The organism is Klebsiella sp. V115_8 (assembly GCF_029967715.1).
Lineage (GTDB): Bacteria > Pseudomonadota > Gammaproteobacteria > Enterobacterales > Enterobacteriaceae > Klebsiella > Klebsiella quasipneumoniae.
In genome coordinates, this window is the sequence record NZ_JASCAR010000002.1 from 449,264 (window position 1) to 504,676 (window position 55,413).

56 protein-coding genes and 2 pseudogenes (2 of these 58 only partly in view) are annotated in these 55,413 nt (G+C 60.3%); 31 read left to right on the forward strand and 27 right to left on the reverse strand.

The features are described from left to right. The 4 genes from tssF to QLG03_RS04555 all read left to right on the forward strand — a co-directional run. Window positions 1-147, forward strand: the end of a protein-coding gene (gene tssF, locus QLG03_RS04540; RefSeq protein WP_255987382.1) for a type VI secretion system baseplate subunit TssF. 1,608 nt of this gene lie to the left of the window's left edge; only the last 147 of its 1,755 coding nucleotides appear in the window; its start codon lies beyond the left edge, outside the window; the stop codon is at window positions 145-147. Beyond that, a complete protein-coding gene (tssG, locus tag QLG03_RS04545) occupies window positions 111-1,196 on the forward strand; it encodes a type VI secretion system baseplate subunit TssG (RefSeq protein ID WP_255987384.1) in 1,086 nt (361 codons plus the stop codon). The genes tssF and tssG overlap by 37 nt, the downstream gene beginning before the upstream one ends. After that, a complete protein-coding gene (gene tssJ, locus QLG03_RS04550) occupies window positions 1,174-1,716 on the forward strand; it encodes a type VI secretion system lipoprotein TssJ (RefSeq protein ID WP_023289403.1) in 543 nt (180 codons plus the stop codon). Before tssG ends, tssJ begins: the two co-directional genes overlap by 23 nt. Window positions 1,717-1,842: 126 nt before the next feature. Further along, entirely contained in the window at window positions 1,843-2,337 is a 495-nt protein-coding gene (locus QLG03_RS04555; protein WP_255987386.1) for a hypothetical protein, read from the forward strand. Between the two features lie 4 nt (window positions 2,338-2,341). Here QLG03_RS04555 and QLG03_RS04560 read toward each other — a convergent pair whose 3' ends face one another. Beyond that, a complete protein-coding gene (locus QLG03_RS04560; protein ID WP_255987388.1) occupies window positions 2,342-3,097 on the reverse strand; it encodes an SDR family oxidoreductase in 756 nt (251 codons plus the stop codon). Window positions 3,098-3,255: 158 nt separating this feature from the next. Here QLG03_RS04560 and QLG03_RS04565 point away from each other — a divergent pair, with 158 nt between their 5' ends. Beyond that, a complete protein-coding gene (locus QLG03_RS04565; RefSeq protein WP_064154719.1) occupies window positions 3,256-4,134 on the forward strand; it encodes an AraC family transcriptional regulator in 879 nt (292 codons plus the stop codon). A 50-nt stretch (window positions 4,135-4,184) separates the two neighbouring features. Here QLG03_RS04565 and QLG03_RS04570 read toward each other — a convergent pair whose 3' ends face one another. Together QLG03_RS04570 and QLG03_RS04575 are read right to left on the reverse strand one after the other, a co-directional pair. After that, window positions 4,185-4,391, reverse strand: coding sequence for a DUF1471 domain-containing protein (locus QLG03_RS04570; protein WP_032452602.1), 207 nt, complete (start codon window positions 4,389-4,391; stop codon window positions 4,185-4,187). A gap of 25 nt (window positions 4,392-4,416) precedes the next feature. Then, window positions 4,417-5,346 carry an aromatic alcohol reductase gene (locus QLG03_RS04575; protein WP_048297373.1) on the reverse strand — a complete coding sequence of 310 codons (930 nt, stop codon included), beginning with the start codon at window positions 5,344-5,346 and terminating at the stop codon, window positions 4,417-4,419. Window positions 5,347-5,484: 138 nt separating this feature from the next. Here QLG03_RS04575 and QLG03_RS04580 point away from each other — a divergent pair, with 138 nt between their 5' ends. Then, complete coding sequence (locus tag QLG03_RS04580; protein WP_023289409.1) at window positions 5,485-6,390, forward strand: LysR family transcriptional regulator; 906 nt, start codon at window positions 5,485-5,487, stop codon at window positions 6,388-6,390. Between the two features lie 19 nt (window positions 6,391-6,409). Here the strand turns inward: QLG03_RS04580 and QLG03_RS04585 are convergent, their stop codons facing one another. Next, window positions 6,410-7,333 carry a LysR family transcriptional regulator gene (locus QLG03_RS04585; RefSeq protein ID WP_255987390.1) on the reverse strand — a complete coding sequence of 308 codons (924 nt, stop codon included), beginning with the start codon at window positions 7,331-7,333 and terminating at the stop codon, window positions 6,410-6,412. Between the two features lie 87 nt (window positions 7,334-7,420). Between QLG03_RS04585 and QLG03_RS04590 the strand changes: the two genes are divergently transcribed. From QLG03_RS04590 to QLG03_RS04600, 3 genes are all read left to right on the forward strand, one after another. Next, window positions 7,421-8,284 (forward strand): MBL fold metallo-hydrolase, encoded by an 864-nt coding sequence (locus tag QLG03_RS04590; RefSeq protein WP_072413104.1) that lies wholly within the window; start codon window positions 7,421-7,423, stop codon window positions 8,282-8,284. Then, window positions 8,284-9,195 (forward strand): NmrA/HSCARG family protein, encoded by a 912-nt coding sequence (locus tag QLG03_RS04595; RefSeq protein ID WP_255987392.1) that lies wholly within the window; start codon window positions 8,284-8,286, stop codon window positions 9,193-9,195. The genes QLG03_RS04590 and QLG03_RS04595 overlap by 1 nt, the downstream gene beginning before the upstream one ends. 206 nt (window positions 9,196-9,401) lie before the next feature. After that, complete coding sequence (locus QLG03_RS04600) at window positions 9,402-9,761, forward strand: hypothetical protein (RefSeq protein WP_023318077.1); 360 nt, start codon at window positions 9,402-9,404, stop codon at window positions 9,759-9,761. Between the two features lie 19 nt (window positions 9,762-9,780). On the opposite strand, the gene QLG03_RS04605 is transcribed toward QLG03_RS04600, so the two are convergent. Beyond that, a complete protein-coding gene (locus tag QLG03_RS04605; RefSeq protein ID WP_255987394.1) occupies window positions 9,781-10,956 on the reverse strand; it encodes an aminotransferase class I/II-fold pyridoxal phosphate-dependent enzyme in 1,176 nt (391 codons plus the stop codon). 220 nt (window positions 10,957-11,176) lie between these two features. Here QLG03_RS04605 and QLG03_RS04610 point away from each other — a divergent pair, with 220 nt between their 5' ends. From QLG03_RS04610 to QLG03_RS04620, 3 genes are read left to right on the forward strand one after another with little or no spacing between them, the layout of a single operon-like run. Continuing rightward, window positions 11,177-11,980 carry a MetQ/NlpA family ABC transporter substrate-binding protein gene (locus QLG03_RS04610; RefSeq protein WP_032452608.1) on the forward strand — a complete coding sequence of 268 codons (804 nt, stop codon included), beginning with the start codon at window positions 11,177-11,179 and terminating at the stop codon, window positions 11,978-11,980. An 8-nt stretch (window positions 11,981-11,988) separates the two neighbouring features. Continuing rightward, a complete protein-coding gene (locus tag QLG03_RS04615; RefSeq protein WP_152842519.1) occupies window positions 11,989-13,002 on the forward strand; it encodes an ATP-binding cassette domain-containing protein in 1,014 nt (337 codons plus the stop codon). Further along, window positions 12,995-13,663, forward strand: coding sequence for a methionine ABC transporter permease (locus QLG03_RS04620; RefSeq protein WP_044522560.1), 669 nt, complete (start codon window positions 12,995-12,997; stop codon window positions 13,661-13,663). Before QLG03_RS04615 ends, QLG03_RS04620 begins: the two co-directional genes overlap by 8 nt. A gap of 44 nt (window positions 13,664-13,707) precedes the next feature. On the opposite strand, the gene QLG03_RS04625 is transcribed toward QLG03_RS04620, so the two are convergent. The 3 genes from QLG03_RS04625 to QLG03_RS04635 form a co-directional block, all read right to left on the reverse strand. Next, a complete protein-coding gene (locus QLG03_RS04625) occupies window positions 13,708-14,907 on the reverse strand; it encodes an amino acid aminotransferase (protein WP_032452610.1) in 1,200 nt (399 codons plus the stop codon). A 38-nt stretch (window positions 14,908-14,945) separates the two neighbouring features. Further along, window positions 14,946-15,560 (reverse strand): YitT family protein, encoded by a 615-nt coding sequence (locus tag QLG03_RS04630; protein WP_004176405.1) that lies wholly within the window; start codon window positions 15,558-15,560, stop codon window positions 14,946-14,948. 251 nt (window positions 15,561-15,811) lie between these two features. Further along, on the reverse strand, window positions 15,812-16,291 hold the full coding sequence (locus QLG03_RS04635; RefSeq protein WP_023289419.1) for an Lrp/AsnC family transcriptional regulator: 480 nt from the start codon (window positions 16,289-16,291) through the stop codon (window positions 15,812-15,814). A gap of 334 nt (window positions 16,292-16,625) precedes the next feature. On the opposite strand from QLG03_RS04635, the gene QLG03_RS04640 reads away from it, so the two are divergent. Then, window positions 16,626-18,005 carry an amino acid permease gene (locus QLG03_RS04640; protein ID WP_043522066.1) on the forward strand — a complete coding sequence of 460 codons (1,380 nt, stop codon included), beginning with the start codon at window positions 16,626-16,628 and terminating at the stop codon, window positions 18,003-18,005. A gap of 274 nt (window positions 18,006-18,279) precedes the next feature. Here the strand turns inward: QLG03_RS04640 and QLG03_RS04645 are convergent, their stop codons facing one another. The 3 genes from QLG03_RS04645 to QLG03_RS04655 all read right to left on the reverse strand — a co-directional run bounded on the left by QLG03_RS04645 (window position 18,280) and on the right by QLG03_RS04655 (window position 20,535). Then, entirely contained in the window at window positions 18,280-18,474 is a 195-nt protein-coding gene (locus QLG03_RS04645) for a hypothetical protein (RefSeq protein WP_004203980.1), read from the reverse strand. A gap of 236 nt (window positions 18,475-18,710) precedes the next feature. Further along, entirely contained in the window at window positions 18,711-19,829 is a 1,119-nt protein-coding gene (locus QLG03_RS04650) for an oxidoreductase (RefSeq protein ID WP_048297380.1), read from the reverse strand. Then, complete coding sequence (locus tag QLG03_RS04655; protein ID WP_032452613.1) at window positions 19,792-20,535, reverse strand: DeoR/GlpR family DNA-binding transcription regulator; 744 nt, start codon at window positions 20,533-20,535, stop codon at window positions 19,792-19,794. Before QLG03_RS04655 ends, QLG03_RS04650 begins: the two co-directional genes overlap by 38 nt. Window positions 20,536-20,813: 278 nt before the next feature. On the opposite strand from QLG03_RS04655, the gene zntB reads away from it, so the two are divergent. The 3 genes from zntB to dbpA all read left to right on the forward strand — a co-directional run bounded on the left by zntB (window position 20,814) and on the right by dbpA (window position 23,697). Then, window positions 20,814-21,797 (forward strand): zinc transporter ZntB, encoded by a 984-nt coding sequence (gene zntB / locus QLG03_RS04660; protein WP_032436262.1) that lies wholly within the window; start codon window positions 20,814-20,816, stop codon window positions 21,795-21,797. A 317-nt stretch (window positions 21,798-22,114) separates the two neighbouring features. Beyond that, a complete protein-coding gene (locus QLG03_RS04665; protein WP_274578588.1) occupies window positions 22,115-22,309 on the forward strand; it encodes a hypothetical protein in 195 nt (64 codons plus the stop codon). A 14-nt stretch (window positions 22,310-22,323) separates the two neighbouring features. Then, on the forward strand, window positions 22,324-23,697 hold the full coding sequence (gene dbpA, locus QLG03_RS04670) for an ATP-dependent RNA helicase DbpA (RefSeq protein ID WP_044522571.1): 1,374 nt from the start codon (window positions 22,324-22,326) through the stop codon (window positions 23,695-23,697). Between the two features lie 45 nt (window positions 23,698-23,742). Here dbpA and ttcA read toward each other — a convergent pair whose 3' ends face one another. Continuing rightward, window positions 23,743-24,678 carry a tRNA 2-thiocytidine(32) synthetase TtcA gene (gene ttcA, locus QLG03_RS04675; protein ID WP_023289425.1) on the reverse strand — a complete coding sequence of 312 codons (936 nt, stop codon included), beginning with the start codon at window positions 24,676-24,678 and terminating at the stop codon, window positions 23,743-23,745. A 48-nt stretch (window positions 24,679-24,726) separates the two neighbouring features. Then, window positions 24,727-25,161, reverse strand: a pseudogene (locus tag QLG03_RS04680) (tyrosine-type recombinase/integrase); the annotation flags it as partial. Between the two features lie 446 nt (window positions 25,162-25,607). On the opposite strand from QLG03_RS04680, the gene QLG03_RS04685 reads away from it, so the two are divergent. Continuing rightward, complete coding sequence (locus tag QLG03_RS04685; protein ID WP_071996700.1) at window positions 25,608-25,928, forward strand: TonB family protein; 321 nt, start codon at window positions 25,608-25,610, stop codon at window positions 25,926-25,928. A gap of 497 nt (window positions 25,929-26,425) precedes the next feature. After that, window positions 26,426-26,683, forward strand: coding sequence for a bacteriocin immunity protein (locus tag QLG03_RS04690; RefSeq protein WP_255987986.1), 258 nt, complete (start codon window positions 26,426-26,428; stop codon window positions 26,681-26,683). A gap of 291 nt (window positions 26,684-26,974) precedes the next feature. Here QLG03_RS04690 and QLG03_RS04695 read toward each other — a convergent pair. The 5 genes and pseudogenes from QLG03_RS04695 to nifJ all read right to left on the reverse strand — a co-directional run. Further along, window positions 26,975-27,139, reverse strand: a pseudogene (locus QLG03_RS04695) (SOS response-associated peptidase); the annotation flags it as partial. Between the two features lie 329 nt (window positions 27,140-27,468). Then, window positions 27,469-27,903 carry a universal stress protein UspF gene (uspF, locus tag QLG03_RS04700; protein ID WP_023289426.1) on the reverse strand — a complete coding sequence of 145 codons (435 nt, stop codon included), beginning with the start codon at window positions 27,901-27,903 and terminating at the stop codon, window positions 27,469-27,471. A gap of 81 nt (window positions 27,904-27,984) precedes the next feature. Further along, entirely contained in the window at window positions 27,985-28,197 is a 213-nt protein-coding gene (locus QLG03_RS04705; RefSeq protein ID WP_023289427.1) for a KTSC domain-containing protein, read from the reverse strand. 144 nt (window positions 28,198-28,341) lie between these two features. Beyond that, complete coding sequence (gene ompK37 / locus QLG03_RS04710) at window positions 28,342-29,466, reverse strand: porin OmpK37 (RefSeq protein ID WP_023289428.1); 1,125 nt, start codon at window positions 29,464-29,466, stop codon at window positions 28,342-28,344. 358 nt (window positions 29,467-29,824) lie between these two features. Further along, window positions 29,825-33,352, reverse strand: coding sequence for a pyruvate:ferredoxin (flavodoxin) oxidoreductase (gene nifJ / locus QLG03_RS04715; RefSeq protein ID WP_255987402.1), 3,528 nt, complete (start codon window positions 33,350-33,352; stop codon window positions 29,825-29,827). Window positions 33,353-33,713: 361 nt separating this feature from the next. Here nifJ and QLG03_RS04720 point away from each other — a divergent pair, with 361 nt between their 5' ends. Continuing rightward, a complete protein-coding gene (locus tag QLG03_RS04720) occupies window positions 33,714-33,977 on the forward strand; it encodes a DUF333 domain-containing protein (protein ID WP_008805145.1) in 264 nt (87 codons plus the stop codon). 31 nt (window positions 33,978-34,008) lie between these two features. Here QLG03_RS04720 and hslJ read toward each other — a convergent pair whose 3' ends face one another. The 3 genes from hslJ to QLG03_RS04735 form a co-directional block, all read right to left on the reverse strand. Continuing rightward, the gene (gene hslJ, locus QLG03_RS04725; protein WP_023289430.1) at window positions 34,009-34,449 is read right to left on the reverse strand and encodes a heat shock protein HslJ; all 441 of its coding nucleotides are present in this window, start codon (window positions 34,447-34,449) and stop codon (window positions 34,009-34,011) included. A 122-nt stretch (window positions 34,450-34,571) separates the two neighbouring features. Then, window positions 34,572-35,561: a 2-hydroxyacid dehydrogenase gene (locus QLG03_RS04730; RefSeq protein WP_032452619.1), complete on the reverse strand. Its 990-nt coding sequence runs from the start codon at window positions 35,559-35,561 to the stop codon at window positions 34,572-34,574. A 147-nt stretch (window positions 35,562-35,708) separates the two neighbouring features. After that, entirely contained in the window at window positions 35,709-36,209 is a 501-nt protein-coding gene (locus tag QLG03_RS04735) for a DedA family protein (protein ID WP_023289432.1), read from the reverse strand. Between the two features lie 206 nt (window positions 36,210-36,415). Here QLG03_RS04735 and QLG03_RS04740 point away from each other — a divergent pair, with 206 nt between their 5' ends. Genes QLG03_RS04740 through QLG03_RS04750 form a run of 3 tightly spaced genes read left to right on the forward strand, consistent with a single transcriptional unit; the run spans window position 36,416 to window position 39,568 of the window. Next, window positions 36,416-39,055 carry a YdbH family protein gene (locus tag QLG03_RS04740; protein ID WP_152842522.1) on the forward strand — a complete coding sequence of 880 codons (2,640 nt, stop codon included), beginning with the start codon at window positions 36,416-36,418 and terminating at the stop codon, window positions 39,053-39,055. Further along, window positions 39,052-39,237, forward strand: a complete 186-nt coding sequence (locus QLG03_RS04745; protein WP_004204017.1) for a YnbE family lipoprotein — start codon at window positions 39,052-39,054, stop codon at window positions 39,235-39,237. Before QLG03_RS04740 ends, QLG03_RS04745 begins: the two co-directional genes overlap by 4 nt. A gap of 7 nt (window positions 39,238-39,244) precedes the next feature. Beyond that, entirely contained in the window at window positions 39,245-39,568 is a 324-nt protein-coding gene (locus tag QLG03_RS04750) for a YdbL family protein (RefSeq protein ID WP_023289434.1), read from the forward strand. Here the strand turns inward: QLG03_RS04750 and feaR are convergent, their stop codons facing one another. Next, a complete protein-coding gene (gene feaR, locus QLG03_RS04755) occupies window positions 39,569-40,471 on the reverse strand; it encodes a transcriptional regulator FeaR (RefSeq protein ID WP_048334936.1) in 903 nt (300 codons plus the stop codon). A gap of 235 nt (window positions 40,472-40,706) precedes the next feature. On the opposite strand from feaR, the gene QLG03_RS04760 reads away from it, so the two are divergent. Both QLG03_RS04760 and QLG03_RS04765 read left to right on the forward strand, forming a co-directional pair. Continuing rightward, a complete protein-coding gene (locus QLG03_RS04760) occupies window positions 40,707-42,206 on the forward strand; it encodes an aldehyde dehydrogenase family protein (protein WP_255987407.1) in 1,500 nt (499 codons plus the stop codon). A gap of 124 nt (window positions 42,207-42,330) precedes the next feature. Continuing rightward, on the forward strand, window positions 42,331-43,221 hold the full coding sequence (locus QLG03_RS04765; protein WP_048334934.1) for an oxidoreductase: 891 nt from the start codon (window positions 42,331-42,333) through the stop codon (window positions 43,219-43,221). Between the two features lie 17 nt (window positions 43,222-43,238). Here the strand turns inward: QLG03_RS04765 and QLG03_RS04770 are convergent, their stop codons facing one another. The 4 genes from QLG03_RS04770 to QLG03_RS04785 are packed head-to-tail and all read right to left on the reverse strand — an operon-like array spanning window position 43,239 to window position 47,249. Next, on the reverse strand, window positions 43,239-43,970 hold the full coding sequence (locus QLG03_RS04770) for a class II aldolase and adducin N-terminal domain-containing protein (protein ID WP_117136682.1): 732 nt from the start codon (window positions 43,968-43,970) through the stop codon (window positions 43,239-43,241). 5 nt (window positions 43,971-43,975) lie between these two features. After that, on the reverse strand, window positions 43,976-44,806 hold the full coding sequence (locus QLG03_RS04775; protein WP_023289439.1) for an ABC transporter substrate-binding protein: 831 nt from the start codon (window positions 44,804-44,806) through the stop codon (window positions 43,976-43,978). Between the two features lie 23 nt (window positions 44,807-44,829). After that, window positions 44,830-45,702, reverse strand: a complete 873-nt coding sequence (locus QLG03_RS04780) for a phytanoyl-CoA dioxygenase family protein (protein ID WP_255987411.1) — start codon at window positions 45,700-45,702, stop codon at window positions 44,830-44,832. A 26-nt stretch (window positions 45,703-45,728) separates the two neighbouring features. Further along, window positions 45,729-47,249 carry an amino acid ABC transporter permease/ATP-binding protein gene (locus tag QLG03_RS04785; RefSeq protein WP_255987413.1) on the reverse strand — a complete coding sequence of 507 codons (1,521 nt, stop codon included), beginning with the start codon at window positions 47,247-47,249 and terminating at the stop codon, window positions 45,729-45,731. A gap of 488 nt (window positions 47,250-47,737) precedes the next feature. Here QLG03_RS04785 and QLG03_RS04790 point away from each other — a divergent pair, with 488 nt between their 5' ends. The 7 genes from QLG03_RS04790 (at window position 47,738) to QLG03_RS04820 (ending at window position 54,222) form a co-directional block, all read left to right on the forward strand. Next, a complete protein-coding gene (locus QLG03_RS04790) occupies window positions 47,738-48,652 on the forward strand; it encodes a LysR substrate-binding domain-containing protein (protein ID WP_023289442.1) in 915 nt (304 codons plus the stop codon). 170 nt (window positions 48,653-48,822) lie between these two features. Beyond that, a complete protein-coding gene (locus QLG03_RS04795; protein WP_023289443.1) occupies window positions 48,823-50,079 on the forward strand; it encodes an NAD(P)/FAD-dependent oxidoreductase in 1,257 nt (418 codons plus the stop codon). A gap of 26 nt (window positions 50,080-50,105) precedes the next feature. Then, on the forward strand, window positions 50,106-50,540 hold the full coding sequence (locus QLG03_RS04800; protein ID WP_004190423.1) for a RidA family protein: 435 nt from the start codon (window positions 50,106-50,108) through the stop codon (window positions 50,538-50,540). Further along, the gene (locus QLG03_RS04805; RefSeq protein WP_044522615.1) at window positions 50,537-51,211 is read left to right on the forward strand and encodes a DUF1028 domain-containing protein; all 675 of its coding nucleotides are present in this window, start codon (window positions 50,537-50,539) and stop codon (window positions 51,209-51,211) included. The genes QLG03_RS04800 and QLG03_RS04805 overlap by 4 nt, the downstream gene beginning before the upstream one ends. After that, window positions 51,204-52,373 carry an acetylornithine deacetylase gene (gene argE, locus QLG03_RS04810; RefSeq protein WP_244338315.1) on the forward strand — a complete coding sequence of 390 codons (1,170 nt, stop codon included), beginning with the start codon at window positions 51,204-51,206 and terminating at the stop codon, window positions 52,371-52,373. The genes QLG03_RS04805 and argE overlap by 8 nt, the downstream gene beginning before the upstream one ends. Before the next feature lie 24 nt (window positions 52,374-52,397). Continuing rightward, complete coding sequence (locus tag QLG03_RS04815; RefSeq protein WP_124074107.1) at window positions 52,398-53,216, forward strand: phytanoyl-CoA dioxygenase family protein; 819 nt, start codon at window positions 52,398-52,400, stop codon at window positions 53,214-53,216. A 22-nt stretch (window positions 53,217-53,238) separates the two neighbouring features. Further along, window positions 53,239-54,222 (forward strand): zinc-dependent alcohol dehydrogenase family protein, encoded by a 984-nt coding sequence (locus QLG03_RS04820; protein WP_167878998.1) that lies wholly within the window; start codon window positions 53,239-53,241, stop codon window positions 54,220-54,222. Window positions 54,223-54,224: 2 nt separating this feature from the next. On the opposite strand, the gene tynA is transcribed toward QLG03_RS04820, so the two are convergent. Then, a protein-coding gene (tynA, locus tag QLG03_RS04825) for a primary-amine oxidase (protein ID WP_255987420.1) crosses the window boundary here: on the reverse strand, window positions 54,225-55,413 show its 3' portion. It continues 1,079 nt past the right edge of the window; the window shows 1,189 of its 2,268 coding nt (coding positions 1,080-2,268); its start codon lies off the right edge, out of view — the gene reads right to left on this strand; its stop codon occupies window positions 54,225-54,227.

A 55,413-nucleotide genomic window follows, 5' to 3' on the forward strand; every position in this document is an offset into this window, starting at 1 on the left:
GATATATGCCTGTTTGGCGAGATGCTCAGCCGCTTCTTTGCGCTCTACACCGATATCTACTTGTTCAACCGCCTGATTATCATTCTGCAACCAACCGGAGAACGACTGGAATGGGAAGAGAAGCACAGCCGACGCATTCCCGGCTGATGCCGCGTCTGGAGGCCGACCTGCCGCGGATCAATTTTTACCGCTTTTGTCAGCTTCTGGAACGACAGCACCCCGATAAACCGCTGATGGGGGCGACCAGCCATCCGGCTGACGATCCGGTACGTTTTCATCCGCATCCGGGGATGGGGTTCCCCGCCAGCGAACTCAGAGCCGTGGAATACGATGAGGCCAATGACAGCGGGCCGCCGGTCATTCGCACCACCTTTATGGGCTTGTACGGTGTCGATTCGCCGCTCCCGACGGCCTGGCTCGATGATATCGCCCAGCGCAGGGAAGGGCATGAAGCGCTGCAGGGGGTGCTGGATATCTTCAGTCACCGGATTATCACGCAGTATTACCGCATCTGGCGGAAATACTGCTGGCCCGCCACCTTTGAGCCCGGCGGTACCGACCGCCTGTCACAGTCGCTGCTGGGTCTGGCGGGGCTGGGCATCCCCGGCACGACGCGGCATATCGCCTCGCCAGCGTCGCGCTTTCTGGCGCTGACTGGCGTGCTGCGTCAGCCGGGCAAAACTCAGCAGGGGATCCAGGCGCTGATCACGCTGCTGGCCCCGAAGACCACCGTCAGGGTGAGCCCTTACTGCCTGCGTCCGGTGGCGGTCAGCCAGCCGCTGGGCTTTTACGGCGATGACGACTTCTTACTGGACGGAAATACCCCGCTGGGTGACGAAGCGATGGACAGCAGTAGCCAGCTCCTCGTCGCCCTTATCACCGATAATCCCGAGGAGTCGCAGGGCTGGAAGCCTGATGGCCCGCTGTTTCGGGACTTTCTCATCCTGCTGCGGGTGTATCTGGGCTGGCGATTCCGGGCCAGAATCACCCTGACCGCGCCGACCCGACTGCTGGCTGTCCCGCCGCTGGGGGACGGACCGTTCTGGCTCGGTATGAACGGCGTGCTGGGCGCTGGAGAGGGTGAGAGTCAGGATGATATCCCACAGACATTTACCACCGAACTGGGCATCTATACCGGCCTGCAGCCTGCCACCTCATCGCAAGGAAACCGACGTGTTACGTATAAGTTTGATTAAAACCGCCTGCCTGCTGTCCCTGCTAGCGCTTTGCCTGAGCGGATGCGGGCTCACCCAGCGCGTCTCGGAGGGAACAAAATCCGCCTTCAACGCCGTTTTTTATAAGCAAATTAATACGCTGCATCTGGATTTTACGGCGCGCGAAGCGCTCAACACCGATGCCAGAGAGAATCACTCGCTCTCCGAACCGGTGGTGGTGCGCATCTATCAGCTTAAAGATCGCCGGACCTTTGACCGGCTGGTTTATCAGCAGCTGCTGGAGGAGGGGGATATTCTGCTCGCCGCCGATCTCCTCGCCAGTCGCGACGTAGTGATCAACCCCGGAGGGGACGCCAGTCTCAATATGCCGCTGGAAACGCAGGCGAAGTTCGTGGCGGTTGTCGGCCTGTTCCGCCATCCGGATACAGAAAGAAATACCTGGAAGCAGGTGCTGGCGCGTGAGGAATTGGATCCTGACAAGCCACGTATTTTTACCGCCGAAACTAACCAGCTAAGGCTCAGGCCTGAAGCGGCGAAGTAATGTCGAAAACAAATTTCTGCGGCGGGTCCATCGTGGCGATTGGCCCGTAATCTTCGTTAACCAGCGAACTGGCGGTAACCATCCTCATCCAGCCTCACCGGTTTCATCACAGCACAGGGAGATAACGTGACAGCGAGGGAGCGTTTTTTTAAGAAACTGCAGCACCAGCAAAATCCGCCGCGGACGACCACCTACGATAGGGCGGCCGCCGCGGATATTGCCATGTTTCGCCAGCAGATGGCGGCACTCGCCCGGCAGGTGAATCAGTGGTTTGACGGAACGGGCATCGAGGTGGTGGTTTCGACCCGCCACCTCCACGATCTGAGCACCCTTGGCTACAGCCTCAATAGCGGCATCCGCCGCTACGATATCCCCACTCTCCGCCTGCAAAACGGCGAGCGCAGCGTCAATATCGTGCCGCAGCAGCTGTGGGATGGCGTGGAAAATGGGGTCGTGACCCTGAGCCTTGAGACACCTGGCGGGGCGGGCTCCCGGGAGGTGTTTTATCTGAGCCTGGCCCCGGACGGCGGCTGGTTGATCCGTCAGGCGCGCCAGCCCCCGGAGGCGCGACAGATTCTCACCGAAGACCGCTTTTTTATGGCGATCGACAGCCTGGCCTGACTGGTCAGATGGTCTGTCCGCCCGATACCTCGATCCGCTGGGCGGTCACCCAGCGGTTATCGTCGCGCAGCAGGCTGGCGATCATCGGCCCAATATCCTCGGGAACGCCCACCCGTCCCAGCGCCGTCATCGCGGCAAACTGCGCGTTAACCCCCGCGTCGTCCCGCACCAGTCCGCCGCCAAAGTCGGTGGCGATAGCGCCGGGGGCGACGGTATTGACGGTGATGCCGCGCCCGCCCAGCTCGCGGGCCATGTATACGCTCAGCATCTCCACAGCCGCTTTGGCCGCGGCGTAGGCGGAGAAGCCAGGATAAGAGACGCGGGTCAGTCCGGAGGAGAAGTTAACGATCCGTCCGCCGTCAGCCAGCAGCGGCAGCAGGGTTTGAACGAGGAAAAACACCCCCTTAACGTGGACGTTAAACAGCCCGTCGAACTGCGCCTCGCGCGTTTCGGCCAGCGGGGCAAATTCGCCGTGTCCCGCGGTATTGATCAGATGGTCGAAGGTGTCCCGTCCCCAGACGCTGCCCAGCGCAGCGCGCAGGCTGTCTGCGAAGGCCGGAAAGCTGGCGGTCTGCGCCATATCCAGCGGCAGGGCGATGGCCTTGCGGCCGAGGGCGTGAATGTCGGCCACCACCGCTTCCGCCTGTTCAATATTGCCGCGGCAGGTGACGATGACGTCCCCACCCTGGCGGGCGATATCCAGTGCGGTCTGACGGCCAAGGCCGCGGTTAGCGCCGGTGATAAGTGCAATCTTAGTCATGTTCGATCCTCTCTGGTGTGTGGAGTCCTTACAATAGGGGGTGCCTACCAGACCGGGTTGCCCAATCCTTGTTATTTTTTGCCCATTCCTCTCCATACACTCTCTTCTGGTGGGAAATAGCGCATACTGAGGCTTTAAAACTTGCCTGAAAGGATCTTATGCGCGACGAACTCTTCGCTCTCTGCCGCCGGTATGCCGATGCTCATGTCGATAGCAGCGGGGTGGCGGTTACCCCGGTTCCCGGCATCACTCTGGTGCGGGCCCTGCACCCCGGCGATCTGCAGGCGGCCATCGCCAGGCCGCTGGTGGCCATGCTGCTGCAGGGGCGCAAAAGCGTGACCACCGGCCTGGCAAGTTTCGACTATGGTCCAGGGGAGGCGATGGTGATCGCCGCGGATGTCCCCACCACCAGCCAGATCACCGAGGCCAGTCAGCGTTTTCCCTATTACGCGCTGGTGCTGGAGCTGGATCTGGCTATCCTGCGCGAGCTGCAGGAGGTGGGACCGTCAGGGGCGGATGAGGCGCCCCGCGTCGGTATCGAACCGATGAATGCCGACGTGACGGACGCCGCTTACCGGCTGGCAAGACTGTTTGATCAACCGGGGGCGCTGGCGGTGTTAGGCGAAGGGCTGCGGCGAGAGCTGCATTACTGGCTGTTGCAGAGTGTTCACGGGGCGGCCATCCGGGCGCTGGGCGTCGCAGACAGCCATTCGGCGCGGATCCGCCGGGCGGTGGCGGTGCTGCGCCGGGATTTTATGCAGCCAGTCAGCGTCGACGCGCTGGCCGACGCCGCCGGGATGAGCGTTTCGGTCTTTCACCGTCATTTCCGCGCCATGACCACCTTGTCGCCGCTGCAGTTTCAGAAGCAGTTGCGCCTGATCCACGCCCGCCGCCTGATGCTGGCGGAAGGGATGAGCATTGCGCAGGCGGCCGGCGAAGTGGGCTATATCAGCGTGTCGCAGTTCACCCGGGAATACGCTCGCCTGTACGGCGCGCCGCCGGGCCGCGACCGTCGACGGGAAAGAATGAGCGCCTGATCTGGCGCGCGGGCTGGCGGCGGCTCCTCCCTGAGCCGGATAGCGGTGGTTCAGTTATCGAGTGTCGCCGTGATGTGCACTTTGTTACCCATTCGCGCCTCAATGATCCGATAGGCGGTTGCGCCCTCGCGGGCGGCCTGCTGGCGAATTTTGCTTTCCGCGTGGTCCAGGGTATCGCCGGTGGCGGTGAGGGTCCTGGCGTTGACCGCCAGCGGCAGCAGGCAACTCAATACGATCAGTGGAATCAGCTTGTTCATCGTCATTCTGTCCTGTGAGAGAAAATCAGCGCGCGGCCTGCAGCCAGCCGGCAATGTCCTGGGTCGGCAGATGGTGGCGGGTATTCCAGGTGTCGCCCATCGGCCACCACACGCCATCCCCCCGGGCGAAGGCGGCGCGATAGCGCAGCATGGCGTTATCCGGGTCTGTCCGCAGTTGGTCCAGCAGGGCGGGCAGGGTGTGAACGGCTTTGCTGAACGTCTGCTGCGTCACGCGCTCCACGGTGTCCGCCAGCTGCCGGTAAGAGGTCGTTTCGCCGGCAACAAACGTCACCTCGTTGACGATCCGCGGCTGATGCAGATAAATCGCGGTGGTCAGGCGGCCAATATCCGCCGGCGAGGTGACGGTCACCTGGGTGTCCCAGCTGCCAAGGGCGTGAAGGGTTCGGGTGGATAAATTCACCACATCGAAGTCTGGCTCGAATAGAAAGCTGGTAAACATGCCGGTGGAGATAATGACCCACTCCGTGGCCTGCTGCGCGCGCAGCAGGGTCCGGACATCATACTGCTCGTCCCAGACCGGCTGGCCGCTGCCTTTGCCGACTACATCGTAATTGACGCCAAACTGCCAGGGAAAATAGCGAGGCACTCCGGCGGCCAGCACCGCGCGGGTAATTTTCAGCTGCGTCCCCGGACCGGCGACAAAGCCCATGCAGTTAATCACGGTGCTGTACCCGCGAAACGCCCCGGTCAGGGTCTCCAGTGAACTACCGGCGATGTCGACGGCGAGAAAGGCGGCCCCGGCGTCGGCCAGCGCCCGGTGGCTTGCCGAACGCAGCTGGCCGGTTTCATCCCAGGCCGCCGGCGAGACGATCACCGAGACCGCGCCCTGGCGCTGGATCACCGCTGGCACCAGCGCATCCAGTACGGCGGCCCCCAGTTGTCCCGCTCCCAGAACTAATACTTTTTCCTCAAGATTAATATCATCAGTTTTCATTTTAACTCCTTGCTTAGTTAAGCCTTGTATTCACTGGCTACAGGCTCAGTGTAGGGGGGAGGGCATCATTCGATAAGAACAGGATTTCGGGTTAGACTGTTCGTCATAATGGGATAATAACCGTCGGGGGAGCACCAAATGGACAGACTGGATGCCATGCAGTTGTATGTTGCGGTTGTGGATGCCCACAGCTTCGCCCGGGCGGCGGAGGCGCTGGGGCAGCCGCGCTCAACGGTGTCTCGGGTAGTGAAGGAGCTGGAAGCCTGGCTTGGGGCGCAGCTTCTTCAGCGCACCACCCGCAAGCTCAGCGTGACGGCGGAGGGGCGTCGGTATTACGAGGAGTGTAAACGGCTGCTGGCCGAAATGACGGCGATGGAAGCCTCCTTTCCCGGCCGCTCGGCGCAACCCGCCGGGCGGTTCAAGGTGGGGATGCCGCAATCTCTCGCCCGGCACTGCGTTTTGCCGAGGATCGGCGAGTTTCTGCAGCAGTATCCCGACCTGGAGCTGATCCTCTGCTCAAGCGACAATGTGGAAGATATTATCCAGGAGGGATTCGACTGCGTGATCCGTACCGGGCAAATCGAAGATTCCACCACCCTGGTGGCGCGCCCTCTGGCCCGCTACCGCTGGATGGTCCTCGCCTCGCCGGCCTGGATAGCGGCCCACGGCCGGCCGCAGAGCATTGACGATCTGCACCAGCACCGGGCGGTGGGATACCTGAACCACCGTACCGGGCGGACCATCGACTGGCTTTTCTCCCTCGATGACGGCGACTGCGCGATCCGCATGCAGGAGACGCTGGTGGTCGACGATACCGATGCCTATATCCAGGCCGGCGTTCAGGGGCTGGGCCTGATCCGCGTCGCCAGCTATCTGGCGCAACCCTGGCTGCAGAGCGGCGCGCTGGTCGCCTGTCTGGAGCAGGCCGCGTCTGATCTTCCCCTGTCGCTGGTCTATCCGCAAAACCGCTATCTGCCGCCGGCGGTGCGCGCGTTTTACGACTGGAGCAGGCGCGTTCTGCAACCCCCGCTCAGCGAGGCCTGATGACGGGGCATCGGCCCGCTTATTGGCAGCGCATGGCCTGTTTTATCCTCGCTATCAGCCAGTTCAGCGCCGGATCCTGCGCCCGGCGTTTGTGGCGCAGTATACACAGGGTAAATTCCGGGTAGGCCACCGGCGGGGCGTCCGCGCGCAGCGCATACTGCGCCTGCCAGCGTTGCGCCAGCCCCTGGGGGACGGTGGCGAAGAGCGGCAGGGTGGTCAGCAGGAGGGGAAAGGTGGAGAAATTCTGCGTGGCGAAGCGCACGCGCCGCGAGAGTCCCTGACTGGCGAGCTGGCGATCTATTTCCCCGTGGCCGGTTTCGCGATAGGCCACCATCACATGTTCCCAGGCGACGAAATCGCCCACCGACAACGGCCCGCGGCAGGGGATCTGCTGCGGCGACCAGAGGGTGGTCACCCCCATGCTCATCACCGGTTCGCTGACGATCTCCCCGCGGCTCTGCTTGTTGAGGGACACCGCGACATCAATGCGATCCGCCTCCAGCAGCTGGCGTACCTGGAAGGGGTCGGCGGCGAGTGTCTGAAGCGACACCCCGGGCGCCTCCTGCATCAGTCCGGGTAACAGCTGGGGCATCAGCCAGTGTTCGCTCCAGTCGCTGAGGCCGACGCGGAAAAGCTGCTGCGCGCTGGCGGGGGAAAACTCCCCGGCGCCAAACATTGCCGAATGCAGATGCTCCATCAGCGGCTGCAGTTCGGTCATCAGCGCTTGCGCCCGCGGGGTCGGCAGCATGCCTCTGGCGCTGCGCACGAACAGCGGATCGTCAAACATCTCGCGCAGCCGTTTCAGCGCCCCGCTGATGGCCGGTTGGCCAAGATGCAGCGCCTCTGCGGTGCGGGTAACGCTGGCTTCGCGGTACAGCACCATCAAGACCGTCAACAAATTCAGATCGATACGACTAAAATCATTTTCAATGATTTTCTTCATTATGATAATCAATTTGAATGTGGGTTATCCCGGCAGCATAGTGAATATCACCCCGGTAAATCAACCAGCGCAATGCGCGCGGAGGGAGTGATGCAAACTTACCAGACAGGCGACAGCCTGATATTCAAAGTGCCGGAGCGCGAGATTAGCCTGCAGCCGGCGGCGCTCTATCCCGCGGCGTTCCCTGTGACGGAGGCGGACGCCGATAATCAGCCAATCGCGCTGTCAATCCACAGCTGGGTGGTACAGACTCCCCACGATCTGATCGTTATCGATACCGCCACCGGCAATGGTCGGGAGCGCGGCGGCAATCCGCTCTATCATCAACTTAACACGCCCTATCTGGAGAATCTCCGCGCCGCGGGAGTGAACCCGGAGGAGGTGACCCTGGTGCTACTGACCCACCTGCACACCGACCATGTCGGGTGGAATACCGTCTGGCGGGACGATCGCTGGGCGCCGCTGTTTCCCAACGCGCGCTACCTGTGTTCGGCAAAAGAGCTCACGCGGGTGAAGAACAGCGAACGCTACCGGGCGCTGTGGCTCGACAGCCTGCTGCCGGTGATCGAGGCTGGCCAGCTGGAGACCGTGGATGTGGCGGCCAGGCCGCTGGTCGGCGGACGGATCGCCTTTATCCCTACCCCCGGCCACAGTCCGGACCATGCCGCGCTGATCCTCTCCTCTGGCGATGACTACGCCTGTTTCTCAGGCGATCTTCTTCATTCCCCGCGCCAGTTTACCCATCCGCACTGGAGCTCGGCGTTCTGCGGCGATCCCCGGCAGGCGGAACGCTCGCGACGCGAGATGATGGCGTGGTGCGCAAGCCATCATGCCCAATGGTTCACCGGGCATTTCGCCGGACCCTCCTGCGGTTGGCTGGAGGAGGACAGGCCAGGGGAGTATCGCTGGCGAGACGCCGGAGAACGATCTGCTGACGAGGGGGAACGGTGATGAATAATGCCCAAATCGTATTGGTTTTTGGCGCCACCGGCCAGCAGGGCGGCTCGGTGGCGCGGGCGCTGCTGCACCGCGGCTGGCGGGTGCGGGCGCTGGTCAGGGATCCTTTCTCCGCCGGGGCCGCTGCGCTGGCGGCGCGGGGAGCCGAGCTGGTCGTGGGCGCCTTTGAAGACCGGGCGGCAATGCGGGCGGCGATGGCCGGGGTCGACGGCGTCTTCAGCGTGCAGCCCAGCTCGCCGGGCGGGACGGTAACCGATGAGCAGGAGGTGCGCTACGGGATAACCATCGCCAACCTTGCCGTCGAGTGCGGGGTGAAGCATCTGGTGTACAGCTCCGGCAGCGCGGCGGGGGAGACGCCGACCGGCGTAGCGCATTATGACACCAAAGCGGCGATTGAGCGGCATATCCGCCGCCTGCCGCTGGCGGCGACCATCGTGCGGCCCGCCACCTTTATGGAGCTGCTGGTGATGCCCGGTTTTGGCCTTGATGAAGGTCATTTTCACTTTTTTATGCTGCCGGAGGGGAGGATGCAGGTGCTGGCAGTGGAGGATATCGGCCAGCTTGTCGCGGCGATTTTTGCCGCGCCGGCGCGGTTTGCCGGCAAGACGTTCGAGATCGCCAGCGACAGCGTGACCGGTCGTCAGCTGGAGGCGTTATTCTCCGCGGCGGCGGGACGGCCGATCCCCTATTCGCGATTTTCCGACGAGGTGCTGGCCGCCAGCCCTTTTCTGCACAAGCTGACCGGGCTGGTGGACGACGGGCGGCTGGCGGGGCACGCCGACCTCGACGCCCTGCGCCAGCTGCACCCGCAGCTTCACACCTTCGCCGGCTGGCTGGCGGGCCCCGGCCGTCCCGCCTTCGAGCGGGCGCTGGCCAGCGGGACCCGCTGGGCGTTTAATCGTTAAAGACGACTATATCCTTCCCGCCGGCGTCTCGTTGTCTGGCCCGGCGGATGAGCTGCGCAGGGAAGGCCTGAAGGTCGTTAAGACAACGCACGAGGAGTCTGAGTGTAAATTATTTTGCGGATTTTGCTGGCAACGATAGGTGAAAGTGAACGTCCAGAATTTTCAGCCGCTTAGAATGGAGGAAACTCTCTGGGATCGCCTGAATAATGACAATTTACCGATGGGCTTCGGCCTGCCTGTTAAGCATGACCTGCGCCGCTACGGCGGCGGAATTTAAAACCATCGAGGCCGATCTGCTGGCCTCCAACCGACTGTTCTGTATGACCGGCTATGACCATAAGCCGATCGGCGTGGCGTGGGAGAGCGTCAAATCCAGCCGCTATCAGCCGCAGTCGGATGGCGACCGTATTTTTAGCGACACCGTCTCCCGGCGCTTTCTGGAAGAGGAGAATAAGACCGCCTTTTACAATGGCGCCAAATATCGCGTACTGGGTAAACCCGCCAGCGCCTGCTATGACTATTCCGCCGCGCGTATTCAACGCATGGCGGGCTACCTGAAGGTGTAACGACTCCGCGAGGCAGGCGCTAAAACAGCGCCAGCCGGGCGAGACGGTCCAGCGCCTTGCTCAGCGCGTCATCCCCAGCCGTCAGACTGATGCGAATAAACCCTTCACCCCCATCGCCAAAACCAGTGCCTGGCGCCACCAGAATATGCGCCTCCTGCAGCAGCAGGCGGGCAAACTCTTGTGAACGGTACCCGGGCGGCACGCTCAGCCAGAGGAAGAAAGTACCTTGTGCGGCACGAACCGGCCAGCGCAGTGCGGCCAGTCGACGCAGAACCCACTCCCGGCGCTGATGATACACCGCCGTCAGCTGCGCAATCCGTTCTGCCGGCAGGCTGAGCGCGGCGATCGCTGCATCCTGAATGGCGCCAAACACCGTGCTGTAGCTGTGGGTGTGCAGTTTTTTAAACGCCCGGATAATCGAGGCGTTGCCGACCGCGAAGCCGAAGCGCCAGCCGGCCATATTAAAGGTCTTGGAGAAGGTGTAGGTCTCCACTCCCCACGCTTTCGCGTCGGGCTGGGAGAAAAGGCTCAGCGGCGCATCGCTGGCCGCGCTGCCGATGGCCGCATAGGCAAAATCGTGCAGGATCGGCACCTGGTGACGGCGGGCAAACTGCAGGGCGCTGGCGAACAGCGCCGGCGTGGCGAGGGCGCCGGTGGGGTTATGCGGATAGTTAAGCACCACCAGCCCGGCCTGGTCAGCCACCTCCCGGGGGAGGTCGTTAAAATCCGGCAGGAAGTGGTTCTCAGCCCTGAGCGGCAGGCCATAAAACGCCGCCTGGGACTGCAGCGCCGCTGAGCGGTAAATGGGATAGCAGGGATCGGTGGAGATGAGGTATTGTCCGGGACGGAGCAGCGCCCGCGGGATGCCGCCAATACCGATATGCGAGCCCTGAAATACCGCGACTTCGCTGTGCGGATCGAGTTCCACATCATACTGGCGGCGATAAAAATGGGCGATCGCTGCGCGGACCTGCGGCTTGCCCCAGAACGACGGGTAGCCATGGTTTTCACGACGATGAATGGCGCTCTGCAGCGAGTCAATCACTTCCGGCGGCGTGGGCTGATCCGGACTGCCGCTGGAGAGGTCGATCAACGGCAGCGCGTCGGTGTTGACCTCCGCGGCCAGTTTTTCCAGCAGGCTGAACAGATTCTCTTCCAGGGCGTCCACCAGCGGTGAAGCAGCGAAATCAGGCATAATTTTCCCGGTTTACGTTATCAATAATCTGCCATCTTTAAGGGATTTATTGCGCCTGGCTAAATAACAATATATGCAAAGGATTATTGTTTTTAGGATATGTCGGGATGGCAAAAGTTTATGTGGAATAAGCAAAAGGAAATCCGGCGTTCTGGCTTACAACCCGCTTTCGGCTGTGATTTAATCGCTCAATATCGCTAACCTTCCAGGAAAATACCTTATGAACAAGTCAGTTGCGCTCGGAATGACGCTCGCCCTGTTATCCGCCACCTCCTTTTACGCCACCGCCGATCAAATTATTCGCATCGGCTTTAACCCCGGACCGTATAAAGAACAATTTGAAAAAGGGGTCGCCCCCTATTTATTGAGTAAAGGATATAAAATCGAATATAAAGATTTCAGCGACGGTATTCAGGTCAATGACGCGGTAGCTCGCGGCGATATCGAAGCGAATATTATGCAGCATCCGGTATACCTGAAAGCGATCAATGAGCGACTGGGGACCGATAACGTCGGCATTGTGCAGGTACCCACGCCGCCGATGGGTCTGTACGGCGGCAAGCTGACGACCCTGGGCACCCCGGCAGCCGGCACGGTGGTGTCGGTGCCAAACCAGCCGTCGAACGAATATCGCGCGGTTCTGGTGCTGGAAAGCCTCGGCTGGGTGAAGATTAAACCGGACAGCGATCCCGCCACCTTTTCGCAGCGTAATATCGTTGCCAACCCCTATAACATCGTGCTTAAGGAGATGGACAATGCCCAGCAGGTTCGCGCGCTGCCGGACGTCGACTATGGCCTGATTCAGGGTAATTTCGCCGTCTCCAGCGGCATGGCGCTTACCTCGGCATTAAAGCTGGAGGCCGCTACCAGCCATTTTATTAACGTTGTGACCGTTGCCGGTAAAAATCAGAAGGCGCAGTTTGCCAAAGATATCATCGACGGCTATCACTCTGCCGATTTCAAAAAATATATTCTCAGCCATCCGCAGTATGATGGTTACCTGCTGCCTGATTATTTAAAATGAATAACGCGATGATAGAATTTCGCCATGTCAGTAAAACCTTTAACAGAAAAGGGCATCCGGTTCTGGCCCTGCAGGATATTAATCTCAGTATCGACCGGGGCGATATTTTCGGCATTATTGGCTACAGCGGCGCAGGGAAAAGCACCTTATTGCGGCTGATTAATCGTCTGGAAACGCCGGGTGAGGGCGAGGTGGTGTTGAACGGTGAGTCGCTCCAGGACTGCAGCGGCCAGCGCCTGCAGGCGATCAAAAAAGATATCGGCATGATCTTTCAGAATTTTAATCTGCTGAATTCGAAAACGGTATTTCATAACATCGCTATCCCGCTTATTTTGCAGGGACGCGACAAGGCCTTTATCCAGGCGCGGGTTGCGGAGCTGCTGGCGTTTGTCGACCTGAGCGACAAAATGCACAGTTACCCGAATGAGCTGTCGGGAGGGCAAAAGCAGCGGGTCGGTATCGCCCGGGCGCTGGCCACTAACCCGTCGGTGCTGCTGTGCGATGAAGCCACCTCGGCGCTCGACCCCCATACCACGGTACAGATCTTATTGCTGCTGCAGGAGATTAATCGCCGCTATGGCATCACCATTGTGCTGATTACGCATGAAATGTCAGTGATCCAGACAATCTGTCACAAGGTGGCGGTGATGCAGGCCGGGCGCATTGTTGAGCAGGGGACGGTTTTCGATCTCTTTGCCCAGCCGCAGCATCCGGTCACCGCCAGTTTCGTGCAGTCGGTGGTGCACGATCGTCTGCCGCAGCGGGTGGCGTCGCTCCTGCAACGCGACAACGGCGCCCGGGCTTTACGCCTCGAATTTATCGGCGCGACGGCCCGGCAGCCGATCATTAACCGCCTGATCCGCTTGTATGCTGTCGAGGTGAATATCCTGTTTGCCAGCATGTCCGAAGTTCAGGGCCGGATACTGGGATTTATGATTGTGCAACTCCTCGGCGAGCCTGACGAAACCGAACGCGCCATCACCTATCTGGCCGACGCAGGAGTGAAAATCATCCATGTTTGATCTTATTGATACCGCCATTACCGGCGAGCAGTTTCTGCTGGCGCTGCATGATACCCTGATTATGGTCGCCATCTCACTGGGCTTTGGCGCGCTGCTCGGCGTCCCGCTGGGAATTGTGCTGGTGGTTTGCCGTCCTGGCGGCATCGTGGCCAACCCGGTGGTGCATCAGGCGCTGAATCCGCTGATTAACGTGCTGCGCTCGCTGCCGTTTATCATTTTGCTGATTGTGATCCTGCCCTTCACCAGGCTGCTGGTGGGCACGACTATCGGCACCGCGGGGGCCATCGTGCCGCTGATCGTTTTTGTCGCCCCCTATATTGCCCGGCTGGTGGAGAGCTCGCTGCTGGAGGTGGATGAGGGGATCCTTGAGGCCGCAGACGCCATGGGCGCTACCCCTCTGCAGACCGTCTGGCATTTCATGCTGCCGGAGGCGGCGGCGTCGTTGATTCTGGCCCTAACCACCGCGACCATCGGTCTGCTTGGCGCGACCGCCATGGCGGGAACGGTGGGCGGTGGCGGGATCGGCGACCTGGCGATCACCTACGGCTATCAGCGTTTCGACGCCTTTGCCACCCTCACCACCGCCCTGGTGCTGATTGTTATTGTCCAGCTTATTCAGACGCTGGGCACCCGCCTGGCTCGCCGACTGCGTCGCGAATAACTGCTATACCGCGCCGGGGTTGCCCCGGCCAGCGGGAAAGCGGATCAGCGTGCGCAGACCGCGGCGAAGGCGCTGGCTACCCGCGCAATATTGCCGTGGTTGAGCCCGGCCACGCAGACGCGACCGCTGGCAATCAGATAGATGCCATGCTCTTCACGCAGAACGTCTACCTGATCGGCGCTAAAGCCGGTGTAACTGAACATGCCGCGCTGGGTCAGCAGATAGGAAAAATCCACCGCCGGCAGGGCTGCCTGCAGAGCCTTCACCAGCGCGACGCGCATGGCGCTGATGCGGGTGCGCATGGCCTCCACTTCCCCCTGCCACAGGGCATTCAGCTCGGGATCGTTGAGCACCTGCGACACCACCTGGGCGCCAAACCCCGGCGGGCTGGAGTAGTTGCGGCGCACGGTGGCTTTCAACTGGCCCAGCACGCGCCCGGCGGCATCGGCGTTGTCACAGACCACCGACAGGCCGCCGACACGCTCGCCGTACAGTGAAAAAATCTTCGAGAACGAGTTGCTGACCAGCGCCGTCAGCCCGGCGCTGGCGATGGCGCGTATGGCATAGGCATCTTCATCCAGCCCGCGGCCAAAACCCTGGTAGGCAATATCGAGGAACGGGATCAGCTCCCGGGCGATCAACACCTCAATCACCCGATCCCACTGCTCGGGGGCGAGATCGGCCCCCGTCGGATTATGGCAGCAAGGATGGAGCAGCACGATGCTGCGCGGCGGGAGCTGCTGGAGGGCGGCAAGCATCGCGGGGAAATTGACCCCACGGGTGGCGCTGTCGAACCAGGGATAGGTATGCACCTCGAAACCCGCCCCGGCAAAGATGGCCACATGGTTCTCCCAGGTTGGATCGCTGACCCAGACCGCGGAGTCGGGGAAGTAGCGCTTGAGGAAATCAGCACCCACCTTCAGCGCGCCGGAGCCGCCCAGCGTCTGGATGGTGGCGATGCGTCCGGCACGCAACGCCGGATGGTGTTCGCCAAACAGCAGCGTCTGGACCGCGCGGCGATAGGGAGCCAGTCCCTCCATCGGCAGATAGAGGCTGGCCTTGTGCAACTGGCTCTGCAGCCGGTCAGCGGCCTGACGGACCGCCTCCAGCTGAGGAATGATGGCCTGCTCGTTATAGTACAGCCCGATGCTAAGGTTAACTTTGTCTGCCCGGGGATCCTGTTGAAAGGCTTCCATCAGCGACAGGATAGGATCGCCCGCGTAGGCGTCAACGTTCTGGAACACAGTGGTTACTCCTGAAATGACCGTTCAAGGTGAAGCCATTACACCGCGTAGCGTCCTGGGCGGTGGTTCATGGCGATAATCGAATTCAAAATCACGGCGCCGAGGACAGAGACCAGCAGCATCGGCAGGCTAACCACCCACAGCGAGGCGGTGACGATGCAGGCGTCCACCACCATCTGGAATTTACCGGCGCGGATGCCGCTTTTATCCTGCAGATAGAGGGCCAGAATATTGACGCCGCCGAGGCTCGCTTTATGGCGGAACAGCACCACAAAGCCGATACCGACCATGATGTTGCCGAAGAGGGTGGCGTAATAGGGGTTCAGGCGATCGACATGGATAAAGTAGCCGTGCAGGTCGGAGAACAGCGACACCAGTCCGACCGCGCAGAAGGTTTTCAGCGTGAAGGCGGCGCCCATCCGCCGGACGGAGAGCCAGTAGAAGGGCAGGTTAATGGCGAAGAAAACCACGCCGAACGGCAGGTGGGTGGCGTAGTGGATCAGAAAGGCCATGCCTGCCGTCCCGCCGGTCAGGGCGCCGGCCTGGCGGAACAGGATAATGCCAAAGGAGATCATCAGCGTGCCGAACAGCAGCGCCAGGGCATCCTCCAGCCAGGTGTGGGTCAGTTTTTCAGGGGAAAGGACGTTATCCATAAATAAGCACTATCTTTTCGTTAACAAGGATAAGCTCTTGTTTGCAAAAATCGCACCAGAGGAGCGTGCCCGGGCGATTGGTTGCGGAAAAAATAGCCGTGGTTTAGCCTAACCTGTTGTTCTGTCGGAAAGAGAAAATCGCACGGGTCGTGCGAATAATGGTTATGAAATGCGTAAATTGTGCGAATTTACTGCTTATCATGCATTGACTGGCCCCGCATCTGCACCAGCGCAGGGCACTGTGCTCCGGTTCAGCGCAGCGAGGGCGTGCCCGGCATCAGCTGGCCGTTCTCCTTCAGGCGGTTGAGCACGACGGCGGTTTTCAGATGAGCCACCCCTTTGTTTTGCGCCAGAATATGGCTGATCAAATGGCTCAGTCCGGGCAGGTCCGGGACCGTTACCCGCAGCAGATAATCGGCGTCGCCGGTGGTTTTCCAGGCGTCCAGAATGGCGTCCACCTCACTGAGCATCTGATGAAAGCTCTCCACGCATTGCGGGGTGTGATTCAGCAGGCGCACCTCAATCAGGCCAAGCATCTCCTGCCCGGCGGCATCCGGCGCCAGACGCGCATGGTAGCCGAGGATAAGCTGCGCCTGTTCAAGGGCGATACGGCGGCGCGAACATTGGGAAGCGGACAGGCCGATAAGCTCGCTAAGCTCCTGATTGGTCAAACGGCCATTGGCCTGCAGCAGGGTAAGAATTTTCAGATCATAGTCGTCGATGTTGTACATAGTGGCCACTAGCGGAACGTAAAAGTGGCTACCAGCCTAACAGTTTTTTGCCTGGCGTGAAGCCTGACCCGACGGCGGCAAACCGGATGCACCAAAACGGGTCAGCTTCATGCATTAAGCCACTGGTTTTCTCATGATCTGTGCGTCATCTGGCCAATTTTCGCGCGTTATGCGCCAGGTCAGCGCCGCGATGACCAGCTTTCAGAACGAACTGGAAAATAATATTTCAATATAATTCAATGAATTATTTTTGACCTGACGCTCCGCGACGATCCGCTGGCCTGAAAGTTGCTACCGGCGAAAGTGACTTTTTACAGACAGGGGCAGGTCAGAGATGACAACGCAGCAAGAGCATCAGTTAAAGCGCGGGTTAAAAAACCGCCATATCCAGTTGATCGCCCTCGGGGGGGCGGTCGGCACCGGACTGTTTTTAGGTATCGCGCAAACGATCCGTATGGCAGGCCCCTCGGTCCTGCTGGGGTACGCCATCGCCGGGGTTATCGCCTTCTTTATCATGCGTCAGCTTGGCGAAATGGTGGTAGAGGAGCCGGTGGCGGGGTCGTTCAGCCATTTCGCCAACCGCTACTGGGGGCCCTTCGCCGGGTTTATGTCCGGCTGGAATTACTGGGTGTTGTACGTGCTGGTAAGCATGGCGGAGCTGACGGCGGTGGGGATCTATATTCAGTACTGGTGGCCGGAGGTACCCACCTGGCTGTCGGCGGCAATCTTCTTCGTGGCGATCAACGCCATCAACCTCACGCACGTCAAAGTGTATGGCGAGCTGGAGTTCTGGTTCTCGATTGTTAAAGTGGCCGCCATCATCAGCATGATCGCCTTTGGCTGCTATCTGTTATTTAGCGGTCACGGCGGGCCGGCGGCGACGGTGGCCAACCTGTGGCAGGACGGGGGATTTTTCCCTAACGGTATCACGGGCTTAGTGATGGCCATGGCGGTGATCATGTTCTCCTTCGGCGGGCTTGAGCTGGTGGGGATCACCGCGGCGGAAGCCGACGAACCGCATAAAACCATTCCCAAAGCCACCAACCAGGTGATCTACCGTATTCTGCTTTTTTATGTGGGGTCGCTGGCGGTCTTGCTGTCACTCTACCCGTGGCGGAACGTCGTGGAAGGGGGAAGCCCCTTTGTGCTGATCTTTCACGCCATTGACAGCAATATTGTGGCCAACGCCCTCAATCTGGTGGTGCTCACCGCCGCGCTGTCGGTCTACAACAGCTGCGTCTACTGCAACAGCCGGATGCTGTTCGGCCTGGCTCAGCAGGGCAACGCCCCGCGCGCGCTGCTGCGGGTGAACCACCGCGGGATCCCGTTGACCGCCCTGGCGGTGTCCGCCGTCGCCACGGCGCTTTGCGTGGTGATTAACTATGTGATGCCCGGGAAAGCCTTTGCCCTGCTGATGGCCCTGGTGGTGGCCGCCCTGGTCATCAACTGGGCGATGATCTGCATCACTCATCTTAAGTTCCGCCGCGCCATGCAGCGGGCCGGGAAGGTAACGGCTTTCCAGAGTTTCGCCTATCCCCTGACAAACTGGCTGTGTCTGCTGTTTCTCGCCGGGATCCTCGGGGTGATGTATCTGACCCCGGACATCCGCATCTCCGTCTGCCTGATCCCGGTATGGCTGCTGATCCTTGCCGCAGGCTATCTGCTGCGCAGGAAAAGCGCGCCGGAGCCGGTGGCGGCGCTGGAGGAGCGGTAGTCGCCGACGCCCTGCCTGGCGGCAGGGCGATAGTGTTTCGACTAAAAAATCACGGGGAAATAGATAATTACGATAAATGACATCTCACGTTATCGGTCTGGAAATTGACAAAAGCGCGGGGCAGACAGCATGGGGTTCTGGCTGGTCGTTATCCTGTTTATCGCCGGTGGGGAAGGAGAGCCGCCAGCGGGAACGAGGGCCGTGGCGGCGGAAGGGGGGAGATCAACGGCAGGCGCGTCGGCCAGGCCTTGGGTATACCGCAACAGGCTGCCTGTTAATCCACGTTAGTAAAATAATCGCGCGCGGCGGTCTCGACGCGCTTCGCGTCCAGCCCGGTCTTCTCAGTGATCTGCTCGATAAACGGTTTAAATTTTTCGTCCATCACGTTCCCTCCTTCCCAGTGGGCGACGTAGAATTTGCACTGATAGCGATAAAAATGGAGAGTGGTATCTCCTAACGTGTAGTACATGAGCTTCTCCTGTCCGGTATTGCGGTCACCGCGTCCACAGCGTCAGCAACCTTGTTCTCATCACGATCGATCTGTTCTCTATCCTCCTCCCAATTGGCTGAAATTTCCAGCGGTGCTTTAGGCAAAAAGGCAGGATAAAGAAAGGATAATCTGCTGACAGGCAGTGATTATTTCTGCAGTCGGGGTGGCGATCCGGTTACCTGCAGGCTGCGCAGATAACCGGAGTAACGACAGGCTTAGCGCAGCGCGTTGCGCTCGTCGTCGGTCAGGTCGAGGGTCTGCGCCACGCCGCTTTCTGCAGAGCGCGCCGCCGCTTCCAGGACGGCCATCACCGCCAGCGCCTGCACCGGCGGCACCGGATTGGCGATCAGGCCCTTCAGCGCGTCGCGGATCTGCATATAGTACTGGCGCTGATCGCCCGGCGGGGTAGGCTGGGTTTGGGTCTGCAGCGAGGCGTCATAGATAACCAGCCCATCCTCATCCTCGCCCCAGCCGGCGCTTCCCGGCACCACACCCGCCAGCAGCTGGCTCTCCTGCTGGTCGGCCCGGGCTTTGACAACGCTGCCTTTATCGCCATGCACCGTGAAGCGCGAGGAGCCCCCCGCGACCAGCATGCTGCAGTGGAGGATCGCTTTATGCGCCGGGTAGTTTAAGACCACATGCGCCCAGTCGTTGATCTCCGCGCCGTCGCGCAGGGTGGCGATATTGCCCTGTACCGACTGCGGCAGACCAAACAGCTGCAGCGCCTGATCGATCAGGTGCGGCCCCAGATCGAACCATAAGCCGCTGCCGGGGACGTTCTGCTCGCGCCAGCGGACGCGGACTTCCGGGCGGAAACGGTCGAAATGGGACTCAAAATGTTTCACCGTGCCGATGGCGCCCTGCTCAATAACCTGACGGATACCGAGATAGTCGCTGTCCCAGCGGCGGTTATGGAAGACGGAAAGCAGCCGCTGTTTCACCTGCGCCAGGGCGATCAGCTCCCGGGCCTCCTGCATATCAAGGGTAAAGGGTTTGTCCACCACCACATGCTTGCCGGCGTTCAGCGCCAGGCGGGCCAGCGGCGCGTGCGTGGCGTTGGGGGAGGCGATAACCACCAGATCGACATCCGGGTGCTGGACCGCCGCTTCCGGGGAAGCGATCACCGTGACGTCCGGCAGGTCGCGTTTGACTTTCTCTTCATCGCGCGAGGCGACGAAGGCCAGGTTCAGGCCCGGCACCGAACGGATAAGCGGCGCGTGGAAAGTCTTACCGACGAAGCCATAGCCAATCAGGGCGATATTTATCGTGTTGTTACTCATCAGGTTCTCCACGTTGTTAAGCGTCAGCAATATGTACAGAGAGGGCAGGATCATCCCCCAGCTCAGGCCAGGGACGATCGAGGAAAAGATGGTGAATGTCGCTGAGACCGGCCACCAGCCAGGGTTCGCAATGGTTGACTTTGGTATGGTCCGCCACCAGCCAGTGTTCCGCGCTGGCGGCGAGCATGGCGCGTTTTACGTCCGCATCGGCCTCCTGGCTGGCGCTCAGGCCCAGTTCGGCATGCAACGCGCAGGCGCCGAGAATCGCGATATCGGCGCGGTAGCGCGCCACCAGCGACAGCGTGGCGCTGCCGGCGAACAGCCGCTGTTCACTGTCCCACTGGCCGCCAAGCAGGATAAGCTGGATATCGGCGCGGTCGCTGAACAGCTGGGCGATATCCAGCGAAGCGGTGATCACGGTCATGGGGCCTTTCAGCTGGGTAGCGACGGCCAGCAGTGTGCTGCCGGCGTCGAGAAACAGCGTCGAGCCGGAGGGGATGCGCGCGGCGACCTGCTGGCCCAGACGCTGTTTCGTTCCGGGGAGCAGGGCGTTTCTTCCCTGGCGCGTCATCGCCGGGACGTTAAGCGCGATGGCGCCGCCGTGGCTTTTCTGCAGTACCCCCTGGTTTTCCAGCTCACTGAGATCCCGGCGTATGGTATCGGCCGACACCTGCAGCGCATCAACCAGTTCGCTGATGCTCAGCTGACCGGTTTCACTCAGCCGGTCAAGGATGTGTTTTTGTCGCGCGAGCTTATGCATGACGAGAGACTCCGCAAATTGACGCAATAAACGGCATAATACAGCAAAAAACCGCAAAATAAACCGCAAAAGGTCGCACTGAACCGCGCAAAACCTGAAGAACTTGATTTCACTACACTTTAACGTTAAATGAGGAAAGCGGGCGCGGCCCGGGGGAAAGCGCTTTTTAATGAAGCGATTAGCCTCTTTCACCGGGCAATAAACAGCGAAAAAGCGCGCTTTCGCGTACCTTATACAGAGCGCGCGCAATGCGACAGGCATGGATTAACGGAGGTTGAGTGGACGCGATTAAAGGCTCGGAGTTGCAGATACCGGACGCGATCTTCGCGTGGGTGCTCGACGGGCAGGGGGGCGTGAAGCCGCTCGCCGATGACGATATTATCGACAAAGAGAAGCCCTGCTGGCTGCATCTCAACTATACCCATAGCGACAGCGCCGACTGGCTGGCGGCCACCCCGTTGCTGCCCAATAACGTGCGCGATGCCCTGGCGGGCGAGAGCACCCGACCGCGGGTGACGCGGATCGGCGACGGGGCGTTGATTACCCTGCGCTGCATCAACGGCAGCACCGATGAACGGCCAGACCAGCTGGTGGCGATGCGTCTGTATATGGATGAGCGGCTGATCGTCTCCACTCGTCAGCGCAAAGTGCTGGCGCTGGACGATGTGCTGGGCGACCTGAAGGAGGGCAATGGGCCGACGGATGGCGGCAGCTGGCTGGTGGAAGTCTGCGACGCGCTGACCGATCATGCCAGTGAGTTTATTGAACAACTGCACGACCGAATTATCGACCTCGAAGACGACCTGCTCGATCAGCAGGTGCCGCCGCGCGGTTTTCTCGCGCTACTGCGTAAGCAGCTGATTGTGATGCGCCGGTATATGGCGCCGCAGCGCGATGTTTACGCCCGGCTGGCCAGCGAACGCCTGCCGTGGATGAGCGACGATCAGCGGCGGCGGATGCAGGATATCGCCGAGCGGCTGGGGCGTGGGCTGGACGAGATCGACAGCTGCATTGCCCGGACGGCGATCATGAGCGATGAGATCGCCCAGATTATGCAGGAGTCGCTGGCGCGGCGGACCTATACGATGTCGTTGATGGCGATGGTGTTTCTGCCCAGCACCTTTTTAACCGGCCTGTTCGGCGTCAACCTCGGGGGGATCCCAGGTAACAGCTGGCATCTGGGCTTTAGCCTCTTTTGCCTGATGTTAGTCGTTGTCATCGGTGGTGTTGCGTGGTGGTTACATCGCAGTAAATGGTTGTAAAGAATCGCCTTTTGGCGGCGACGATGCCGGGAAAACCCGGCAATGTTTGAGCGAAATCAATAAACCCTCTACCCATTCAGGGCAATATCTCTCTCGCAGGTGAATGCAACGTCAAGCGATGGGCGTTGCGCTCCATATTGTCTTACTTCCTTTTTTGAATTACTGCATAGCACAATTGATTCGTACGACGCCGACTTTGTTGAGTCGGCTTTTTTTTTGCGCTCTCCTGACCAGCTTCTACGCTTACTAAGACACCCGACGGTCTTCAGGCCGTTTACGCCTGCGGGTACGCCCGTATCACTTTCCGGGAGGCCACTATGCATTACGCTTCAGGGCTGACAGCCCAGTCCATCCCCATCTCGCCCGAGCCGAACGATCCGGTTCCTTTACCCGATCCGCGACCGCGCCCGCAGCCGCAGCCCGATCCGCCGCCTGATGAAGAGCCGATTAAATTGTCGCATCAGGAGCGGAGATCTGCGAGGATACGCGCCTGCAGATCGTCTGTCCTTTAATACGAGAATACATTGTGACCGCTTTTTCTACCCTGACTGTTTTACCTGCCGCCCAATTAGCCAACCTTAACGAGCTGGGTTATCTGTCGATGACGCCGGTTCAGGCCGCCGCCCTGCCGGCGATCCTCGCGGGGAAAGATGTGCGCGTGCAGGCAAAAACCGGCAGCGGAAAAACGGCCGCCTTCGGGCTGGGCCTGCTGCAGCATATCGATCCGTCGCGCTTTGAGACCCAGTCGCTGGTGCTGTGTCCGACCCGCGAACTGGCCGATCAGGTTGCCGGCGAGCTGCGCCGTCTGGCGCGCTGCCTGCCGAACATCAAGATTTTGATGCTCTGCGGCGGGCAGCCGTTTGGCGCTCAGCGCGATTCACTGCAGCACGCCCCGCATATTATCGTCGCCACCCCGGGCCGTCTGCTCGATCATCTGCAGAAGGGGACGGTTTCTCTCGACGCGCTGCAGACCCTGGTGATGGATGAAGCGGACCGCATGCTCGATATGGGCTTCAGCGACGCCATCGACGAGGTGATCCGCTTCGCGCCGGCTGACCGGCAGACGCTGCTGTTTTCCGCCACCTGGCCTGCGGCGATCGCGGCGATCAGCGGTCGGGTGCAGCGTCATCCGGAAACGATTGAGATTGACAGCGTCGATGCGTTACCGGCTATCGAACAGCAGTTCTTTGAAGTTTCCCGCCACGGCAAGATTGCGCTGCTCCAGCGTCTGCTCAGCCAGCATCAGCCGGCGTCCTGCGTGGTGTTCTGCAATACCAAGCGCGATTGCCAGGCGGTCTGCGATGCGCTCAACGCCGCCGGGCAGAGCGCATTATCGCTGCACGGTGACCTCGAGCAGCGCGACCGCGATCAAACGCTGGTGCGCTTCGCGAACGGCAGCGTCCGGGTTCTGGTGGCGACCGACGTCGCCGCCCGCGGCCTGGACATCAAATCTCTCGCGCTGGTGGTGAACTTCGAGCTGGCCTGGGATCCGGAGGTGCATGTTCACCGCATCGGCCGTACCGCCCGCGCCGGCGAACAAGGTCTGGCTATCAGCTTCTGCGCGCCGGAAGAGGCGCAGCGCGCCACCATTCTGGCCGACATGCTGCAATTATCCCTTAACTGGCTGCCGGCGCCGACGGGCAACGCTATCACGCCGCTGACGGCGGAGATGGCGACGCTGTGCATCGACGGCGGAAAAAAGGCGAAAATGCGCCCGGGAGATGTGCTGGGAGCGTTGACCGGAGATATGGGGTTTGATGGCGCCGATATCGGCAAAATTACCGTCCACCCGGCCCACGTCTATGTGGCGATCCGCCAGAATATGGCGCAGAAAGCGTATAAGCAGTTACAAAACGGTAAGATCAAAGGCAAAGCCTGCCGCGTACGACTGCTGAAGTAAGGGCAGAATAGCGCGTCTCAGGCGGCGGCCTGAGACGCTTTCGGGTTACTTCACTTCCACTACGTTCAGACGCAGCTCATCTAACCGGGCGTCCTCTTCCTCCGGCTGCCAGCCGGCAGGCTGCAGGGGAATCTCTTCACGGTCAAACGCCAGATCGCCGCCGTCCACCACCTCTGAACCGTGGGTGATGCCTTTAAAATCAAAAAGATTAACGTCGCTCAGGTGCGAAGGCACCACGTTCTGCATCGCGCTAAACATGGTTTCAATGCGTCCCGGATAACGCTTATCCCAGTCGCGAAGCATATCGGCGATCACCTGGCGCTGCAGGTTAGGCTGCGACCCGCACAGGTTGCACGGAATGATCGGGAAGCCCTTGGCCTGGGAGAAACGCTCGATGTCCTTCTCGCGGCAGTAGGCCAGCGGGCGGATGACGATGTGTTTGCCGTCATCGCTCATCAGCTTCGGCGGCATTCCTTTCATTTTGCCGCCGTAGAACATATTCAGGAACAGCGTCTGCAGGATGTCGTCGCGATGATGGCCGAGGGCAATCTTGGTGGCGCCGAGTTCGCTGGCGGTACGGTAGAGAATGCCGCGACGCAGGCGAGAGCAGAGCGAGCAGGTGGTTTTCCCTTCCGGGATCTTCTCTTTGACGATGCCGTAGGTATTCTCTTCGACAATCTTGTATTCAACACCCAGCTGCTCAAGATACGCCGGCAGAATATGCTCCGGGAACCCGGGCTGTTTCTGGTCGAGGTTCACCGCCACCAGCGAGAAGGAGATGGGCGCGCTTTTCTGCAGGTTACGCAGGATCTCCAGCATGGTATAGCTGTCCTTGCCGCCTGACAGACAAACCATAATGCGGTCGCCTTCTTCAATCATATTGAAGTCGGCGATCGCTTCACCGACGTTGCGGCGCAGACGTTTCTGCAGCTTATCGATGTTGTATTTCTCTTTCTTTGTAAGTTCTTGATTTTCTTGCATTATTAACATTCTCAAAATCTTAAAGGGGCATATAGGGGGCAAAACGTGTTAAAGCCCAAGCCGGGAATTCAACATAGAAACCTGGTCGCCATTCATTTCTTCTATCCATGTACTATAAACGTCGTACACCATTTGCGCGTTTTCATGCCCCATCTGATTGGCTATAAAAGACGGGTTTGCGCCAGCCGTCAGGAGCCAGCAGGCAAAAGTATGCCGCGTATGGTACGGATTCCTGCGGCGAATGCCAGCGCGTTTTACTGCAGCTTCCCATCTGCTGCCTATACTGCTGTGCGAGTAGCAGGGTTTTTGCTCGCCTTTCCGTCTCCGCGGCATGAAAACAAGTCGCAAATTCTGTTCCTCGCTTGAGCCGTATTCCCTGTGGTGAAACGTGATAGTGGCGACCGGATGTCCAGCTGTCAGTTCATGCTGCGCTTTGAGCGCGTCCAGGGCAGGGCCGAGCAATTGTATCGTCCGGTTTCCTGCTGCTAATGCCATACCGAGGCCTTTTGCTGAGGCGCTGGTGAGAGGTAACTCGCCGGAGATGTGCCGGGCGTGAGAAACCGTAAAAGCACCTGGGAAGCAATAAAATACCCGGCAATCAGTGCCGGGTTTTGGGGCTCACATAAGATTGGAAATCTGGCTGTAAGAGAGGTGTTTACTTTACTTGACCCTAAATGATAAGTCGAAACTCCTCATTTTTTAATGGAATATAGGTGAATGGAAGCGTTATAGGGAAGGAGTAGCCCTGCGGAAGAATGGCGATGCCTCAATCCCCCGCAGAACGTAAAGCGCGCAGCTAACCCGGCTGTGATATATAATCCCCTCCATACCAGCGGGGATGTAGAAGTGGAGCCGCATCCTCCGGCGTTGCATGAAAAAGGCGTATTAGGGATCTATAGACATAAGGAAAACAACAATTGGTATCGGTTATGAAAAAAACATTACTTCTGGTTTGCGCTGTTCTTATATCAAACTTGGCACTTGCTGCAGAAAATAAAGAAGAAGTTGTGCCTGTGCGGATAAGTTGCCCTAATCCTTATTATCCAGTTTCTGCCATGGCTAATCGGATTAGTGGCACTGTAAATTACGCTGCCTCAGTAAATGAAAAAGGGGAAGTAACTTCTGTTGAGACAACTGGTGCTGAGATCTTTTTTAGAGAAACAAGATCAGCAATGAGAAAATGCAAGTATGAGCCCGGAAAGCCAGGCATTGCGCGTGGAACAATAAGATTTCGTCCATCTCAACCGTAAATACTGCTAGCCTACCTGGATTTTGTGTACTGAGAGATCTAGCAGCCTGATGCTCTTGCAATGGGAGTCGAGCCAAGTGATGTTATGTTGGCAAGCTCTAGAGATTTACCTGGCAAAATCACTGGTTAAGGGGAGCAGGTTAGTCATGGTTGGCTGAAAAAAAACTGGAGACGAGTTAGGCTCTCCTGTTCCCGGTGTGATTGCTGAAAAATTTCGTGGCTGTGAGTTTTCCAACTTTCATTCATTCGGAGAGCTTTCAGGAAGGCGGTTTCTGATACCACTGAGCTAACTGAGCGGTTTGACAAGCTAGCTTAGGGGGTATCAAGTTAGAAACATGGTCGTTCATTCGTAAAATGAGCATGTCGGGGGAAGGCTTAAACATGAATTAGAACACGCAAAAGCTATTAAAATACCGGTGATGTGTATGGTATTGAGAACTGGCGAGTTATGATGCACAAAAAGCCATGTCGAAGTTCACTAAGCAATGGTGGTAAATGATGGACAATAAAAAAAGCATTTCTGATTACACCGAATCTGAGTTTTTAGCATTTGTGAAAAAGATATTTAATCCGGATAATACAACCGAAGATGAAGATGTGAAAAATGTTTTAGAGTTTGAACGTATCACTGAACACCCTGATGGTTCTGATGTAATTTTCTATCCTGCAAAGGGCCGAGAGGATAGTCCGGAAAGGGTTGTTAAGGAAGTGAAAGAATGGCGGGCCAGGAATGGCAAGCCTGGTTTCAAAGAGTAGCTGATCGGTACAGTTGCGTTATCTTACCTATCTTAACGTGATAATAGATGACTTCTGATTGAAACTCGCGCCGGCGGTTTTTTATTACGTTGAATTTATTATCGGTGAAAGTAGTTCACAATTTTGATTTTTTATCAACCAGCCCTAAAGATGCCGTCGGAGTCTGAGCAACTTCCTTAACTTATGCGCTTTGAGGGCATTCCCGATGCAAAAGGCAATCAGAACACCAAGGTCTGCTTTCAGCATAGTGCGGGTATTATCAGGTTATTGGATTTTAATAGCCTCAATCAATTACGCCCCCTGATTCCTAACGTTGTCCACCGCTCGGAAAACGGAGTGCCATGTGAAATGATCAGCAGGTACCGCACCATCTGCAATTATCTCATTCACCTCTTTTCCTCGAATAGCCTGCCTCATCCATTCCCGGGTGGATTCAGGTGCCAGGACCAGCGGCCGGAGGTGTGGGGGGCTGGCTGTATGTAAATATAAAATAAATTCAGTTGGTTGGGGAGCACAACTTATTGATGTTGTACATTTTTGCTGATTTCTTGATTTTGCAGCATGTAATAGTGGCTCAATTCATAGTGTGGCATCAGAAGAGCACGCGTTCTGCCAGCCGCTGGACAACGTGGCGCTGGCGCGTAGCAATTAATGAGGTCTGACAGACAACCGTGGCGTGTATGGTACGGATTCAGGGGCGGAATGTCAGCATCTTTCCGGCACTTTCCGCTGCGGGCAGGGGCAGAAGTAAAAATAAAAAGCCCGCCGGGCGGCGGGCTGAGGCGTTAGCGAACGACCAGCACCGAGCACTCGGCGTGGCGGACCACCGCGGCGGCGTTGGAGCCCAGCAGATAGGTGGTAATATCCGGCCGGTGCGAAGCGATGATCACCAGGTCGGCGGGTAGCGACCTGGCGAGGGCCAGGATCTTATCCTTTGGCGATCCTTCGGCAACGTGAAAATGTTTCCGATCTTCCGGGATAGAGAACTGCTTCGCGAGCTCTTTAAGCTGCGTTTCCGTCCCTTCGCGCAGCTCATCCATACCAGGCAGTTCGGCGGTATAGGCCATTCCCAGTGAGGCATAATAAGGCAGGGAAGGGATAACGGAGAGGAAATGGACCTCAGCGTCGTCAATCCGCGCTTCCGATTCAACGTGACTGATAATGCGTTCAGTAAATTCTTTATCAGAGATATCGATGGGGACAAGAATCATTCTGCTCATAAAACCTCCTGTTTAAGTATCCCCTCATATTGTACGGCATTATGGCACGTTTTGTATCATGACCGCAGTCACACTTTGACATTAACGTGGCTTGCGTTCGGGGAATTTTCCCTTTATCACGCCGTCATAAAATCGGCCTTTTGACACCACCTGTAAAAAGTCACGAAAAATACGCGGTGGAACCCCGGTATATTGCAACGGCGGCTGGTGATAAAAACAGATTTCCAGCGTGGCGGAGGCGTCATCATAGGCGACAGAGATAATTCGGGAAGATTTTACCGGGTGATGATGCATGATGGACGTCCTCGGGCAGGCACTGACTGAGCACGACTATATCACTAAACGGACGGCTATTTTAAGCTGTGGGATATATTGTTTTGTTTTAGCTGCTGCGATGCAAAGAGAGAGAAAGCCCGCCGGAACCGGCGGGCTGGCGCATCAGAACTGGTAAACCAGGCCCAGCGCGACGATGTTGTCGGTAGAAATACCGTTGTCTTTGTAGAAGCTGTCGTTGTCATCCAGCAGGTTGATTTTGTAATCAACGTAGGTGGACATATTACGGTTGAAGTAATAGGTGGCGCCGACGTCCATATATTTGACCAGATCTTTATCGGCGTAGCTGCCGGTATTATAGAGATCTTTGCCTTTGGACTGCAGGTAGGAGATAGCCGGACGCAGACCGAAGTCGAACTGATACTGAGCGGTGACTTCGAAGTTTTGCGTCTTGTTGGCCACGCCGTCATTGCCGTACGGGGTCATGTTGCGGGTTTCAGAGTACATGGTCGCCAGGTAGATATCGTTGGCGTCGTACTTCAGACCGGCAGTCCAGGCTTCGGCTTTATCGCCGCGGGCGTTGGTCCGGGTCATCTGGTCGTTGGTACGGTCAGAAGAGGTATAGGCCGCAGCCGCGCTGATGCCCATGCCGAAGTTATAGGAGGTGGAGAGACCGAAACCGTCGCCGTTGTCAAAGCGAACATCGCTGTCGCTGCTGCGGTTGTTGGTGCCGACGTTGATATCCTGGGCGTTCTGGCCTTCGTTTTTACCCTGATACTGCAGGGCGAAGTTCAGACCATCCACCAGACCGAAGAAATCGCTGTTGCGGTAGGTCGCGACGCCGTTGGCGCGGCCTGCCATAAAGTTATCCGCATAGGTGTAAGAGTCGCCGCCAAACTCCGGCAGCATATCGGTCCAGCCTTCGACGTCGTACAGCACGCCGTAGTTACGACCGTAGTCGAAAGAACCGTAATCGCCCACTTTGATACCGGCGAAGGCCAGACGGGTCCACGCCTGATCGCCGGCGCTTTCGGTATTGTTGGCCTGAACGTTGTATTCCCACTGGCCGTAACCGGTGAGCATATCGTTGATCTGGGTTTCGCCTTTAAAGCCAAAGCGAACGTAAGTTTGGTCGCCGTCTTTTTTCGAGTCGCTGGAGAAATAGTGCAGACCGTCTACCTTGCCATAGACATCTAATTTATTTCCGTCTTTATTATAAATTTCCGCCGCGTGCGCAGCGCCAGCGGCTAATAAAGCCGGAATAACGAGGGCCAGTACTTTTCTTTTCATGAAGAAATTCCTTTAACTGTTTTTATGTTCTAGCTTCCGGGAAGGAAGTGAACTCATGCTAAAGGAGCGGTCTGAGATATGGTAAGACTCAATTGTTACGATATAAGTAAAATCTAAATAAAATACGTCTGAAGTAATGGTGATAATTATGGTGAATATATCTACAAATAATATACAAAATAAAAATTATACATATTTAGTTTGATCGCGTATTATTCGGGCGTTATATGCCTTTATTGTCATGCCAAGCATTTTTATTTGCCGTCTCATTCTGCGGAATGATTTTGTTTATCGGTAAAACGACAAGCCCGAACTTTATGTTCGGGCTTTTTTTATGGCTCCGGGAGGAAAAATAACCTTAGCTCTCGCTCGGTGATTTCTCCGCTTTGCCCGCCAACTGGGCGAGGAAGTCGTAGCGCTTCTGCAGGTCGGCGGCAGCGTCTTTCCACAGTTGCTCCGCCACTTCCGGCTGCTGCGCATTCAGGCGACGGAAGCGTTGCTCATTGAGCAGCGTCTCAGCCAGGGCGTCTGACGGTGGGCGGGAGTCCAGCGCCAGCGGGATCTTGCCTTCTTCCGCCCGACGCGGGTCGAAGCGGTAGAGCGGCCAGAAGCCGGTAGCGGTCAGCTGACGCATCTGATCGTGGCTGAGCGCCAGATCGTAGCCATGCTCTTCGCAAGGACTGTAGGCGATGATCAGCGACGGCCCCGGATAGGCTTCCGCTTCCTGAATCGCTTTCACCGTCTGGTTCAGCTGCGCGCCCAGCGAAATCTGCGCCACATAGACATGACCGTACATCATCATGCTGACGCCAAGATCTTTACGCGCCTTGCGTTTACCGTGCTCGCCAAACTTAGTGACCGCCCCCAGCGGGGTGGCTTTTGACGCCTGGCCGCCGGTGTTGGAGTAACACTGGGTATCCAGCACCAGAATGTTGACATTTTCCGTCAGGCTCAGCACATGGTCCAGACCGCCGAAGCCGATATCGTAGGCCCAGCCGTCGCCGCCGATCAGCCAGACGGATTTCTCCACCAGCGCGTCGGCATCGGTCAGCAGCTCTTCAGCGCCTTGCACGCCGGCCAGCGCCTGACGCAGGGCTGCCACCTGTTCGCGGCGCGCTTCCGGCGTCGCCTCGGCATGCAGCGCCGCGTTCAGCTCTGTCGGCAGCTGGTCGGCGAATTCGCTCAGCAGGCGCATCACGCGCTGGCGATGCTGGTCGACGGTTAAGCGGAAGCCGAGCCCGAATTCAGCGTTATCCTCAAACAGCGAGTTGGCCCACGCCGGGCCGCGGCCGTTGGCGTCGGTCGTGTACGGGGTCGAGGGCAGGTTGCCGCCGTAAATGGATGAGCAGCCGGTGGCATTGGCAATCAGCATCCGGTCGCCATACAGCTGGGTCAGCAGTTTGATATACGGCGTTTCGCCACAGCCCGAGCAGGCGCCGGAGTATTCAAACAGCGGGCTGATCAGCTGCGAAGTGCGGATATCAATACGCTCCAGTTTGCTGCGGTCGATTTCCGGCAGGTTGAGGAAGTAATCGTAATTCACTTTCTCCTCTTCCACATGCTCCAGGCGCGACATCATATTGATGGCCTTGATCTCCGGGTTCTGGCGATCTTTTGCCGGGCACACTTCCACGCACAGGTTGCAGCCGGTGCAGTCTTCCGGGGCGACCTGCAGAACGTATTTCTGCCCGCGCATATCGCGGGATTTAACGTCCAGCGAGTGCAGACTGGCAGGGGCGTTCTCCATGTCCTCCGGCGCGACCACTTTGGCGCGGATTGCCGAGTGCGGGCAGGCGGCAACGCAGTGGTTACACTGGGTGCAGAGCGCTTCCTTCCAGATCGGGATCTCTTCGGCGATGTTGCGTTTCTCCCAGCGGGTGGTGCCCATGGGCCAGGTGCCGTCCGGCGGCAGGGCGGAGACCGGCAGCGCATCGCCGAGGCCGGCCAGCATGGCGGCAGTGACCGTTTTGACGAAATCCGGCGCGGCGTCGGAGACCACCGGCGGGCGGTTCGGACTGCTGGCATTCACCGGCTGCAGCGGCACTTCCGCCAGGGACTCGCGGGCCAGGGCCAGCGCATGCCAGTTACGTTCCACCAGCTCCTGACCTTTGCTGCTGTAGCTTTTGGCGATGGCCGCCTGCAGTTCCGCCAGCGCGCTGTCGCCAGGCAGGATGTGAGTCAGATGGAAGAAGGCCATCTGCATCACGGTATTAATGCGCGCCCCGAGGCTACATTCGCGGGCGATCTTCGCCGCGTTGACCACGTAAAAACGCGCTTTTTTCTGATTCAGGGTAGCCTGCACTTCCTGCGGCAGGCGGGACCAGACTTCATCGGCGCTGTACGGCGTGTTGAGCAGGAAAATGCCGCCGGGCTTCAGCCGCTCGGCCATCTGGTATTTATCGATAAACTGCAGCTGGTGGCAGCCAACGAAATCGGCCTGCGAAATCAGATATGAAGAACGAATCGGCTTTTCGCTGACCCGCAGATGGGAGACGGTCAGGCCGCCCGCTTTCTTCGAGTCATAGACAAAGTACCCCTGGGAGAACCACGGGGTGGAGTTGCCGATGATTTTGATATTGTTTTTGGTGGCCGACACGCTGCCGTCGCTGCCGAGGCCGTAGAACAGCGCTTCGAGCTTGGCCTCTGCCGGCAGGGTATTTTCGCCCAGCGGTAGCGACAGGTTGGTCACGTCGTCGTAAATGCCGACGGTAAAGCGCGGCTTCGGCTGGGCGGCCTGCAGCTCATGGAATATCGCCAGCACGCATTCCGGACCGAACTCCTTGGAAGAGAGACCGTAGCGGCCGCCGATGGTCCGCGGCAGCGTCTCGCGCTCGCCGCGGTTAAAGGCTTCCGCCAGGGCGGTCATCACGTCGAGATACAGCGGCTCCGCGTGCGCGCCAGGTTCTTTGGTGCGATCCAGCACCGCCACCGCCCGGGCGCTCTCCGGCAGCGCTGCCAGCAGGTGGGCGGCGGAGAACGGACGATAGAGGCGGACCTTCAGTACGCCGACTTTCTCGCCGCGGCTCAGCAGCTCATCGACCACCTCTTCGCAGGTGCCGATGGCCGAGCCCATAATGACGATGACGCGCTCCGCCTGCGGATGGCCGTAAAACTCAAACGGTTTGTACTGGCGGCCGGTGGCGGCGGCGAAGTCATCCATCGCTTTCTCGACATGATCATAAACCGCGTCGTACCACGGGTTGGTGGCCTCCCGCGACTGGAAGTAGGTGTCAGGGTTGGCCGAGGTCCCGCGGATCACCGGGTGTTCCGGATTGAGCGCGCGCTGGCGATGCTCAGCGATTTTTTCCTGCGGCAGCAGGGCGCGAATCGTGTCATCCGCCAGCGGAGCGATTTTGTTGATTTCGTGCGAGGTGCGGAAACCATCAAAGAAATGAATAAACGGCACCCGGCTTTGCAGAGTGGCGATATGCGAGATCAGCGCGAAATCCTGCGCTTCCTGAACGCTGCTGGCGCACAGCATGGCGCACCCGGTCTGGCGGACCGCCATCACATCGGAATGGTCGCCGAAGATCGACAGTGCGTGGGTGGCGACGGTGCGGGCGGCGACGTGCAGGACAAACGGCATCAGCTGGCCGGCCAGTTTGTACAGCGTGGGGATCATCAGCAGCAGGCCCTGCGATGAGGTAAAGGAGGTGGAGAGGGCGCCGGTCTGCAGCGCGCCATGTACGGCGCCAATGGCGCCTGCCTCCGACTGCATTTCGACCACGCGGGGCACATCGCCCCAGACGTTTTTCAGCCCATTGCCGGCCCAGGCGTCGGCCTGTTCCGCCATCGTTGAACTGGGCGTGATCGGGTAGATGGCGATAACTTCACTGGTGCGAAACGCGACGGAAGCGACCGCGCCATTACCATCAATAGTAATCATAGGAAGACACCCTTACATTGCGCAAAAGAATGGACGCGTAAAACCGCGACGCGCCCTGTAATTATATAAGAGGTAGTTTAGCAAACCGTTGATGCCGCCATTTTTGCATTTGTGTCCTCAATGCGGCGGCCACCCGTGACCAGATCAATATTTTGCGCGGTTCGCGGAGAAAGTGGCTTTCCAGGGCGTGAAGGCCAGCGATTGTCCGGTGGCGACCCCGGGGGAGATCAACCTTTAGGCAGAAATTTGCTAGAAAATGTTAATGAGACGCATAAATACGTACTTCCCCTCTCGACGCCGCGCGCCACGCTGCCTATTATTCTTGGGTTTGCTTTTTAAGACGTTTCCGAGGGGAGAGAAAATGCGAGCTGCGATATTAGTGGGATGTGCGGCGCTGTTGCTGTCGGCGTGCAGTAGTGAACCCGTTCAGCAGGCCACGGCGGCGCACGTCACGCCAGGAATGCGGGCGGCGATGAGCGACGCCGGTCAGGCCAACTGCGCCATGATAGGCGGCTCGTTATCGGTGGCTCGTCAGCTCGATGGTTCGGCGATTGGCATGTGCGCGTTGCCGAACGGTAAACGCTGCAGCGAGCAGGCGCTGGCGGGCGGAAGCTGCGGCTATTAATGGCAGCCCCGCAGCGGGTTCACCACGCCGGCTAGTGCATCAGGTCGGCGAGTTTATAGACCAGCGTCTGGTCGGCGGTCGCCAGCGTCAACTGGTTTTCCGTCAGATCGACCTGCGCGCCCTCGCGCAGCATCTTACCAATGGTCGCGTCAAGGGTATTGAGCTGGGCATCGTGGCACAGCATCCGGGTCATCGCCAGCGATTTAACCTTCAGCTCGCCGTCCGACACCTTACCTTCCCCGCTGAAGCCGTTGCACATATTGCCCGAAACATACATATTGCCCGTAAGAGCCGTCTTCTCGCCGAAGCTCAGCTCCAGCGGCCGGTCGCCCGCGTTCACCGCCTGGCCGTTGACGCTGGTCAACACGAAACGATGATGCTGTAGCTGTTCCGCGCCGGTGGACACCTTACTGTTATAGACACAGCCGGACAGCAGCAACCCTGCCGCCAGTAATGCCGCAAATTTGTTCATTTGTACTCCAAAACATTCACATTACTAATAAAATAAAGCCAGTGTAACGGTATCGCAGCGGGGATCTGTGGGGATTATCTGAATGTGCTCCCCCGGGGAGAGGAGCACAAAAGGGAAAGGAATCAGACGATAGCGTTCGGGCAGGTTTCACCGTTGGCGACCTGCTGCAGATTGCCCAGGGTGGTCTCCGAAATGCTGATCAGCGCCTCGGCGGTGAGGAACGCCTGATGGCCGGTGAACAGCACGTTGTGGCAGGCGGAGAGGCGACGGAAGACGTCGTCCTGGATCACGTCGTTGGATTTGTCTTCGAAGAACAGATCGCGTTCGTTCTCATAAACGTCCAGCCCCAGCGCGCCGATTTTCTGGTGCTTCAGGGCATCGATGGCCGCCTGGGAATCGATCAGCGCGCCGCGGCTGGTGTTAATCACCATCACCCCGTCCTTCATCTGATCGAAGGCCTCGCGATTGAGCAGATGGTAGTTTTCGTCGGTGAGCGGGCAGTGCAGGGAGATCACGTCTGACTCCTTGTACAGCGTGGCCAGGTCAACATATTCCACCCCCAGCTCCAGCGCGGCGGCGCTTGGGTACGGGTCAAAAGCCAGCAGACGCATGCCGAAGCCTTTAAGGATCCGTAGCATCGCCACGCCAATTTTCCCGGTGCCGATCACCCCGGCGGTTTTGCCGTACATGGTGAAACCGGTGAGGCCTTCGAGGGAGAAATTGGCATCACGGGTACGCTGGTAGGCGCGGTGGATGCGGCGGTTAAGCGACATCATCATGCCGATCGCATGTTCAGCGACCGCTTCCGGCGAGTAGGCCGGGACGCGCACGACGCGCAGGCCAAGCGCTTTCGCCGCCTCGAGGTCGACGTTGTTAAACCCGGCGCAGCGCAGGGCGATATACTTCACGCCGTGAGCCTTCAGCTCCTCCAGCACCGGACGGCTGCCGTCGTCATTGACGAAGATGCATACCGCCTCGCAACCGTGGGCGGTTTTGGCGGTTTTCTCTGTCAGCAGGAAGTCGAAGAATTCCAGTTCAAAGCCGTAGGTATCATTAACGTGCTGCAGGTACTTTTTATCGTACTGCTTCGTACTGTAAACCGCGATTTTCATAAGACTTTTCTCCAGTGATTATAACGTCACGGTAGCATATTTAAAATAATCGTACAATTATTAAAAAATAGTTTAAATAGCAGGTGCTTATCCTAATTCTAGAGCATATCGCGGATTTGCGGAATCTCTTTGAAAGACAAAGTTTTTTCACCACAAACTCAGGCTTAAAGCGCCGGGGGAGAGCAGCAGAAACGGCCACAGCAGACCGGAGGTAACGTTAGCCAGCTGAAACGACCACAGCGGCAGGCCGCTGGCGCCACTGACCAGGGGCAGGGTGGCGCGCAGGGGAGAGAGGAAGCGACTGAAAAAGACCGCCCACAGCCCGCGGCGCTGAAAAAAGAGTCGGCTGCGGGCCAGCCGCTCGGCGGTCAGCCAGCGCAACTGCGTGAGGCGGTGACGATAGCGAACGCCTAACCACCACGAGAGCCAGAATCCGCCGATGGCGCCGAGGCTGGCGCTGGACCACATTAACAGGAAATGACCGAGGCTGGCGGACGCGAATGTCCCCAGCAGCAGCAGGCCGGAGGTGCCCGGGATCGCCAGCGACACCAGCGCGCAGGATTTAGTGAAAGTGAGCAGGAAAACCATCAGTAATACCAATGGATAGTGGCCCTGTGCGCTCTCAATGAGCGAGATAATTAACGACACTGTCTCTCCCGCAAGCAAAACCGAACTGGCTGGAGTGTGGCAGGTAGCGCTTAAACAAAAGCTAAATAGTGACGAGCGATCGCCGCGCCGCGATACCGGCTGGCAACTATGCTTTAACAGGTCGCAAACTTTCACTCACTGGTCGAACGTGTCACAATGGGCGCCTTTCGGCTTTTACTTATGTTGAATCAGGATATTAACTGCCCATGAAGGGTAAATATAAAGCCGCCATCGCGCTGGTGTTAGCGCTGGTGTTACTGCCGCTAACCCTGCTGTTGACGCTGACCCACTGGGTGCCGACGCTGGCGGGCATCTGGCTGCCCGTGGGGACTCATATCGCTTTGCAGGAGAGCCCGCGTCTTACGCGCTCCGCCCTGCTGATCCCCGATCTGCGCTATCTGGTGGGCGACTGTGAACTCGCCCGGGTGACCGATGCCCGTCTCTCGCGCCCCAGCCGCTGGCGGCTGCATATTGGCCAGCTGGAGATCAACAGCGCCTGCCTGAGCAAACTGCCGGCCAGCGATCCCGCGCCGGGGTCGCCGCGCACCCTCGCCGAATGGCAATCAATGCTGCCCTACAGCTGGTTAACCATTGAGAACCTGCGGCTGTCGCCGTGGGAAAAATGGCAGGGGCGGCTGGTGATGTCCTTGACGCCTGCGCAGCAGGATATCGGCTTCGCCGGGAACGATTTGAGCCTGCAGGCGCGCCTGCGCGGTCAGGCGCTCACTGTCAGCCAGTTCAGCGCCCGGCTGACTGACGATCAGCCGCCGGTGAAGCTGGTGGGGACCTTCCATCTGCCGCTGGTGCCGGATGGCCTGCCGGTCGATGGCCAGATGCAGGGTACCTTCGAATTTCCGCAGACCGCAGAATGGATCGATGCCGAGCTGGCGTGGCAGCATAATCGCGGCCAGCTGCTGGTCACCCCGCGCGGCGAGGTGGAGCCCATTCTCGACCTGCCGTGGGAGATCACCCCGGAACGGATCACCATCAGCGACGGCCGCTGGCGCACCCGCTACGAGGCGTATCCGCTGAGCGGCCGCGTGGCGCTGTCGGTCGGTAACTGGCAGCAGGGCACGGAACAGATGATCGTCAGCGGCCGCTTAAATGTGCTCACCGAGGGGCATGCCGGCAAAGGCAACGCGGTGCTGAATATCGGTCCGGGCAAGTTAAGCATGGATAACAGCGACCTGCCGCTGCGGCTCACCGGCGAGGCCAAGCTGGGGGAGATGATCTTTTACGCCGCGCTGCCGGCCCAGCTCAGCGGGTCGCTGGTCAGCCCGCAGCTGGCGTTTCACCCCGGGGCGCTACTGCGTTCGCGCGGGCGGGTGATCGACGCGCTGAACATTGACGAAATCCGCTGGCCGCTGGCCGGGGTGAAGGTCACGCAGCAGGGCGTCGATGGCCGCCTGCAGGCGATCCTCCGCGCCCATGAGCAGCAGATGGGCGACTTTACGTTGCACCTGGACGGCCTGGCGAACGATTTTCTGCCCGACAGCGGCCGCTGGCAGTGGCGCTACTGGGGCGAGGGGCATTTCACGCCAATGCAGGCGCGCTGGGATGTGAAGGGCAGCGGTGAGTGGCGGGACAATGCCATTACGCTGAGCAGCCTCTCCACTGGCTTCGATAAGCTCGAGTACGGCACGATGCGGGTCAGCACGCCGCGTCTGACCCTCGAGCAGCCGATTCGCTGGCTGCGCGACGCTGAGCATCCGCGGCTGACCGGCGCGCTGTCGCTGGATGCGGCAAAAACCACCTTCTCCGGCGGCAGCTATCTCCCGGCGTCGACGCTGAAATTCGCTCTCGACGGCCGGGACCCGACGTGGTTCCAGTTCACCGGCGCGCTGCACGCCGATACCATTGGCCCGGTGCGGTTGACCGGGCGCTGGGATGGCGAACGGCTGCGCGGCCAGGCCTGGTGGCCTAAACAGTCGCTGACGGTATTCCAGCCGCTGGTGCCGCCGGACTGGAAGATGAACCTGCGCGAAGGCAGTCTCTATGCGCAGGTGGCCTTCTCGGCGGCAGCCGGGCAGGGATTTGAGGCGGGCGGCCATGGCGTCCTGAAGGGCGGCAGCGCCTGGATGCCGGATAACCAGATCAATGGCGTCGACTTCGTTCTGCCGTTCCGCTTCAGCGATGGCCACTGGCAGCTGGGCACCCGCCGTCCGGTCTCCCTGCGCATTGGCGAAATCGTCAATCAGGTCACCGCGCGCAACCTGACGGCGGACCTGCAGGGCACCTGGCCATGGAGCGAGGCCAATCCGCTGCAGCTTAGCGACGTCAGCGTCGACCTGTTAGGCGGCAAGCTGACCCTGCTGCAGCTGCGCATGCCGCAGCGCGACCCGGCGCTGATCCGTCTGCAGCACATCTCCAGCAGCGAACTGACCAGCGCGGTCAAGGTGAAGCAGTTCGCCATGTCCGGGGCGGTGAGCGGCGCGCTGCCGCTGTGGCTGGAGAATAATCAATGGATTATCCACGACGGCTGGTTGCGCAATGACGGACCGATGACGCTGCGGCTCGACAAAGATACCGCCGATGCGCTGGTGGCGGACAACGTCTCCGCCGGGGCGGCGATCAACTGGCTGCGCTATATGGAGATCTCCCGTTCATCGACGCAGATTAACCTCAACAATCTGGGCGTGCTGACGCTTAAGGCAGCCATCAACGGCACCAGCCGGGTGGACGGGAAAAGCAGTACCGTGCATTTAAACTACGCTCATGAGGAGAATATTTTCGATCTGTGGCGCAGTTTACGCTTCGGCGACAATTTACAGGCGTGGCTTGAGCAAAATGCCACGCTGCCCGTGCGGCGCTGTACGGACGGTAAGACATGTAAGGAACCTAAATGAAGAAGCTGTTACTGGCCATCGTGGCGTCGATGCTGCTCGCCGGCTGTACGCCGCGTATCGAAATTGCGGCGTCGAAAGAGCCCATCACCATCAATATGAATGTCAAAATTGAGCATGAGATCCATATCAAGGTCGATAAGGATGTGGAAAACCTGCTGAAATCCCGCAGCGATTTGTTCTGAGGCGACGATGAGAAAACGACTGTTAACCGCGGCGCTGGCGCTGACTCTGCTCAGCGCGCCCGCGCTGGCGTTGACCCTGAACGAAGCGCGCCAGCAGGGGCGGGTGGGGGAGACGCTGAACGGCTATCTGGCGCCGCTGCGTCAGGATAAAGAGACGCTGGCGCTGGTGAAGCAGATTAACGCCGCGCGCAGTGAAAGCTACCAGCAGCTGGCGGATGACAACAATCTGCCGGTGGATGAGGTAGCGAAAATGGCCGGACAGAAGCTGGTGGCCCGCGCTCAGCCCGGAGAGTACGTTCAGGGGCTGAACGGCCAGTGGCTGCGCAAATAATTAGCGGCAGCGCTTACGGTATTCGCCCGGCGAGACGCCAAAGCGCTGCTTAAAGGCGGTGGAGAAATGGCTGTGGTCGCTGAAGCCCCAGCGGTAGCCGATCCCCGCCAGCTTTTCGTCGTCATGGACGTTCTGTAACGCCCGAGCGCACAGATCCAGCCGCCGGTTCTTAATATACTGCGCCACTACCAGCCCTTTGTCGGCAAACAGCCGGTAGAGGCTGCGCACCGACATTCCGGTCTCGCTGGCCAGCCACTCCGGCCGCAGGTGTTCCGACTGAATGGACGCATCGATTAACGCAATGATCTTCTGAAACTGCTGGTCCCGCCGGGACGGGGTCGGCTCGCGCTGGCGCAGCACTGGGCGCAACAGGCAGGCGATCGCGTCCAGCGCCGCCTCACTCTCGCTGGCGGAGAGCGTCGTGCCGCCCATACTCTCCAGCAGCAGGCGCTGACTGAGCTGCACCATCGGCAGAGACTTGTCCAGCCGGCAGGCGGTGGCGATCTCCCCCGTCGGCGCCACCCGCTGGCGCGGCAGCAGCAGCGAAGCCTGACGCGAGGTCTGCTGCCAGACGATAGAGCACGGGCGGGCGGCGTCGATCAGCGTGATATCCCCCGCCGCCAGGGTCACCTGGCGATCGTCCTGTTCGATCACCGCTTCGCCGGCGAGCTGAAACACGGTATAGAACCAGGCGTCGTTATCGCGTTTGATCTCATTGCGCGTGCGGTAGAGATTGACGCCGGCGGCGGTGACCGTGCTGACTTTGAGACTGCCGGCGTAGCGGGCGTCAATGTCGCCGTGAAAGCGTCCCTCCAGCGGCCGGGCGGCGAAATGGCCGCAGACCTGATTGATCGTCGCCAGCCAGCGCTGGTAGGCCAGCCCCCCCTCAGCCGTGGTCATCATTCGCCGTTCTCCTGTAATAATAATGTTTCTGCATTGTTGCATTTATGCCGCCTCAGGCAAGGGCGCGATGGCGGGTATATGAAAGAACTATTACCTGCGGCACATTTCTGTCAGGGCAGGCGACGGAATTGCGGCGACTGTCACAGCGGCGCAAACGAATGTCACAGAGAAAAAAGCGCCAGCCGCCAACCGGACATAGACTGAAAGCACTATCCGCGAAGAATAAGGAAAGGGTATGTCCACCTCTCAGATAGCGCTGCTTGCCAGCGTCCAGCAGTTTTTAGACCGTCAGCATGGCCTGTATATCGACGGCGCTCCCTGCGCCGCGCAGAGCGAAAACCGGTTAACCGTCTGGGATCCGGCCACCGGGCAGGCGATCGCCACCACCGCCGACGCCAGCCCGGCGGATGTCGACCGGGCGGTGATGTCCGCCTGGCGCGCCTTCGTCGATCGCCGCTGGGCCGGTCGCACCCCGGCCGACCGTGAGCGCATCCTGCTGCGCTTTGCCGATCTGGTGGAGGCGCACGGCGAGGAGCTGGCGCAGCTGGAGACCCTTGAGCAGGGTAAATCCATCGCCATCTCCCGCGCCTTCGAGGTCGGCTGCACCCTGAACTGGATGCGCTACACGGCGGGGCTGACCACCAAAATCAGCGGCCGGACGCTGGACGTCTCGATCCCGTTCCCGCAAGGGGCCCGTTACCAGGCGTGGACCAAAAAAGAGCCGGTGGGGGTCGTGGCGGGCATCGTCCCGTGGAATTTCCCGCTGATGATCGGCACGTGGAAGGTGATGCCGGCGCTGGCGGCGGGCTGCTCGATCGTCATCAAACCCTCGGAAACCACCCCGCTGACCCTGCTGCGGGTGGCGGAGCTGGCGACCCAGGCGGGCATTCCTGACGGGGTGTTCAACGTGGTCACCGGCAGCGGCGCCGGCTGCGGCGCGGCGCTGACCTCGCATCCGCAGGTGGCGAAGGTGAGCTTTACCGGCTCGACGGCCACCGGGAAACAGATTGCGCGGGTGGCCGCCGACCGACTGACCCGCGTGACGCTGGAGCTGGGCGGCAAGAACCCGGCGATTGTGCTCAAAGACGCCGATCCCCAGTGGGTCATTGAGGGGCTAATGACCGGCAGCTTCCTCAACCAGGGACAGGTCTGCGCCGCCAGTTCGCGGATCTACATTGAAGCGCCGCTGTTTGACACCCTGGTCAGCGGTTTCGAGCAGGCGGTGAAATCGCTGCAGGTGGGACCGGGGATGCAGGAGACGGCGCAGATCAACCCGGTGGTCTCCCGGGCCCACTGCGACAAGGTGGCGGCCTACCTCGAAGAGGCCCGCCAGCAGAAGGCGGAGCTTATCAGCGGCAGCGCCGGGCCGGATGCCGGGGGGTACTATATTCCGCCGACGCTGGTGGTCAACCCGGACGCCGGGCTGCGCCTTACCCGCGAGGAGGTGTTTGGCCCGGTGGTGAACCTGGTGCGGGTGGCTGACGGCGAGGAGGCGCTGCGCCTGGCCAACGACAGCGATTTCGGCCTGACCGCCAGCGTCTGGACCCGCGACCTGACCCAGGCTCTCAACTATACCGACAGCCTGCAGGCCGGGACGGTATGGGTCAACAGCCATACCCTGATTGACGCCAACCTGCCGTTCGGCGGCATGAAGCAGTCCGGTACCGGTCGCGATTTCGGCCCGGACTGGCTCGACGGCTGGTGCGAAACCAAATCGGTCTGCGTGCGTTACTAGCCCTCCGTCGGGGAAGGCGCATCGCTTTTCCCGACATCCCGCTTGCCGACCTCCGCGCTTTCTCGCTACTGTGGAGGGCAATCTTTGCCCGCGCAGGGCAGTGAATGATGAGGAGGTCTTCGGCATGACAGCATTTCCTGAGGTTGCACTAATTGGTCCCGGCGCCATCGGCACGACTATCGCCGCCGCCCTGTTTGCGGTGGGAAGGGCGCCGGTGGTTTGCGGGCGCACTGCCCATACGTCGCTGGTGCTGCGCACTGATGAGGGTGAGATCGTGGTCCCCGGCCCGGTGCTCACCGACCCGACGGCGATAGCCGCCCCCTTCGACCTGGTGTTTGTCGCGGTGAAGGCCACCCAGACGGAGGCCATCGCCCCCTGGCTGACGGCCCTGTGCTCGCCGGACACCGTGGTATGCGTGCTGCAAAACGGCGTCGAGCAGCGCCAGCAGTTTGCCCCTTTGACCGGCGGCGCGACGGTGCTGCCGTCGGTGGTCTGGTTTCCGGCGCAGCGCGACGCCGATGCTTCCGTCTGGCTGCGCGCCGCGCCGCGACTGACGCTGCCGGACCTGCCGGGGGCTGAGCGGGTGCAGCAGGCGCTGGCGGGAACCCGCTGCGCGGTGGAGCTGGCGGCCGATTTTACCACCGTGGCCTGGCGTAAACTGCTGCAGAACGCCGTCGCCGGACTGATGGTGCTGACCGGACGACGCGCCGGGATGTTCGCCCGGGAGGAGATCACCGCTCTCGGACTGGCCTATTTGCGCGAATGCCTGCAGGTGGCGCGGGCGGAAGGGGCCGTCCTGAGCGACAGCGTGCCGGAGGAGATCATCGCCGGTTTTCATCGGGCGCCTGCCGACCTGAGCACCTCTATTCTGATCGATCGCCTGCACGGCCGACCGCTGGAGTGGGATATTCGTAACGGGGTGGTGCAGCGTCGCGGGCGTCAGCACGGCATACCGACGCCGCTCAGCGATATCATCGTGCCGCTGCTGGCGGCGGCCAGCGACGGCCCGGGCTGACCCGGGCTGGCGCGGGGTTAGTCCACCAGGGAGGGATCGAGGTCGATCATCAACTGCTTCATCTCGGCAAAGTGCTGCCGGGAGAAATCGGCAATCTTCTCCCAGTCCTGGGCGGTTTTTTCCGCCACCGCGTCTGACAGCACCTTCAGCGGCTGGCCGGTTGACCAGGCGGTGATCAGGATCTGACAGGCGCGCTCGAGGGTCCAGATATCGTCGAACGCTTCGCCGATGGTCGGGGCGGTCACCAGCACCCCGTGGTTGCCCATCAGCAGACGGCGTTTATCCGCCAGCAGCCCCGCCAGCCGGGCCCCTTCTGCCGCGGTGTCCGCCATCCCGCCGTACAGCGTATCGACGGCGACCCGGTTAAAATAGCGGGCCGTGTTCTGGTCGATGGGCAGGATCTGCGGCGTCGCCAGACAGGCGAGGCTGGTGGTGTACACCGGGTGCAGATGCAGCACCACCCGCACGTCCGGCAGCCGCTGATGGATCTGCCCGTGAATAGCCCACGCGGTGGCATCGACGTCAGGGCGCGCGGCGCCGCTTTCATCATCGGCGTTCAGCACCAGCAGATCGCTGGCGCGGATGCGCGAAAAGTGTTTCCACTTCGGGTTCAGTAAAAACGTCTTCCCGTCGGCGGAGAGCGCGGCGCTGAAATGGTTGGCCACCGCCTCATGCATGCCAAGATGGGCAATGATGCGAAAGGTGGCCGCCAGGTCGATGCGGATCTGCTCTTCATCGGTATCGCGCATGGGCATTACTCCGCTTTTGGCATCAGGGTCTGCAGATCCTCTGCCGTCGGCGCCTGGAAGTGATATTTCTTCAGCAGGGCGGCGTATTCCGGCGTCGTGCTGTATTTTTTCAGCGCCTCTTCAAGGGCGGTTTTCACCTCAGTGTTGCCTTTTTTAACGCCAAAGCCGTTCAGCACCGGATAGATCAGGGTGTCAGAGGCGATCACCACCCGGTCGCCCAGCTTTTCCACCACCCCGCGCGCCACGGCGGCGTCGGTGATCTGCGCATCCACTGCGCGCGACAGCAGCGCCTGGGTGGTCTGCGGGTCGGTGGTATAGACGCTCAGCGCAATCGGCTTCAGCCCCTTCTTCACGCAGTAGTCGGCGGAAAGCTTCTGCAACTGCGCCAGCCACGAGGTGGCGCCCATCGAGCCGATTTTATGCCCGCAGAAGTCTTCCGGGGTCTTTGGCTGATAGTCGCTCCCTTTACGGGCGAGGATCGCTTCCCCGCTTTTCAGGTACGGCACCATGTCGATCACCTTCAGGCGCTCGGCGGTAATGTACATCGACGAGTTGGTGATATCGAAGCGCCCGCCCTGCAGTCCGGGGATCAGGTTGGGGAAGCGGGTATCGATATTCACCGCCTCGCGGCCCATGCTCTTCGCCAGGCCGTCGAGCAGTTCAATATCAAACCCCGCCGGCTTATTGTTCTCCATATACTCGTAAGGGAAAAAGGTCATGTCCGAACCGGCGGTGATCTTGCCGCTTTGCTGGAAGGCCAGCGCGTTCAGGGATGTCAGAGCCCCCGCTGCGCAGAGCAGCAGAGCCAGCGGGCGTGGTGCGAAAAAGCGTGTCATAAAACCTCCGGAGTGTGGGCGAATTACATGCTGGCGCGATCGGCACCGGCCTGCTGAACAAAAAACGAAGCGCCGCGCGGCTTCTGCGGCAGACGAAGCTGGTTATCGGTGCTGCGCACCAGACCGCTCTCTTCCCCGGCCACCAGCTGGCCGGCATGGCGGCTCGGCAGCGGGTTTTCGCCGAAGGGCAGCGCATCCTCGGCGGCGTAGACGCTGATGAACAGGGTGCGCGGCAGGGCGGTTTCGTTGGGGCTGGAGGCGTGCAGCAGGCGGGTATGCATAAAGCAGACTGAGCCCGCCGGGCCAAAACAGGCCTGCGGCTGCTGGCAGTGAGCCGTCACCACCTTGTCATCCACCGCTCCGGTGAAGCGCCCCTCCTGCCAGTGGGACCACAGCGGCCCCTGATGGCTGCCCGGCACCACATTGAGCGGGCCATTCTCCGGCGTCACCTCGCTGACCATCAGCAGGGCGGTGATGATGTCGTCATTGCTGTGCGGGGTGAAGAGGAAATCCTGATGCCATTTAACCTCGGTGGCGGTGTGCGGCAGCTTGGAGTTAATTTTGCTGTGGTGAAAGCGGGTGCCGCTGCCGCCGATCAGCTGCGCGGCAATGGTCGCCATCCGCGAGTTGAGCGCAGTATGGCGATACGCCTCGGAGATCTCCGTCGGGGAGGCGACCCGGCGCAGCGACGGATGGTCGGGAGCATGGTCGCGCTCGATATCGAAGCGCGGCCGCCCGTCGAGGGTTTCCCCCCACGCCGACGCGTGGCGGCGGCTCTCCTCGACCCAGCCGTCAAAATCGCTCTGCAGAGTGGCGATGTCGGCGGCGGAAAGCACCCCTTCGACCACCAGATAACCCTGCTGATGAAACTGCTCAATTTGCCACTGCGCAATCATAGTTTTTCCTCTTCACGTCCCGATAGTTAAGCCAGAGAAACATCTTTCAGAAAGGCCTCGACCCGCGGGTGTTGCCCGCTGCGCATCGCCTGCGGCGTGTCATCGCACACCACTCGGCCTTTCTCCATAAACACGATCCGGTCAGACACTTTGAAGGCGAAGTTCATCTCGTGGGTGACGATGACCATCGTGATGCCTTCATGGGCCAGGGATTCGATAACCTGCAGCACCTCATTCACTTTTTCCGGATCCAGCGCCGAGGTGGGCTCATCGAACAGCATGATCTGCGGACGCATCATCAGGGCGCGGGCGATTGCCACCCGCTGCTGCTGACCGCCGGAGAGCTGGTGCGGATACTTCCAGGCGTGTTCCAGCATGCCCACCTTGTGCAGCAGCTCGCAGGCGTGCTGGCGCAGCTCCGCGTCGCTTGCCAGATGGTGATAGCGCGGGGCCAGCAGCAGATTGCCGAACACGGTCAGATGCGGGAACAGGTTGAAGCTCTGGAACACCATGCCGATATTCAGACGGTGTTCGGCATTCTCCATAAAGCGCGGCTTCTGCTGCCCCTGGCGGTCGAGATGAATAAAGGGCTGGCCGTTAATCTGAATTTCGCCGTTGTCGATCTGCTCAAGACCGTTCAGCAGGCGAATGAGGGTGGTTTTTCCCGAGCCCGACGGGCCGATGACCGACACCACTTCGCCGGGCTGGATCTGCAGGCTCACCGCCCCCAGCACTTCGACGTTGTTGTAGGCCTTATGCAGCTTAGAGGCCTGCAGCGCCGGCTCATGGCCCTGGGAGACGCTGCGCGCCATCGCCGGGCGGCGGGCGGTCGCCAACTGCTGCATCTCGGCATCCACCGGCCGGGCGATGTCGCGTCGGGTAACATCGAGGTAGTTCTCCAGCCGTTTCAGCAGAAAATCGAACACCGTGACGATAAAGATGTAATAAAACGCCACGGCGGTCATGGTCTCCATGACCAGAAAGTTCTGCGAGTAGAGCTGCTGGCCGACCATCAATATTTCGGTCAGGGAGATCACCGACACCAGCGAACTGAGCTTCACGATGGCGATATACTCATTGGCCAGCGCCGGCAGGGCGACGCGCAGCGCCTGGGGAATGATCACCCGCCACTGGATCCCGGCGTAGCGCAAACCCAGGGCCCGCGCGGCTTCACTCTGCCCGCGGGGGATGGAAAGCAGCCCGCCGCGATGGATCTCGGCGATATAGGCCGCTTCGCTGAGGACCATCGCCAGCAGGCCGGCCCAGAAGGGGTCGTTCAGCACCGGCGCGAAGGAGGGCAGCGCCTGCGGCATGTTGTAGACAAAAATCAGCAGGACCAGCAGCGGCATACTGCGAAATAACCAGATATACAGCCGGGCAGGGGTGGATAACCAGCCGCGCGGCGACTGTTTAGCCAGCGCCAGAATAAATCCGAGCACAATACTGCAGCCCCAGGTCAGCAGACTTAATTTAATGACGGTCCAGGTGGCCCACCAAAAATCGGCATCGCTGAGCAGACTTAACATGTAGTTCCAGTTAAACGTCATGGGCTATTTCACTCGTCATAATTAACCTAAATGAAAGCGGCTCGGCTGTGCATTAATGGGGAGCCGCCGGTGTTCATCGTGCGAATACACTATGCTGGCAGGATGCTTTCAGAGGCAATTAGTAAATTTTTGGTCTTTAAGTTTAAAAAAACTATACAGCGTTATTAACGATATGGAATTTAAAGTGATTATCAGGATACTTTGCGTAAACAATTTAAAAACAATAGCTGTAATTCAATAACGCCATTTTATGCAGACAGGTTATTTTGCGCGAAACTGGGGCGACCGCTGCCTGCTCAATGTGCAGCGTGATGCATGATGGTGCAAACGGGGAAATAAACCGCGCCGGCGCGGGAGGAGAAAAAATAATATCGCCCCCTGGCGGGCAATGCGCCGCCATTCTTTGCGGGTGGCACGCGGATTGCTTGGGACTTAGAGGAAAACTATTCCCCGCGTGCGCCGGACCATATTTTATCAATGGTGATGCTATGAACCGATTTACCCTGAAGCAGCTCAAATATTTCGTCACCGTGGTGGAGACGGAGAGTATCGCCGAGGCCTCCCGCCAACTGCACATTGCGCAGCCGTCGATTTCCATTGCTATTAAGAATCTGGAGAGCACCTTCGACCAGCAGCTGTTTATTCGCCACCACGCGCAGGGCGTCTCGCTCACCTCCAGCGGTCGGCGGATCTACGATAAAGCGAAGGAGCTGCTGCGCCTGTCGTGGGAATTTGAGCAGAATTCGCGAGCGGATAAGGAGCTGGTTTCTGGCATGATCTCCATTGGTTGCTTTGAGTCGGTGGCCCCGCTGTATATGCCGAAGCTGGTGGCCGGGTTTAAGAAATGCTATCCGGAAATTACGCTGCATCTGTATGACGGCGAACAGCATGAGCTGATGCATGGCCTGCACCGCGGCCGCTTCGACCTGGCGCTGGTCTACGATCTGGAGCTCGGCCACTCGATCAATAAAGAGCGGCTTAATGCTCCGCATAAACCCTACGCGCTGCTGCCCGCCGCGCATCCGCTGGCGCAAAAGGCGCAGGTGACGCTGCAGGAGCTGAGTCGCGAGCCGATGATCCTCCTCGATGCGGTCCCGAGTAAAAATTATTTTATCTCCATCTTTAAGGAAAAGGGCTATCACCCGGAAGTGGCTTACAGCTCCCCCTCTATCGAAATGGTGCGCTGTATGGTCGGCCAGGGGCTCGGTTTTTCGGTGCTGGTCACCCGGCCCTGCTGCGATATGACCTACGATGGCGAAAGGGTGGTGCAGCGGGATATTGCCGACGACATGCCCGCCTCAACCTTAATTATGGCGCACCTCGCTAATAATGAGCCGACGCGGCCGACGCAACTGTTTATGGAATATTGTCGCAGTATCGAATTAACCCCCTCTCACGGCTGAAATAATGCCTGTCGATCCGGCAGGCGTTATTTTTTCTGTCGCCACTCAGCCTCATAAAATTCTATTCAGTCGATCGTTTTATAATATTTTACCAATTCGTCACAGTTAAATAACCTGAAAGCCGTCAATTCCGGCGACCTCGTCGGCAACTGTGCTTGAAGGATAGAGAAATGACTGAACAGATAACCGAGATCGATACCCTGGTGGTCGGCGCGGGGCAGGCGGGCGTCGCCATGAGCGAGCATCTGACCCGGCTGGATATCCCCCATCTGGTGCTGGAGAAACAGGGTATTGCCCAGGCCTGGCGCAGCGGGCGCTGGGATTCGCTGGTGGCCAACGGCCCGGCCTGGCACGATCGGTTTCCGGGGATGGTGTTCCCTGACTGCCCGCCGGACAGCTTTGTCGGCAAAGAGCAGGTTGCGGACTATTTTGCCGCCTATGCCCGCAGCTTCAATGCGCCGATCCGCACTGGGGTGGAGGTGTACAGCGCCGAACGCCTCGCCGGGCGGCCGGGCTTTCGTGTCGACACCTCCGAGGGGGTGATTGAGGCGCAGCGGATCGTGGCGGCTACCGGACCCTTCCAGCGCCCGACGATCCCGGCCATCGCCCCGCAGAGTGAGGCTATTCAGCAGCTCCATTCGGCGCACTATTTTAATCCGCAGCAGCTGCCGGAGGGCGGCGTGCTGGTGGTGGGGGCCGGATCCTCCGGCGTGCAGATTGCCGATGAGCTACAGCGTGCCGGACGCGCGGTGTGGCTGTCGGTGGGGGCGCACGACCGGCCGCCGCGTCGCTATCGCCAGCGCGATTTTTGCTGGTGGCTCGGCGTGCTGGGGATGTGGGACGCGGCGGCCAATGCGCCGGGGAAAGAGCATGTCACTATCGCGGTGAGCGGCGCGCGCGGCGGCCATACCGTCGATTTTCGCCAGCTGGCGCATCAGGGGGTCACTCTGGTGGGACAGACTCGCGGCTTTGACGGCGCCAGGGCACTGTTCCACCCCGACCTGGCCGAGAATATCCGCCGCGGCGATGCCTCCTATCTTGCGCTGCTCGACGCCGCCGACGACTGGGTCGCGCGCAACGGTTTGGATCTGCCCGAAGAGCCCTCCGCCCGTGACTTTCTGCCCGACCCGGCCTGCGTCAGCGACCCGCTGCTTAGCCTCGACCTGGCCGAGGCCGGGATCGGCGCCATCATCTGGGCGACCGGGTATACCACCGATTATCGCTGGCTGAAGGTCAACGCCTTCGATGACGCGCAGCGGCCGCAGCATCACCGCGGCGTGTCGACGGAGCCGGGGGTCTATTTCCTCGGCCTGCCATGGCTGTCGCGGCGCGGGTCCACCTTTATCTGGGGCGTCTGGCACGATGCCAAATATATTGCCGACCAGATCGCCATTCAGCGCCAGTATCAGCGCTACCAGCCGTCCTGATAACCGATTCCTGAAGGAGTGCTTTGATGCCAACCCATACCCGTATTCGCATGTTTAACACCAAAGAGACCTACCCAAACCAGGCGCTGAATAACGATCTGTGCCAGGCGGTGCGGGCGGGGAATACCGTCTACGTTCGCGGCCAGGTCGGCACCGATTTCGCCGGCAACCTGATCGGCCTCGGCGACCCGCGGGCCCAGGCGGAGCAGGCGATGAAGAATGTCGAACAGCTGCTGAAAGAGGCCGGCAGCGACCTCTCGCATATCGTCAAAACCACCACTTATCTGATCGACCCCCGCTATCGCGAGCCGGTCTATCAGGAGGTGGGCAAATGGTTGAAAGGGGTCTTCCCCATCTCCACCGGGGTGGTGGTGTCGGCCCTGGCGCAGCCGCAGTGGCTGATGGAGATTGACGTCACGGCGGTGATCCCCGACGACTGGCAGGGGGAGGCGGCAGAATGACCCTCTCCCTTACCGCCCGCTGCCCGGAAACGGGTCAGTTGGGCATCGCCATTAGTTCATCGAGCATGGCCGTCGGGTCGCGCTGTCCGTGGCTGCTGCCCGGCGTGGGGGCGGTTTCCAGCCAGAATATTACCCTGCCGTCGCTGGGGCCGCAGATCCTCAGCGCGATCGAGGCGGGGGCCAGCGTTGAGCAGGCCATGAAGCAGGCTCTGGCGGAGGATCGCTTCCGCGAATATCGCCAGGTTGCGGCGATTGACGCCAACGGCGACACAGCGGTGTTCAGCGGGGAGTTCACCCTCGGGATCGGCGGCGCCCTGGCGGGGGATAACTGCGTGGCGGCGGGCAATATGCTGGCCAGTCAGGGCGTGATCGCCGCGATGGTGGGCGCCTTTGAGGCCGCCACCGGTGAGCTGGCCAGCCGGCTGCTGGCCGGGCTGCGCGCCGGGATCGTCGCCGGGGGGGAGGCCGGGCCGGTCCACTCGGCGGCGGTGAAGGTGGTGGATGATTACCCGTGGCCGGTGGTCGACCTGCGCATTGACTGGGCGGAGGCGGATCCGCTGGCGGCCCTTGAGCAGCTGTGGCTGGCGTGGGAGCCGCAAATGGAGGCCTACATTACCCGGGCGCTCGACCCGCGCGAGGCGCCGGCCTATGGCGTGCCTGGCGATGAATAACACGCCGGGAGCGATCCTTGCCGCGCTGCTGGCCTTTGATACCACCAGCCGCCATTCGAACCTGGCGATGATCGACTGGATCGCCGATTTTCTCGCCGCCCGCGGCGTGGCGTCCCGCCGCTTTTATGACCCGTCGGGCGGTAAGGCCAATCTCTACGCCCGCCTGGGGCCGTCCGGCGGCGGCGGGGTGATGCTCTCGGGCCACACCGACGTGGTCCCGGTGGACGGGCAGGACTGGAGCGTGCCGCCGTTTAGCCTGACCGAGCGCGATGGCCGCTACTACGGCCGCGGCAGCGCCGATATGAAGGGCTTTCTCGCCTGCGTGCTGGCGGCAGTGGATGACTTTCTGGCGGCGCCGCTGCGCATGCCATTGCATCTGGCCTTCTCTTATGATGAAGAGGTCGGCTGTCTCGGCGTGCGCAGCCTGGTGGCGTTTCTGCAGGCCTCGCCGGAGAAACCGGCGCTGTGCCTCATCGGCGAGCCGACGGAGATGCAGCCGGTGTTCGGTCATAAAGGCAAACTGGCCATGCGCTGCTGCATCGAGGGCCAGGCCTGCCATTCGGCCTATGCCCCACAGGGCGTGAACGCCATCCGCTACGCGGCCAGGCTGATTAACCGCCTGGATCGGCTGGGCGCGCGTCTGGCCCGGCAGCAGGACAGCCGCTTCTCGCCGCCCTTCAGCACCCTGCAGGTGGGCACCATTCAGGGCGGCGCCGCGCTGAACATCGTCCCGCAGTCCTGCCGCTTTGATTTTGAGATCCGCTACCTGCCGGGGATGCGTCCCGAAGCGGTCACCGAGGCGCTGGCGGCCTACGCCCGCCGCCGGCTGCTGCCGGAGATGCGCCGGGTCGGCGGTGAGAGCGACATCCAGTTTCAGCTGTTGAGCCACTACCCGCCGCTGCTCAGCGATCCGCAGTCCGACTTCGCCCGCTGGCTGGCGCAGTGGTGCGGCAGCGATCGGTTTTCCACCGTGGCGTTCGGCACCGAAGGGGGGCTGTTCGATGAGATGGGCGTCGCGACCCTGGTCTGCGGGCCGGGCAGCATGGCCCAGGGCCACAAGGCCGATGAGTACGTCAGCATCGACCAGACCGAACGCTGTATGACGATGCTGGGCCAGCTGTGCGCCTGGATGCGCGCCGAGCCCGCAGAACCGCTTACCTGATCCACCCACACAGGAACCCAAGCGATGCACAATCAATACTCTCCCCATATCGATCAAGCGACTGTCGACCGCTGGCAGGCGGATGGCGTGGTATTACTGAAGGGCGTTTTTACCCCCTGGGTTGAGCGCCTCGCCGAGGGGGTCACGGCGCTGATGGCCAGCCCCAGCGAATATGGTCATGCGCGCACGGTGATCCCCAAAGATGGCTCGCCGCCTTTCTTTCAGGATTACTGTAACTGGTCGCGGATCCCGGCGTTTAGCGAGTTTGTCTTCCAGTCGGCGGCCGCGGAGATCGCCGCTGCGCTGATGCAGTCGCAGACGGCGAAATTTTTCCATGAGCATACGCTGGTCAAACCCGCCGGAGGCAGCACGGTCACCCCCTGGCATCATGATCAGCCGTACTATTGCGTCTCCGGCCGGCAAAACGTCAGCTTCTGGATCCCGCTGGACCCGGTAGCGGAAGCCACCTCGCTGCGCTGCATTCGCGGGTCGCATCGCTGGGAGGCGGAGTACAGTCCCACCCGCTTCAATGGCACAAAGCTCTACGAGCACACCCGGTTCAGTGCGCTGCCGGATATCGACGCCCATGAGGATGAGTACGATATCGTCAGCTGGGCGCTGGAGCCGGGGGACGCGGTGGCCTTCCATTTTCGCACCGTCCATGGCGCCCGCGGCAACCCCGGGGCGCGGGCGCGACGGGTCTTCTCCGCCCGCTGGGTGGGGGATGACGCCGCGTTTGCCGACCGCGGCGGCGTGACCTCGCCGCCGTTCCCCGAACTGACTCTGCGGGACGGCGACCCGCTGGATTCGCCACTGTTCCCCCAGGTCTGGCCACCGGCGTAAGCGGCTGCGGACGGGATCTGCTATGATCCCGCCTTTCGTAGTCTGGAGCCTGTCGATGTTCAATGACGCCATTGTTTATGACCGCTACGGGCCGCCGGCCGCGGTGCTATCGCTGAAACGCACCCCGCTGGCGCCGCTGGCCTGCGGACGGGTGCGGGTCAGGATGCGCTATGCCCCGGTGAATCCCTCAGATCTGATCCCCATTACCGGCGCCTATCGCCACCGTACCCGACTGCCGGCCGTGCCCGGCTACGAAGGCCTTGGCGAGGTGGTCGCCGCGCCGTTCGGCAGCCGACTGACCGCGGGCCAGCGGGTGCTGCCCCTGCGCGGGGGCGGCACCTGGCAGCGGTTTATCGATCTGGATGAGACCTGGCTGGTGCCGGTTCCCGCGGCGGTGGACGATCTGCTGGCCGCCCGCGGGTATATCAATCCGCTGACCGCGATGCTGATGCTCAGACGCTGGCCGGTTGCCGGGAAACAGATCGTGCTGACCGCCGCCGCCTCCTCTTGCGCCAGCCTGCTGGGGCAGTGGGCGCTGGCCATGGGCGCCCGTTCGGTAAGCGGGATTATTCGCTCGCCGCAGCATCGGGCGCGTCTGGAGCAGGCCGGGATCTATCCGATCCTCGAGGCCGACCGGGCGCTGGTGGAGAAGGTCAGCCAGCACAGCGATCTGGTGTTTGACGCGGTGGGCGGGGAGCTGGGGAACACGCTGTTGTCGGTGCTGCCCGCGTCGTCAACCCTGATCTCCTATGGCTTATTATCCGGACGACCGCTGATCCAGACGCGCGCCAGCGCGGCGGTGCGCAAGTTTCATCTGCGGGAGGCGCTGCCTGGCCTCAGCGTGGCGGCATGGCGGGCGGCCTTCGACGAGATCTGGCAGCGGCTGCCGACGACCACGCAACCGCCGGCCCGGCGGGTGGCGTTGAACGACTGGCGGGAGGCGATTGCCGCCGCCGGCCAGCCGGGAAGAGGCGGTAAAATCCTGCTCGATTTCACCGTGGGTTAAGATTACTGTTTCTTCTCGCCGAGGGTCGGCGTTTCGTCAAAGAAGTTCCATGGCTTCAGCAGGGCGTGCGCCCATTCGGTGGGCATGATCGGCCACTCTTCAGCCCGCGCCACATGGGTGGTGCCGGTGGTGATCCACACCACGTCATCCTGGTGCGTCAGCGACTCATCGTCCTTCGCATACTGGCCTAACCCGGTATCGTGAGCGGAGCGGTTGGGGTATTTGCCTTCCGGATAGCGTTCGCTCGGGTGGTAGCGCGTCACCCACAGCTGTTTATCCATAAAGCTCAGACGATGGTAGATCCACTCGTCCGGGGCGAATTTGGCGCCGGTCGCCGCCGGATGGGTGCCGCCGGCGTAAGGGATGATCTGGTAAGAGACCGGGTTGCCCATGCGGTTCTCTTTGCTGGTGTTGCTCAGCAGGCGAATCGTGCCCGGGTCGAATTTCTGCGCCGCTTTCTGTTCGCTGTCGATAGTGTACTGATTCACCTGCATGGTGCTGGTGCGCGGGCCGCCGGCGGTGTTGGGCTTCACCTCCGGGTCCATCGCCACCAGGGTGTTGTTTTCGCCGTCCACGTCGAGGTCGAGGCGGAAGTTATAGATATGCTGGTGGGTGGTGCCGACAATATTATGGTCGATCAGCGTTCCGTAGCGGGTATCCTCTTTGGCGCTGGGGTCGTGCATGGTCTTCGCCAGCACGCCTTTCACCGCCTCAATCCCGGTGGCGCCGGCGTCGATACCGATGGTGCCGTTGTCGTGGAATACCCAGTCAAAGATATAGTCGTAGTTGCCGACGGTGCTGATCCAGCGCACCACCAGCTCCCGGCGCTCGGTACTGACGTTGGGCTTGCCCATCTCCAGGTGCTTATATTCCGGCCCGGCGTAGCGCTCGAAGATGGCGACAGCGTGCGGGATGGTGGTCGGCGCGCCGGTGTAGTCGGCGATGGTTTCATCCAGCAGCACCGCATTCGACGGCGCGTCTTTGCCGCGTACAATCGGCGAGGTCAGGGTGCCCATACCGTAATCGCCGGAGTCGAGGTAGGCTTTGAAATACCAGCCGACGTCCGGGTCGCCGTAGGGGACGATCATCCCGCCGAGGGAACCTTCATACATCACCTGGCGTTTTTTGCCGTTATCGTTGTAGGTCACCGTCGAGAGGATGGGCCCGACGCGCGAGTTAAGACGCAGGTGG

Bases quoted from the DNA above. Each gene is read 5' to 3' on its own strand.
- tssG (WP_255987384.1), top strand. From the start codon at position 111: ATGGGAAGAGAAGCACAGCCGACGCATTCCCGGCTGATGCCGCGTCTG.
- QLG03_RS04560 (WP_255987388.1), bottom strand. From the start codon at position 3,097: ATGACTAAGATTGCACTTATCACCGGCGCTAACCGCGGCCTTGGCCGT.
- QLG03_RS04565 (WP_064154719.1), top strand. From the start codon at position 3,256: ATGCGCGACGAACTCTTCGCTCTCTGCCGCCGGTATGCCGATGCTCAT.
- QLG03_RS04570 (WP_032452602.1), bottom strand. From the start codon at position 4,391: ATGAACAAGCTGATTCCACTGATCGTATTGAGTTGCCTGCTGCCGCTG.
- QLG03_RS04575 (WP_048297373.1), bottom strand. From the start codon at position 5,346: ATGAAAACTGATGATATTAATCTTGAGGAAAAAGTATTAGTTCTGGGA.
- QLG03_RS04580 (WP_023289409.1), top strand. From the start codon at position 5,485: ATGGACAGACTGGATGCCATGCAGTTGTATGTTGCGGTTGTGGATGCC.
- QLG03_RS04585 (WP_255987390.1), bottom strand. From the start codon at position 7,333: ATGAAGAAAATCATTGAAAATGATTTTAGTCGTATCGATCTGAATTTG.
- QLG03_RS04595 (WP_255987392.1), top strand. From the start codon at position 8,284: ATGAATAATGCCCAAATCGTATTGGTTTTTGGCGCCACCGGCCAGCAG.
- QLG03_RS04600 (WP_023318077.1), top strand. From the start codon at position 9,402: ATGACAATTTACCGATGGGCTTCGGCCTGCCTGTTAAGCATGACCTGC.
- QLG03_RS04605 (WP_255987394.1), bottom strand. From the start codon at position 10,956: ATGCCTGATTTCGCTGCTTCACCGCTGGTGGACGCCCTGGAAGAGAAT.
- QLG03_RS04610 (WP_032452608.1), top strand. From the start codon at position 11,177: ATGAACAAGTCAGTTGCGCTCGGAATGACGCTCGCCCTGTTATCCGCC.
- QLG03_RS04615 (WP_152842519.1), top strand. From the start codon at position 11,989: ATGATAGAATTTCGCCATGTCAGTAAAACCTTTAACAGAAAAGGGCAT.
- QLG03_RS04620 (WP_044522560.1), top strand. From the start codon at position 12,995: ATGTTTGATCTTATTGATACCGCCATTACCGGCGAGCAGTTTCTGCTG.
- QLG03_RS04630 (WP_004176405.1), bottom strand. From the start codon at position 15,560: ATGGATAACGTCCTTTCCCCTGAAAAACTGACCCACACCTGGCTGGAG.
- QLG03_RS04635 (WP_023289419.1), bottom strand. From the start codon at position 16,291: ATGTACAACATCGACGACTATGATCTGAAAATTCTTACCCTGCTGCAG.
- QLG03_RS04640 (WP_043522066.1), top strand. From the start codon at position 16,626: ATGACAACGCAGCAAGAGCATCAGTTAAAGCGCGGGTTAAAAAACCGC.
- QLG03_RS04645 (WP_004203980.1), bottom strand. From the start codon at position 18,474: ATGTACTACACGTTAGGAGATACCACTCTCCATTTTTATCGCTATCAG.
- QLG03_RS04650 (WP_048297380.1), bottom strand. From the start codon at position 19,829: ATGATCCTGCCCTCTCTGTACATATTGCTGACGCTTAACAACGTGGAG.
- QLG03_RS04655 (WP_032452613.1), bottom strand. From the start codon at position 20,535: ATGCATAAGCTCGCGCGACAAAAACACATCCTTGACCGGCTGAGTGAA.
- QLG03_RS04665 (WP_274578588.1), top strand. From the start codon at position 22,115: ATGCATTACGCTTCAGGGCTGACAGCCCAGTCCATCCCCATCTCGCCC.
- ttcA (WP_023289425.1), bottom strand. From the start codon at position 24,678: ATGCAAGAAAATCAAGAACTTACAAAGAAAGAGAAATACAACATCGAT.
- QLG03_RS04685 (WP_071996700.1), top strand. From the start codon at position 25,608: ATGAAAAAAACATTACTTCTGGTTTGCGCTGTTCTTATATCAAACTTG.
- QLG03_RS04690 (WP_255987986.1), top strand. From the start codon at position 26,426: ATGGACAATAAAAAAAGCATTTCTGATTACACCGAATCTGAGTTTTTA.
- uspF (WP_023289426.1), bottom strand. From the start codon at position 27,903: ATGAGCAGAATGATTCTTGTCCCCATCGATATCTCTGATAAAGAATTT.
- QLG03_RS04705 (WP_023289427.1), bottom strand. From the start codon at position 28,197: ATGCATCATCACCCGGTAAAATCTTCCCGAATTATCTCTGTCGCCTAT.
- ompK37 (WP_023289428.1), bottom strand. From the start codon at position 29,466: ATGAAAAGAAAAGTACTGGCCCTCGTTATTCCGGCTTTATTAGCCGCT.
- nifJ (WP_255987402.1), bottom strand. From the start codon at position 33,352: ATGATTACTATTGATGGTAATGGCGCGGTCGCTTCCGTCGCGTTTCGC.
- QLG03_RS04720 (WP_008805145.1), top strand. From the start codon at position 33,714: ATGCGAGCTGCGATATTAGTGGGATGTGCGGCGCTGTTGCTGTCGGCG.
- hslJ (WP_023289430.1), bottom strand. From the start codon at position 34,449: ATGAACAAATTTGCGGCATTACTGGCGGCAGGGTTGCTGCTGTCCGGC.
- QLG03_RS04730 (WP_032452619.1), bottom strand. From the start codon at position 35,561: ATGAAAATCGCGGTTTACAGTACGAAGCAGTACGATAAAAAGTACCTG.
- QLG03_RS04740 (WP_152842522.1), top strand. From the start codon at position 36,416: ATGAAGGGTAAATATAAAGCCGCCATCGCGCTGGTGTTAGCGCTGGTG.
- QLG03_RS04745 (WP_004204017.1), top strand. From the start codon at position 39,052: ATGAAGAAGCTGTTACTGGCCATCGTGGCGTCGATGCTGCTCGCCGGC.
- QLG03_RS04750 (WP_023289434.1), top strand. From the start codon at position 39,245: ATGAGAAAACGACTGTTAACCGCGGCGCTGGCGCTGACTCTGCTCAGC.
- feaR (WP_048334936.1), bottom strand. From the start codon at position 40,471: ATGATGACCACGGCTGAGGGGGGGCTGGCCTACCAGCGCTGGCTGGCG.
- QLG03_RS04760 (WP_255987407.1), top strand. From the start codon at position 40,707: ATGTCCACCTCTCAGATAGCGCTGCTTGCCAGCGTCCAGCAGTTTTTA.
- QLG03_RS04765 (WP_048334934.1), top strand. From the start codon at position 42,331: ATGACAGCATTTCCTGAGGTTGCACTAATTGGTCCCGGCGCCATCGGC.
- QLG03_RS04770 (WP_117136682.1), bottom strand. From the start codon at position 43,970: ATGCGCGATACCGATGAAGAGCAGATCCGCATCGACCTGGCGGCCACC.
- QLG03_RS04775 (WP_023289439.1), bottom strand. From the start codon at position 44,806: ATGACACGCTTTTTCGCACCACGCCCGCTGGCTCTGCTGCTCTGCGCA.
- QLG03_RS04780 (WP_255987411.1), bottom strand. From the start codon at position 45,702: ATGATTGCGCAGTGGCAAATTGAGCAGTTTCATCAGCAGGGTTATCTG.
- QLG03_RS04785 (WP_255987413.1), bottom strand. From the start codon at position 47,249: ATGACGTTTAACTGGAACTACATGTTAAGTCTGCTCAGCGATGCCGAT.
- QLG03_RS04790 (WP_023289442.1), top strand. From the start codon at position 47,738: ATGAACCGATTTACCCTGAAGCAGCTCAAATATTTCGTCACCGTGGTG.
- QLG03_RS04795 (WP_023289443.1), top strand. From the start codon at position 48,823: ATGACTGAACAGATAACCGAGATCGATACCCTGGTGGTCGGCGCGGGG.
- QLG03_RS04800 (WP_004190423.1), top strand. From the start codon at position 50,106: ATGCCAACCCATACCCGTATTCGCATGTTTAACACCAAAGAGACCTAC.
- QLG03_RS04805 (WP_044522615.1), top strand. From the start codon at position 50,537: ATGACCCTCTCCCTTACCGCCCGCTGCCCGGAAACGGGTCAGTTGGGC.
- argE (WP_244338315.1), top strand. From the start codon at position 51,204: ATGAATAACACGCCGGGAGCGATCCTTGCCGCGCTGCTGGCCTTTGAT.
- QLG03_RS04815 (WP_124074107.1), top strand. From the start codon at position 52,398: ATGCACAATCAATACTCTCCCCATATCGATCAAGCGACTGTCGACCGC.
- QLG03_RS04820 (WP_167878998.1), top strand. From the start codon at position 53,239: ATGATCCCGCCTTTCGTAGTCTGGAGCCTGTCGATGTTCAATGACGCC.